Source organism: Robertmurraya sp. GLU-23, from assembly GCF_052983275.1.
Window position 1 is genome coordinate 57,672 of record NZ_JBRKCV010000001.1, and the last position, 57,671, is coordinate 115,342.

General features: G+C 38.4%; 59 protein-coding genes, 1 tRNA gene, 1 riboswitch and 3 other annotated features (2 of these 64 cut by a window edge). Of the genes, 56 read left to right on the forward strand and 4 right to left on the reverse strand.

The genetic code is table 11. The features are described 5' to 3' along the window. The 25 genes from citZ to ACVBAX_RS00395 form a co-directional block, all read left to right on the forward strand. Positions 1-189, forward strand: partial view of a citrate synthase gene (gene citZ, locus ACVBAX_RS00275; RefSeq protein WP_430776018.1) — the final stretch only. It extends 930 nt beyond the left edge of the window; the window shows 189 of its 1,119 coding nt (coding positions 931-1,119); its start codon lies off the left edge, out of view; its stop codon occupies positions 187-189. 185 nt (positions 190-374) lie between these two features. After that, on the forward strand, positions 375-1,643 hold the full coding sequence (icd, locus tag ACVBAX_RS00280; protein ID WP_447115468.1) for an NADP-dependent isocitrate dehydrogenase: 1,269 nt from the start codon (positions 375-377) through the stop codon (positions 1,641-1,643). Between the two features lie 105 nt (positions 1,644-1,748). After that, a complete protein-coding gene (mdh, locus tag ACVBAX_RS00285; RefSeq protein WP_340904866.1) occupies positions 1,749-2,687 on the forward strand; it encodes a malate dehydrogenase in 939 nt (312 codons plus the stop codon). 115 nt (positions 2,688-2,802) lie between these two features. Next, the gene (locus ACVBAX_RS00290; RefSeq protein ID WP_447115469.1) at positions 2,803-3,279 is read left to right on the forward strand and encodes a MaoC/PaaZ C-terminal domain-containing protein; all 477 of its coding nucleotides are present in this window, start codon (positions 2,803-2,805) and stop codon (positions 3,277-3,279) included. Between the two features lie 124 nt (positions 3,280-3,403). Further along, a complete protein-coding gene (locus ACVBAX_RS00295; protein ID WP_251513619.1) occupies positions 3,404-4,120 on the forward strand; it encodes a response regulator transcription factor in 717 nt (238 codons plus the stop codon). After that, entirely contained in the window at positions 4,117-5,886 is a 1,770-nt protein-coding gene (gene pnpS / locus ACVBAX_RS00300) for a two-component system histidine kinase PnpS (protein WP_430776015.1), read from the forward strand. Before ACVBAX_RS00295 ends, pnpS begins: the two co-directional genes overlap by 4 nt. 222 nt (positions 5,887-6,108) lie before the next feature. Next, positions 6,109-7,074, forward strand: a complete 966-nt coding sequence (hflK, locus tag ACVBAX_RS00305) for an FtsH protease activity modulator HflK (protein ID WP_447115471.1) — start codon at positions 6,109-6,111, stop codon at positions 7,072-7,074. Then, positions 7,067-8,002 (forward strand): protease modulator HflC, encoded by a 936-nt coding sequence (gene hflC / locus ACVBAX_RS00310; protein ID WP_447115472.1) that lies wholly within the window; start codon positions 7,067-7,069, stop codon positions 8,000-8,002. Before hflK ends, hflC begins: the two co-directional genes overlap by 8 nt. 114 nt (positions 8,003-8,116) lie before the next feature. Beyond that, positions 8,117-10,750, forward strand: coding sequence for a DNA polymerase I (polA, locus tag ACVBAX_RS00315; RefSeq protein WP_447115473.1), 2,634 nt, complete (start codon positions 8,117-8,119; stop codon positions 10,748-10,750). A gap of 21 nt (positions 10,751-10,771) precedes the next feature. Continuing rightward, a complete protein-coding gene (gene mutM, locus ACVBAX_RS00320; RefSeq protein ID WP_447115474.1) occupies positions 10,772-11,599 on the forward strand; it encodes a DNA-formamidopyrimidine glycosylase in 828 nt (275 codons plus the stop codon). A gap of 65 nt (positions 11,600-11,664) precedes the next feature. After that, positions 11,665-12,303 (forward strand): sporulation membrane protein YtaF, encoded by a 639-nt coding sequence (gene ytaF / locus ACVBAX_RS00325; protein WP_430776010.1) that lies wholly within the window; start codon positions 11,665-11,667, stop codon positions 12,301-12,303. 50 nt (positions 12,304-12,353) lie between these two features. Beyond that, positions 12,354-12,959 carry a dephospho-CoA kinase gene (coaE, locus tag ACVBAX_RS00330; protein WP_447115475.1) on the forward strand — a complete coding sequence of 202 codons (606 nt, stop codon included), beginning with the start codon at positions 12,354-12,356 and terminating at the stop codon, positions 12,957-12,959. A gap of 116 nt (positions 12,960-13,075) precedes the next feature. Continuing rightward, the gene (locus ACVBAX_RS00335; RefSeq protein ID WP_447115476.1) at positions 13,076-14,119 is read left to right on the forward strand and encodes a glyceraldehyde-3-phosphate dehydrogenase; all 1,044 of its coding nucleotides are present in this window, start codon (positions 13,076-13,078) and stop codon (positions 14,117-14,119) included. 283 nt (positions 14,120-14,402) lie between these two features. Then, the gene (gene speD / locus ACVBAX_RS00340) at positions 14,403-14,783 is read left to right on the forward strand and encodes an adenosylmethionine decarboxylase (protein ID WP_119709352.1); all 381 of its coding nucleotides are present in this window, start codon (positions 14,403-14,405) and stop codon (positions 14,781-14,783) included. Between the two features lie 142 nt (positions 14,784-14,925). Further along, positions 14,926-15,330, forward strand: coding sequence for a hypothetical protein (locus ACVBAX_RS00345; RefSeq protein ID WP_430774661.1), 405 nt, complete (start codon positions 14,926-14,928; stop codon positions 15,328-15,330). Positions 15,331-15,409: 79 nt separating this feature from the next. Next, positions 15,410-15,865, forward strand: coding sequence for a transcriptional regulator NrdR (gene nrdR / locus ACVBAX_RS00350; RefSeq protein WP_430774662.1), 456 nt, complete (start codon positions 15,410-15,412; stop codon positions 15,863-15,865). A 36-nt stretch (positions 15,866-15,901) separates the two neighbouring features. Beyond that, a complete protein-coding gene (locus tag ACVBAX_RS00355; protein ID WP_447115477.1) occupies positions 15,902-17,311 on the forward strand; it encodes a replication initiation and membrane attachment family protein in 1,410 nt (469 codons plus the stop codon). An 11-nt stretch (positions 17,312-17,322) separates the two neighbouring features. Beyond that, positions 17,323-18,261, forward strand: coding sequence for a primosomal protein DnaI (dnaI, locus tag ACVBAX_RS00360; protein ID WP_447115478.1), 939 nt, complete (start codon positions 17,323-17,325; stop codon positions 18,259-18,261). Positions 18,262-18,278: 17 nt separating this feature from the next. After that, positions 18,279-19,274, forward strand: a complete 996-nt coding sequence (gene ytxC / locus ACVBAX_RS00365) for a sporulation protein YtxC (protein ID WP_447115479.1) — start codon at positions 18,279-18,281, stop codon at positions 19,272-19,274. 69 nt (positions 19,275-19,343) lie between these two features. After that, positions 19,344-19,583 (forward strand) — a binding site (T-box leader). A 50-nt stretch (positions 19,584-19,633) separates the two neighbouring features. After that, positions 19,634-21,565 (forward strand): threonine--tRNA ligase, encoded by a 1,932-nt coding sequence (gene thrS / locus ACVBAX_RS00370; protein WP_447115480.1) that lies wholly within the window; start codon positions 19,634-19,636, stop codon positions 21,563-21,565. A 174-nt stretch (positions 21,566-21,739) separates the two neighbouring features. Beyond that, positions 21,740-21,869 (forward strand) — a sequence feature (ribosomal protein L20 leader region). A gap of 79 nt (positions 21,870-21,948) precedes the next feature. Beyond that, positions 21,949-22,452 (forward strand): translation initiation factor IF-3, encoded by a 504-nt coding sequence (gene infC / locus ACVBAX_RS00375; protein ID WP_430774667.1) that lies wholly within the window; start codon positions 21,949-21,951, stop codon positions 22,450-22,452. Positions 22,453-22,468: 16 nt separating this feature from the next. Beyond that, positions 22,469-22,669 carry a 50S ribosomal protein L35 gene (rpmI, locus tag ACVBAX_RS00380; protein ID WP_119709345.1) on the forward strand — a complete coding sequence of 67 codons (201 nt, stop codon included), beginning with the start codon at positions 22,469-22,471 and terminating at the stop codon, positions 22,667-22,669. A gap of 23 nt (positions 22,670-22,692) precedes the next feature. Beyond that, positions 22,693-23,052 carry a 50S ribosomal protein L20 gene (gene rplT, locus ACVBAX_RS00385; RefSeq protein ID WP_119709344.1) on the forward strand — a complete coding sequence of 120 codons (360 nt, stop codon included), beginning with the start codon at positions 22,693-22,695 and terminating at the stop codon, positions 23,050-23,052. Positions 23,053-23,125: 73 nt separating this feature from the next. Then, entirely contained in the window at positions 23,126-23,392 is a 267-nt protein-coding gene (locus ACVBAX_RS00390; RefSeq protein WP_447115481.1) for a DUF1294 domain-containing protein, read from the forward strand. A 77-nt stretch (positions 23,393-23,469) separates the two neighbouring features. Beyond that, entirely contained in the window at positions 23,470-24,057 is a 588-nt protein-coding gene (locus ACVBAX_RS00395) for a TVP38/TMEM64 family protein (protein WP_447115482.1), read from the forward strand. A gap of 34 nt (positions 24,058-24,091) precedes the next feature. On the opposite strand, the gene ACVBAX_RS00400 is transcribed toward ACVBAX_RS00395, so the two are convergent. Next, complete coding sequence (locus ACVBAX_RS00400) at positions 24,092-24,472, reverse strand: sigma-w pathway protein ysdB (RefSeq protein ID WP_430774670.1); 381 nt, start codon at positions 24,470-24,472, stop codon at positions 24,092-24,094. A gap of 136 nt (positions 24,473-24,608) precedes the next feature. Between ACVBAX_RS00400 and ACVBAX_RS00405 the strand changes: the two genes are divergently transcribed. Then, entirely contained in the window at positions 24,609-25,100 is a 492-nt protein-coding gene (locus tag ACVBAX_RS00405) for a dUTP diphosphatase (RefSeq protein WP_447116006.1), read from the forward strand. Between the two features lie 71 nt (positions 25,101-25,171). After that, the gene (locus ACVBAX_RS00410; protein ID WP_447115483.1) at positions 25,172-26,257 is read left to right on the forward strand and encodes a M42 family metallopeptidase; all 1,086 of its coding nucleotides are present in this window, start codon (positions 25,172-25,174) and stop codon (positions 26,255-26,257) included. Positions 26,258-26,420: 163 nt separating this feature from the next. Here the strand turns inward: ACVBAX_RS00410 and sspI are convergent, their stop codons facing one another. Then, positions 26,421-26,627, reverse strand: coding sequence for a small acid-soluble spore protein SspI (gene sspI, locus ACVBAX_RS00415; protein WP_430774673.1), 207 nt, complete (start codon positions 26,625-26,627; stop codon positions 26,421-26,423). 116 nt (positions 26,628-26,743) lie between these two features. On the opposite strand from sspI, the gene ACVBAX_RS00420 reads away from it, so the two are divergent. From ACVBAX_RS00420 to pheT, 3 genes are all read left to right on the forward strand, one after another. Further along, the gene (locus ACVBAX_RS00420) at positions 26,744-27,490 is read left to right on the forward strand and encodes a TrmH family RNA methyltransferase (protein WP_430774674.1); all 747 of its coding nucleotides are present in this window, start codon (positions 26,744-26,746) and stop codon (positions 27,488-27,490) included. Positions 27,491-27,568: 78 nt separating this feature from the next. Next, positions 27,569-27,816, forward strand: a binding site (T-box leader). A gap of 48 nt (positions 27,817-27,864) precedes the next feature. After that, positions 27,865-28,902 carry a phenylalanine--tRNA ligase subunit alpha gene (gene pheS, locus ACVBAX_RS00425; protein ID WP_447115484.1) on the forward strand — a complete coding sequence of 346 codons (1,038 nt, stop codon included), beginning with the start codon at positions 27,865-27,867 and terminating at the stop codon, positions 28,900-28,902. 13 nt (positions 28,903-28,915) lie between these two features. Continuing rightward, a complete protein-coding gene (pheT, locus tag ACVBAX_RS00430) occupies positions 28,916-31,330 on the forward strand; it encodes a phenylalanine--tRNA ligase subunit beta (RefSeq protein WP_447115485.1) in 2,415 nt (804 codons plus the stop codon). A gap of 37 nt (positions 31,331-31,367) precedes the next feature. On the opposite strand, the gene rnhC is transcribed toward pheT, so the two are convergent. Further along, complete coding sequence (gene rnhC, locus ACVBAX_RS00435; protein ID WP_447115486.1) at positions 31,368-32,303, reverse strand: ribonuclease HIII; 936 nt, start codon at positions 32,301-32,303, stop codon at positions 31,368-31,370. 107 nt (positions 32,304-32,410) lie between these two features. On the opposite strand from rnhC, the gene zapA reads away from it, so the two are divergent. The 13 genes from zapA to ACVBAX_RS00500 all read left to right on the forward strand — a co-directional run bounded on the left by zapA (position 32,411) and on the right by ACVBAX_RS00500 (position 47,390). Beyond that, positions 32,411-32,680, forward strand: a complete 270-nt coding sequence (zapA, locus tag ACVBAX_RS00440; RefSeq protein WP_430774678.1) for a cell division protein ZapA — start codon at positions 32,411-32,413, stop codon at positions 32,678-32,680. A 14-nt stretch (positions 32,681-32,694) separates the two neighbouring features. Next, positions 32,695-33,222: a CvpA family protein gene (locus ACVBAX_RS00445; RefSeq protein WP_430774679.1), complete on the forward strand. Its 528-nt coding sequence runs from the start codon at positions 32,695-32,697 to the stop codon at positions 33,220-33,222. A 183-nt stretch (positions 33,223-33,405) separates the two neighbouring features. Beyond that, complete coding sequence (gene polX / locus ACVBAX_RS00450; protein WP_447115487.1) at positions 33,406-35,136, forward strand: DNA polymerase/3'-5' exonuclease PolX; 1,731 nt, start codon at positions 33,406-33,408, stop codon at positions 35,134-35,136. Positions 35,137-35,166: 30 nt separating this feature from the next. Beyond that, a complete protein-coding gene (locus ACVBAX_RS00455; protein WP_447115488.1) occupies positions 35,167-37,521 on the forward strand; it encodes an endonuclease MutS2 in 2,355 nt (784 codons plus the stop codon). A 17-nt stretch (positions 37,522-37,538) separates the two neighbouring features. Continuing rightward, entirely contained in the window at positions 37,539-37,946 is a 408-nt protein-coding gene (locus ACVBAX_RS00460) for a DUF350 domain-containing protein (protein WP_447115489.1), read from the forward strand. A 246-nt stretch (positions 37,947-38,192) separates the two neighbouring features. Continuing rightward, on the forward strand, positions 38,193-39,896 hold the full coding sequence (locus tag ACVBAX_RS00465) for a long-chain-fatty-acid--CoA ligase (RefSeq protein WP_447115490.1): 1,704 nt from the start codon (positions 38,193-38,195) through the stop codon (positions 39,894-39,896). Between the two features lie 191 nt (positions 39,897-40,087). Next, a complete protein-coding gene (locus ACVBAX_RS00470) occupies positions 40,088-40,672 on the forward strand; it encodes a TetR/AcrR family transcriptional regulator (protein WP_447115491.1) in 585 nt (194 codons plus the stop codon). Between the two features lie 30 nt (positions 40,673-40,702). Further along, complete coding sequence (locus ACVBAX_RS00475) at positions 40,703-41,476, forward strand: enoyl-CoA hydratase (protein WP_447115492.1); 774 nt, start codon at positions 40,703-40,705, stop codon at positions 41,474-41,476. 100 nt (positions 41,477-41,576) lie between these two features. After that, positions 41,577-42,350 (forward strand): electron transfer flavoprotein subunit beta/FixA family protein, encoded by a 774-nt coding sequence (locus ACVBAX_RS00480; RefSeq protein ID WP_447115493.1) that lies wholly within the window; start codon positions 41,577-41,579, stop codon positions 42,348-42,350. Positions 42,351-42,399: 49 nt separating this feature from the next. Continuing rightward, positions 42,400-43,377 (forward strand): electron transfer flavoprotein subunit alpha/FixB family protein, encoded by a 978-nt coding sequence (locus ACVBAX_RS00485; protein ID WP_447115494.1) that lies wholly within the window; start codon positions 42,400-42,402, stop codon positions 43,375-43,377. A 216-nt stretch (positions 43,378-43,593) separates the two neighbouring features. Further along, positions 43,594-43,908, forward strand: a complete 315-nt coding sequence (trxA, locus tag ACVBAX_RS00490; protein WP_430774689.1) for a thioredoxin — start codon at positions 43,594-43,596, stop codon at positions 43,906-43,908. A gap of 118 nt (positions 43,909-44,026) precedes the next feature. After that, positions 44,027-45,799, forward strand: coding sequence for an excinuclease ABC subunit UvrC (uvrC, locus tag ACVBAX_RS00495; protein WP_447115495.1), 1,773 nt, complete (start codon positions 44,027-44,029; stop codon positions 45,797-45,799). Between the two features lie 64 nt (positions 45,800-45,863). Continuing rightward, a riboswitch (Lysine riboswitch) is annotated at positions 45,864-46,044 on the forward strand. Between the two features lie 116 nt (positions 46,045-46,160). Further along, complete coding sequence (locus tag ACVBAX_RS00500) at positions 46,161-47,390, forward strand: aspartate kinase (RefSeq protein WP_430774945.1); 1,230 nt, start codon at positions 46,161-46,163, stop codon at positions 47,388-47,390. Between the two features lie 71 nt (positions 47,391-47,461). Here the strand turns inward: ACVBAX_RS00500 and ACVBAX_RS00505 are convergent, their stop codons facing one another. Next, positions 47,462-47,914, reverse strand: a complete 453-nt coding sequence (locus ACVBAX_RS00505; RefSeq protein WP_430774690.1) for a YslB family protein — start codon at positions 47,912-47,914, stop codon at positions 47,462-47,464. Between the two features lie 328 nt (positions 47,915-48,242). Here ACVBAX_RS00505 and ACVBAX_RS00510 point away from each other — a divergent pair, with 328 nt between their 5' ends. The 13 genes from ACVBAX_RS00510 to ACVBAX_RS00570 form a co-directional block, all read left to right on the forward strand. Then, a complete protein-coding gene (locus ACVBAX_RS00510) occupies positions 48,243-48,851 on the forward strand; it encodes a succinate dehydrogenase cytochrome b558 subunit (RefSeq protein WP_447115496.1) in 609 nt (202 codons plus the stop codon). Between the two features lie 69 nt (positions 48,852-48,920). Beyond that, positions 48,921-50,681 carry a succinate dehydrogenase flavoprotein subunit gene (gene sdhA / locus ACVBAX_RS00515; RefSeq protein ID WP_430774692.1) on the forward strand — a complete coding sequence of 587 codons (1,761 nt, stop codon included), beginning with the start codon at positions 48,921-48,923 and terminating at the stop codon, positions 50,679-50,681. Positions 50,682-50,683: 2 nt separating this feature from the next. Continuing rightward, the gene (gene sdhB, locus ACVBAX_RS00520) at positions 50,684-51,445 is read left to right on the forward strand and encodes a succinate dehydrogenase iron-sulfur subunit (RefSeq protein WP_119709318.1); all 762 of its coding nucleotides are present in this window, start codon (positions 50,684-50,686) and stop codon (positions 51,443-51,445) included. Between the two features lie 120 nt (positions 51,446-51,565). Then, positions 51,566-52,030, forward strand: coding sequence for an acyl-CoA thioesterase (locus tag ACVBAX_RS00525; protein ID WP_447115497.1), 465 nt, complete (start codon positions 51,566-51,568; stop codon positions 52,028-52,030). Positions 52,031-52,167: 137 nt separating this feature from the next. Continuing rightward, on the forward strand, positions 52,168-52,392 hold the full coding sequence (gene gerE, locus ACVBAX_RS00530) for a spore germination transcription factor GerE (RefSeq protein WP_009796032.1): 225 nt from the start codon (positions 52,168-52,170) through the stop codon (positions 52,390-52,392). Between the two features lie 178 nt (positions 52,393-52,570). Beyond that, on the forward strand, positions 52,571-53,020 hold the full coding sequence (locus tag ACVBAX_RS00535) for a MarR family winged helix-turn-helix transcriptional regulator (RefSeq protein WP_430774695.1): 450 nt from the start codon (positions 52,571-52,573) through the stop codon (positions 53,018-53,020). A 10-nt stretch (positions 53,021-53,030) separates the two neighbouring features. After that, complete coding sequence (racE, locus tag ACVBAX_RS00540; RefSeq protein WP_447115498.1) at positions 53,031-53,828, forward strand: glutamate racemase; 798 nt, start codon at positions 53,031-53,033, stop codon at positions 53,826-53,828. Between the two features lie 106 nt (positions 53,829-53,934). Beyond that, positions 53,935-55,005: a GerMN domain-containing protein gene (locus ACVBAX_RS00545; RefSeq protein WP_430774697.1), complete on the forward strand. Its 1,071-nt coding sequence runs from the start codon at positions 53,935-53,937 to the stop codon at positions 55,003-55,005. A gap of 112 nt (positions 55,006-55,117) precedes the next feature. After that, positions 55,118-55,888: a ribonuclease PH gene (rph, locus tag ACVBAX_RS00550; RefSeq protein WP_430774698.1), complete on the forward strand. Its 771-nt coding sequence runs from the start codon at positions 55,118-55,120 to the stop codon at positions 55,886-55,888. Continuing rightward, positions 55,885-56,487, forward strand: a complete 603-nt coding sequence (locus tag ACVBAX_RS00555; protein WP_447115499.1) for an XTP/dITP diphosphatase — start codon at positions 55,885-55,887, stop codon at positions 56,485-56,487. Before rph ends, ACVBAX_RS00555 begins: the two co-directional genes overlap by 4 nt. Positions 56,488-56,491: 4 nt before the next feature. Beyond that, positions 56,492-57,007, forward strand: a complete 516-nt coding sequence (locus tag ACVBAX_RS00560; RefSeq protein ID WP_447115500.1) for a metallophosphoesterase — start codon at positions 56,492-56,494, stop codon at positions 57,005-57,007. 126 nt (positions 57,008-57,133) lie between these two features. Next, positions 57,134-57,210 (forward strand) — tRNA-Arg (locus tag ACVBAX_RS00565). Between the two features lie 320 nt (positions 57,211-57,530). Beyond that, positions 57,531-57,671 carry the start of an ABC transporter ATP-binding protein gene (locus ACVBAX_RS00570; RefSeq protein ID WP_430774701.1) on the forward strand. It continues 837 nt past the right edge of the window, so the window shows 141 of its 978 coding nt (coding positions 1-141); its start codon is at positions 57,531-57,533; its stop codon lies off the right edge, out of view.

Below are 57,671 nucleotides of genomic sequence, written 5' to 3' on the forward strand. Positions count from 1 at the left end.
TCTGCTTCTGTATATCATAGCTTAGGAATTGACCACGATTTATTTACCCCGATCTTTGCAGTAAGCCGCGTTTCCGGTTGGTTAGCTCATATTCTTGAACAATATGAAAATAATCGATTGATTCGTCCAAGAGCAGACTATACTGGTCCTGGAATGCAAAAATATGTAGCGATTGAGCAAAGAGGTTAACTTAAAAAGAATACAGCATTTTACTTTTAGCAAAAATATTGCTGTAATAGAGAGGAGAGGTTAGAGGCATTTGGCTCTAACCTTTGATTCTGATGTTGCCCGCTATGGATAGAAATCTTTTATACATATTGATTGACCTTGAGTGAGGCACATCTTGTTAGACAAAATGGAGGGAGAATTATACTATGCAAGGTGAAAAAATTACTGTAACAAATGGAGTTTTAAATGTACCAAATCATCCAGTAGTACCTTTTATTGAAGGAGACGGCACGGGACCTGATATTTGGGCTGCAGCATCTAGAGTGCTTGATGCTGCTGTTGAAAAAGCTTATAACGGTGAAAAGAAGATTGTATGGAAAGAAGTACTTGCAGGTGAAAAAGCGTTCAATCAAACAGGAGAATGGCTACCAAAAGAAACGTTAGAGTTAATTAACGAATATTTGATTGCTATTAAAGGACCTTTAACAACACCAATTGGTGGCGGAATTCGTTCACTGAATGTGGCTCTTCGCCAAGAGCTTGATTTATATGTATGTTTACGTCCAGTTCGCTGGTTTGAAGGAGTTCCTTCTCCAGTTAAACGTCCACAAGATACGGATATGGTAATCTTCCGTGAAAATACAGAAGACATTTACGCTGGTATTGAATATGCAAAAGGTTCGGATGAAGTGAAAAAGCTAATTTCTTTCCTTCAAAATGAAATGGGAGTAAATAAAATCCGCTTCCCAGAAACATCAGGCCTTGGAATCAAGCCAGTTTCTGAAGAAGGAACTGCTCGTCTAGTTCGTGCTGCAATTGAGTATGCGATCAAAGAGGGACGTAAATCTTTAACTCTTGTTCATAAAGGTAACATCATGAAATTCACTGAAGGTGCGTTTAAGAACTGGGGTTATGAGCTTGTTGAGAGAGAATACGGTGATAAAGTATTCACATGGGCACAGTATGACCGTATAAAGGATGAACAAGGCACAGAGGCTGCAAATCAAGCTCAAGCAGATGCAGAAGCTCAAGGGAAAATCATCGTGAAAGATGCAATTGCAGATATTTTCCTACAACAAATTCTAACTCGCCCACGTGAGTTTGATGTAGTTGCTACAATGAACCTTAACGGAGACTATATTTCAGATGCGTTAGCTGCACAAGTAGGTGGAATTGGAATTGCACCTGGGGCAAACATCAACTATGTAACAGGTCATGCTATTTTTGAAGCTACACACGGTACAGCACCAAAGTATGCTGGATTAGATAAAGTAAACCCTTCATCTGTTATTCTATCTGGTGTATTAATGCTTGAACATCTAGGCTGGAATGAAGCAGCGAAGTTAATCATCGATTCAATGGAAAAGTCAATCGCTTCTAAAGTGGTTACTTATGACTTTGCACGATTGATGGACGGAGCAACAGAAGTGAAGTGCTCAGAATTTGGAGATGTGCTTATTAAGAACATGGGATAAATTGTTCTAGAGGCTGTTCTTTCTAGAACAGCCTTTTTATAATTGTTTAGCTTTTATGAAAAGTGACTTAGGGCAATGACTTTCAAAATGTAGGGGGAAAAGGTTATGTCAATGAAGCGTAAAAAGATCTCGGTAATTGGTGGGGGCTTTACTGGAGCTACAACAGCTTTTCTACTTGCACAAAAAGAACTTGGAGATGTCGTTTTGCTGGATATACCGCAAATGGAAAATCCAACAAAGGGAAAGGCTTTAGATATGCTTGAAGCAAGTCCGGTTCAAGGGTTTGATGCAAATATTACAGGCACAGCAGATTATGCAGATACGAAGGATTCTGATATTGTTGTTATCACCGCAGGAATCGCAAGAAAACCTGGAATGAGTCGAGATGATCTTGTTCAAACCAATCAAAAGGTTATGAAAGCTGTTGCATCAGAAGTAGCTAAATACTCACCAAACTGTACGATTATCGTTTTGACAAATCCAGTGGATGCAATGACCTATACGGTTTTCCAAGAAACGGGTTTCCCAAAAAATCGTGTAATTGGTCAATCAGGTGTTCTTGATACTGCACGCTTCCGTACATTTGTGGCCCAAGAGTTAAATTTATCTGTTAAAGACATAACTGGCTTTGTCCTAGGTGGCCACGGTGACGATATGGTCCCTCTTGTTAGATACTCATATGCTGGTGGAATTCCACTTGAGACATTACTTTCGAAGGAACGCCTAGAGGCTATTGTTGAACGTACGAGAAAAGGTGGAGGAGAAATTGTTAATCTATTAGGAAATGGAAGTGCTTACTATGCACCTGCTGCTTCTCTAGTAGAAATGTGTGAAGCAATCTTAAAGGATCAGCGTCGTGTTCTTCCATCTATTGCTTACCTTGAGGGGGAATATGGATATAAAGGTATTTACCTAGGGGTACCAACGATCCTCGGAGCTAATGGAATAGAACAAGTAATTGAGCTTGAGTTAACAGATGAAGAAAAGAGTGCCTTAGATAAATCAGCAGCTGCTGTACGAAATGTAATGGACGTATTAGTTTAATAAAATCGAAAATTCGGGGGTTCTTCCCCGAATTTTTTGTTCTTCTATGCTTTTGCTATAATAATTTATAGGGTTCGATAGGAGAACGATTTCATTTATTGGAGGTATCGTCAGCATGTTGTTAGGTAAAAAGAGAAAAATGGGCCGTAAAATTAATGAGATTTCTAGAGGAGAAAAACTTTCCCTGACAGAAAAGATTGAAGATAAGGACTTACTACTATATCTTGGTCTAACGAATGACGCGAACCCGTTGTATATTCAGCATGATTATGCTTCACAAACTCCTTTTAAAAAGCCACTGGTGCCTAGTATTATGCTCACCGGAATCATTACTTCTGCAATTTCAAAATATTTGCCTGGGCCAGGTAGCCACATCCTAAAACAGGATATTGAATATGTGAAACCAGTATATCATTATGAAATGATTGATTTCATGTTCGAAGTGACAGAAGTAAGTATAAGCAATCATACAATTGAAATTACAGTTGAAGGGAAAAATGAAGAGGAAGAACAAGTACTAAAAGCACTCCTTTTAGTTTGTCCTCCTCATCAATTAGAGGCGTTAGATGGTCATGCATTGGAAAATTTTTAACAGTAAATGGACGTGCTTTTTAAGAGTACGTCTCTTTTTTATGAATTTTTTGTTATCTTTATTAAATGAATATGTATTATAATGGATGTGGATGATGGGGTAATACGTTAATGTGGAGGCTTTTATGGAAAAAAGAGTGCTTGTAGTCGATGATGAGCAGTCAATTGTAACGCTCCTGCAGTACAATTTACAACAGGCTGGTTATGAAGTGTTAACTGCTGCGGATGGGGAAGAAGGACGAAATATTGCTTTGGAACAAGAACTAGACTTAATTATTTTGGATTTAATGCTTCCGAAGCTTGATGGAATTGAAGTTTGTAAACAGCTTCGTCAACAGAAAATCTTGACGCCTATTCTTATGTTGACTGCAAAAGACGATGAGTTTGACAAAGTTCTCGGACTTGAACTAGGTGCAGATGATTATATGACAAAACCGTTTAGTCCAAGAGAAGTCATAGCGAGAGTCAAAGCAATTCTTAGAAGAACCCAAGTACAACCAGAACCAGTTGCGGTACAAGAAGAGGAAAAAGATGTGCTTCAGGTGGCAGAGCTGAAAATTTATCCTGAACAGTATGAGGCGTATTCTGGAGATATATTACTGGAGCTCACTCCAAAAGAATTTGAATTATTACTCTATTTAGCAAGACACAAAGGAAGAGTTCTAACACGAGATCAGCTTTTAAGTGCGGTATGGAATTATGATTTTGCAGGAGACACGCGAATTGTTGATGTTCATATTAGCCACTTAAGAGAGAAAATTGAACAAAATACAAAAAAACCAGTTTATATAAAAACGATTCGAGGCTTAGGCTATAAGATGGAGGAGCCTAAGGGAGAATGATAAAATTTCGAACGAGACTCTTGTTTGCCCTAATTATGCTTATTTTTATTGTACTAATAGGTTTAGGCCTATTGTTAGGACAATTGTTCAAAGGATACTATATTGATTCCTTTGATGGGAGGATGAAGCAGGAAACAAAGCTAGTCTCTACGTATATTCGAGATACTGGTGGCATAAGCGATATTTCTAAAGATAGAATAAACGAGTTTAGTGATACGTTAAGTTCTCGAATCACGATACTAGAGAATAATGGAAATGTTATTTATGACAGTGGTGCCCTAGAAAATACGAGTAATAAGAGGCATGAAAGTGTCCTAAAGTCCATCTTTGAAAATCAATTAGAAAAAGAAGATGAAATCATTGAAGTAGGTGGAGGATATAATCTTCACTATTATTGGGACAGTGTAGATTCTAATGGTGAGACTGAGGGAATCATTGTATTAAGTACGAAACTAACAGAAATAAAAAATGCATACGAACAGATCTGGTGGATATTAACCATTTCACTCGGGATCGCATTATTTGTCATTATTTTATTGGGTTATAAAATAACGATCATGTACACAAAGCCGATAGAATCTGCTACCAATGTAGCTATTGAGCTAGCGAAAGGAAATTATCGTGCTAGAACGTACGAGGATCATGCTGATGAAACAGGTATGCTTAGCAGTTCAATTAATATTTTAGCGCGAAATCTACAGGAGCTCATGAAGTCGAAGGAAATTCAACAAGATCGCTTAGGGACCTTAATTGAAAATATGGGAAGCGGACTTATATTAATTGATAGTCGTGGCTATATTAATTTGGTCAATCGGACGTATAAAGAGATTTTTCAAATAGAATCAAATGAGTATTTGGAAAAGCTTTACTACGAAGTGATTGACCAAAAAGACATTTGTGATTTAATAGAAGAAATCTTTATGACTGAACACAAAATTAGAAAACAACTAATTGTTCCTGTAGGGATTGAGAGAAGACATTTTGAAGTTTATGGTGTTCCAATTATCGGCCTAAACGATGTTTGGAAAGGGATTTTATTAGTTTTCCATGATATCACTGAGATTAAGAAGCTTGAACAAATGCGTAAAGATTTTGTTGCAAATGTATCACATGAGTTAAAGACACCGATTACTTCTATAAAGGGATTTTCCGAAACCTTACTAGATGGAGCCATGGAGGACAGGCAGACTTTAGAGGCTTTCCTAACGATTATTTTGAAAGAAAGCGATCGTTTACAAACATTAATACAAGACTTATTAGATCTTTCAAAGATGGAGAAGCAAGGCTTTCAATTGTCCATCCAAAAAATAAATATTGTTGAAGTGTTACATGAAGTTCTTCCCATTTTAGCAGGTAAGGCAATTGAAAAGAAAATTGACCTTCAATTTGAAGCCGAGGAAGAAGCGATCTTTGTTGAAGGTGACGTATATAGATTAAAACAAGTGTTTATTAATTTAATAACGAATGCCATTTCCTACACTCCTGAAGGGGGTACTGTAAAGGTCGAAGTTCGTGAAAGGACAAGCAAGATAAGAATAAAGGTCATAGATACGGGTATTGGAATTGAGCGAAAGGAAATTCCAAGAATCTTTGAACGTTTTTATCGAGTGGACCGAGCAAGAAGTAGAAACTCTGGTGGTACAGGTTTAGGCTTAGCCATTGTGAAGCATTTGATTGAAGCTCATAGAGGGAACATCCGAGTAGAAAGTAAGGTTGGAAGAGGGACCACTTTCATTATTGAACTATTAAAAGAGATTCCTAAATAATATAGGTGACTTGGATACAGATTTTACAGTACATTTACAATTATTATAATATTCCTTAATAATTGTTCTGTAATATCATAAGGGAAAACCCCTTCATCCAAGGACATAAAGAAAAGGTGAAAGCTAACCCCGCTTTCACCTTTTCTTTTTTATTGAAACCTTCTTCACGCCCATTCGTATAACAATTAACTGTTCTTAATAAAGAGAAAGAGGTGAAGGTTGTTGCTTAGTTTAAAAAGAATTTATTCATTGGTAGGTCTAATACTTTTAATTATAGTACTAAGTTTTGTAGTTTTTACGACGTGGTATACGGTTGATGAATCAGAACAGGCTGTTATATTAACCTTTGGGAAGGTAGAAGAAGGAATAACAGAACCTGGGTTACATTTTAAAATGCCTTGGCCTATTCAAAATGTAGAGAAGCTTTCGAAGGAAACGTTTAGTTTACAGTTTGGATATGAAGAAAAAGATGGCGAAATTGTTGAGTTCGATAATGAAACAAAAATGATTACAGGCGATGAAAACATCGTTCTGGCAGATCTTGTTGTTCAATGGAAGATAACGACGCCTTCTAAATACCTATATAATGCAGATAATCCAGAAGAGATTTTACGTGATGCCACTTCAGCATCTCTTCGTAGCATTATAGGAAGCTCCAAAATTGATGATGCCTTAACCTCCGGGAAAGGTGAAATAGAAGCAAGTGTCAGAGAACTACTGTCGGCGTTAATGGATAAATACGATATAGGGATTACTATTATGGCGGTGAAGCTGCAAGATGTGGAGCTTCCGAATGAAGAAGTTCGTAAAGCATTTACGAATGTTACAGATGCTCGTGAAACGATGAATACAAAAATTAACGAGGCGAAGAAGTATCAAAATCAAAAAATCAATGAAGCAGAAGGAGAAAAGAAAGCCCTTGTATCAAGAGCTGAGGGGGACCAATCAGCAAGAATTGAGATTGCTAGAGGAGATGTAGCGGTTTTTAATAAGCTCTACGAAGAATATAAAAACAATCCTGAAGTAACTAGACAAAGGCTTGTGTTAGAAACGTTAGAGGAAGTATTACCAGGAACAGAGATTTATATTATGAATGATGATGGTGATACATTGAAGTATTTCCCGATTAGACCACTAGAAAAAGAAGAAGCAAAACCTGCGGCAGAGGGGAGTGGAAACAATGAGTGATGGAAATGTAATCGATATGAAAGAGCGTTCTGGAGATGGGTTTAAGTGGCGGAATTATACCAAATTTGGATTGATCGCGCTTTTAATCCTTCTATTGATTGGGATCACTCTCACCAATTTATTTATCGTTAAGGAAGGAGAATACCGAGTGATTCGCCAATTCGGTGAAGTGGTTCGAATTGAGAGTACTCCTGGTCTTAGCTATAAAATCCCATTTGTTCAAAGTGTTTCGACTCTCCCAAAATATCAAATGACCTATGATGTTAATGAAGCTGAAATTAATACAAAAGATAAAAAGCGTATGTTGATTGACAATTATGCTGTTTGGAAAATTGAAGATCCTAAAAAAATGATCTCGAATGCAAGAACGCTTGAAAATGCTGAAGGTAGAATGGAGGAGTTTATATACTCCGTTGTTCGATCAGAGCTTGGAAAATTAAACTATGAAGAAATCATTAATGATGAGGCGTCAACTAGAGGTTCTTTAAATGATAAAATTACAGAGAAGGTTAATGAACTCCTCTCACAAGATAATTACGGAATCGTTGTAACGGATGTGCGTATGAAAAGAACCGATCTCCCGAAGGAAAACGAACAGTCGGTGTTCACTCGGATGATCTCAGAACGTGAATCAAAGGCACAGGAGTATTTATCAATAGGGGATGCAGAGAAAAACATCATTATTGCAGATACGGATCGCCAGGTGAAGGAAACACTAGCGAAGGCGCAAGCAGATGCCGAAACGATTCGTGCGGAGGGAGAAGCACAAGCTGCAAAGGTATATAATGAGGCATTCTCGAAAGACCCAAACTTCTATCAATTATTTAGAACATTAGAATCGTATAAAAAGACAATTAACGGTGAAACGGTTATTGTTTTACCATCAGATTCACCTTATGCCCGTTTGCTTATGGGATATACAGAGTAAATATAAAGCCGGCGTTTTCCTTTCCTATCATGGTCATGGTAGAATAAAGAAGGAAAACACTGGCTTTTTTACATATTACATGAGACAAGCTTTAGTTAGAAAGGGAGGCTTCCTTTGAAAAAGAAACTCGTATTAATTGATGGAAATAGCATTGCTTACCGGGCATTTTTTGCTCTGCCATTGCTCAACAATGATAAAGGAATTCATACGAATGCCGTTTATGGATTTACGATGATGCTCTTGAGGATATTGGAGGATGAGAAGCCATCACATATAATGGTTGCGTTTGATGCTGGAAAAACAACCTTTCGCCATAAGACATTTAGTGAGTATAAGGGTGGGCGTCAAAAAACACCACCTGAGCTATCCGAACAATTTCCTTTTATTCGAGAAGTATTGGACGCATATCGAATCAAAAGATATGAACTTGAAAACTATGAAGCAGATGATATTATTGGTACTTTGTCGAAGAAGGCAGAGGAAGATGGCTATGAAGTAAAGGTTATTTCAGGAGATAAAGATTTAACCCAGTTGAGTTCTGAAAAAACAACTGTTGCGATCACCAAAAAAGGAATCACAGAAATTGAGGAATATACTCCAGAGCATATCAAAGAAAAATATGGTTTAACACCAAAGCAGATCATTGATATGAAAGGGTTGATGGGGGATACTTCTGATAATATTCCTGGTGTTCCTGGAGTTGGAGAAAAAACCGCTATTAAACTGTTAGCGGAGTTTGAGACACTCGAAAAACTGCTAGAGTCGATAGACCAAGTGAGCGGAAAGAAATTAAAAGAAAAACTTGAGGAATTTAAAGACCAGGCCATTATGAGTAAAGAGCTTGCGACCATAACAAGAGAAGCACCAGTTACGGTACAACTTGAAGAATTCGAATATGACGAGTTTGACCGTGACAAGGTTGTACAGTTATTTAAAGAATTAGGTTTTAATTCACTACTGGATAAATTGGGAGATCACACAGGAGATTCTGTGGAAGAACCTTTGGAGAGTGTTGAATACACAACTGTACAAGAAGTAACAGATGAACTATTTGCAGATGAAAATGCCTTATACATTGAAGTGTTAGAGGATAATTATCATTATGCTGATATTGTGGGTATTTCACTAGTCAATGAAAGGGGGAACTTTTTCATTCCTACCAATGTCGCTATAGAGTCATCCGTTTTTAAAATTTGGGCTGAAAATGAAGCTTCAAAAAAAATCGTATATGATGCGAAAAGGACAGAGGTATCACTAAGACATCACCATATCCACCTTAAAGGGATTGAGTTTGACTTACTGTTAGCCTCCTATATTATGAATCCAGCCGAGTCTGTTGATGATATTTCAACGACTGCTAAACGCTATGGTTTTACGAGTATTAATTCTGATGAGGCTTTTTACGGAAAAGGGGCTAAGAGAAAGATTCCTGAACCGGAACAGCTTGGAGAGCATCTCGTTCGAAAAGGGCTTGTATTACAAGATCTACGAGATAAGCTTGAACAAGAGTTAAAAGCAAATGAACAATTTGAACTTTATTATGATTTAGAGCTTCCTCTATCTTTGATACTAGCCGATATGGAATCTTGTGGGATTAAGATTGACCTCAACCGACTTCATGCGATGGGAGAAGCAATTACAACTCAACTAACTACTATTGAAGCTCGTATTTATGATCTTGCAGGCGAAAGCTTTAATATTAATTCACCAAAGCAGTTAGGCGTCATTCTCTTTGAAAAGTTACAACTTCCGGTAGCGAAAAAGACAAAAACAGGCTATTCAACCTCTGCAGATGTACTGGAGAAGCTTGAAGAAGAGCATGAAATTATTCGAGAAATCTTAAATTACCGTCAGCTTGGTAAGCTTCAGTCCACTTATATTGAAGGATTACTTAAAGTGATTAATCCTACAACAAATAAAGTTCATACAAGATTTAACCAGGCTTTAACTCAGACTGGAAGATTAAGCTCAACAGATCCAAATTTACAAAATATCCCTATTAGACTGGAAGAAGGTCGTAAAATTCGTCAAGCCTTTATTCCGTCTGAGGAAGGCTGGGTCATTTTTGCAGCTGATTACTCACAAATTGAATTACGTGTGTTGGCGCATATTGCAAATGACGAAAAGCTAATCGAAGCCTTTCAAGAGGGTCTAGACATTCATACAAAAACAGCGATGGATGTGTTTCATGTATCCAAGGAAGAAGTAACTTCTAACATGAGACGGCATGCAAAAGCGGTAAACTTTGGAATTGTTTACGGCATCAGTGATTATGGGTTGTCACAGAGCTTAAACATTACACGTAAAGAAGCAGGTAGCTTTATTGAAAGATACTTAGAAAGTTATCCAGGTGTGAAAGAATATATGGAAGAAATCGTAAAAGATGCAAAGCAAAAGGGATTCGTGTCAACCCTTCTGCACCGCCGAAGATATATTCCTGAAATAACGAGTAGAAACTTCAATCTTCGTAGTTTTGCGGAACGGACGGCAATGAATACGCCAATTCAAGGAAGTGCGGCGGATATTATAAAAAAAGCAATGATAGATATGGCGGATAGGCTCGAAAAAGAAAAACTTAAAACACGATTGCTGCTATCTGTACACGATGAATTAATATTCGAAGCACCAGAAGAAGAAATCGAGCGATTGAAGGAAATTGTCCCTGATGTAATGGAACATACAGTGGAGTTGAAGGTGCCACTTAAGGTTGATTATTCCTACGGTCCGACTTGGTTTGACGCGAAATAAAGGCAGTTGGGAGGAAGAATATTGCCAGAACTTCCAGAGGTCGAAACGGTTCGACGTACATTAGAAATGCTTATTTTGGATAAAGAAATCAAAAAAGTAACTGTTCTTTGGCCAAAAATTATTAAACATCCTGATGTAGATCAGTTTTGTGACGCTTTAGTTGGCGAGAGATTTGTTCAGTTAGGGAGAAGAGGGAAATTTCTTATCTTATATACTGAAAAATTTGCCTTAATTTCTCATCTGCGTATGGAAGGGAGATATGCTCATTTTGAGGCTGAGGAACCAGTCGCTCTCCACACGCATGTGATTTTTACTTTTACCGACGGAACAGAACTCCGCTACAAAGATGTGCGTAAATTTGGTACGATGCACTTATTTGAAAAAGGGAAGGAATTTAACCAGCCACCTTTATCGACTCTTGGACCTGAACCATTTGATCCGGATTTTACGTCATCCTATTTGCAAAAAAGATTATCGAAAACACAAAGGTCAATCAAAACAGCCTTGCTTGACCAAACAGTAGTCGTTGGGCTAGGTAATATTTATGTAGATGAGGCCCTTTTTCGATCGAAAATTCACCCTGAGAGAATCGCTAGCTCATTGAAGAACAAAGAGTGGATTATCCTTTATGAACAAATAAAGGAAACACTAGGTGAAGCAGTTGAAAAGGGTGGAAGTACGGTACGATCTTATGTGAATTCACAAGGACAAATGGGGATGTTTCAGCTTGAATTATTTGTTTACGGTCGGAAAGGTGAAAATTGTAAAATATGTGGTACTCCTCTAGAAAAAATTGTTGTTGGTGGGCGAGGAACCGTGTTTTGTCCAAAATGTCAAAAGAGGAAGTAGGTTGAACCTTGGATGGGCTCCTATCATATACTATCCTAGCTTTTTGTTAGGAAGGAGTCTTTCCAATGGTACTATCTGTTCCATTATTACTACTTGCATTAGCAGTTAGCATTGACAGTTTTAGTGTAGGTTTCACATACGGTCTGAGGAAAATGCGAATTCCTTTTAAGTCAATCGCGGTGATCTCATTATGCTCTGCAGGAACACTCACTGTAGGGATGATTATTGGCCATTTCATTGAGTCTGTCTTATCACCTGATATCGCTGAGAGTATAGGGGGATTTATACTCATTTTATTAGGGGCTTGGGTTCTCGCTCAATTTTTTCGATCAGAGAAATCGTCCTCATCAATGCTTCCCCATCCAAAAACGATCATTGATTTTGAGATTAAATCTCTTGGGATTGTTATTCAAATATTACGAAAGCCGATGTCAGCAGACTTTGATCAATCGGGTACGATCAATGGTATTGAAGCCTATATGCTTGGTTTAGCGTTATCTTTAGATGCATTTGGGGCCGGAATAGGTGCTGCGATGCTAGACTTTTCTCCAAGCATATTAGGGACTGCTGTAGCATTAATGAGCTTTCTCTTTATTTATGCGGGATTACAGCTTGGCAAACATTTTTCAGAGAACAGTTGGCTCCAGCGCTTCGCTTTTTTACCTGGTGTATTGTTAATCATTATTGGAATATGGAAAATTTAACAAAAAGCCTCCATTTGTGGAGGCTTTTACGCTAAACGGAGGAGCAGAATATGACTTTAGTCGTTGGATTAACGGGTGGCATTGCTAGTGGGAAAAGCACTGTGGCAAATATGTTTAAAGAAATGGGAATAGAGGTCATTGATGCTGATATAGAAGCAAGAAAGGCCGTTGAGATTGGAGAGGTAGCATACGAACAAATCGTTACATATTTTGGTGAAGGTATATTGAATGATGATCGAACGATTAATCGATCCAAATTAGGTGAAATCATTTTTAATGACAATGTGAAGAGGCAAAAATTAAATGAAATTGTTCATCCGGATGTACGAAGAAGGATGAATGAGAAGAAGGAAGTAGCTATTTTACGAGGAGACCAAATAGTTGTGTTGGATATTCCACTACTATTTGAAAGTGGATTAAAGCATATGGTTGACGTAGTTCTGCTTGTGTATGTTGAGAAAGATGTCCAGCTTCAGAGATTAATGGATAGAAATCTGTTAACAAAGGAGGAAGCCCTTGCTCGAATACAATCTCAAATGCCAATTGAAGATAAACGGAAGCTTGCTGATAAAATGATTAATAATAATGGGACGATAGACGATACGAAAAAGCAACTGATAGAGCTTCTTAAGGATTGGAAAACCATCACAAATTAATGTGATGGTTTTTTTGTTGAAAATAGGTTTTTTTATCACCACAATTCACCACCAATATGTTATACTAATTGTAAAATACGGAAATAAAGTATAACACTTTTGAAGGGAGCCGTAACATGAAGGCTAGAGTAGCGATTAATGGGTTTGGAAGAATAGGAAGAATGGTTTTCAGAAAGGCAATTTGTGATGATGCATTAGAAATAGTAGCCATTAATGCTAGTTATCCTGCGGAAACATTAGCACATTTAATAAAGTATGACACAAATCACGGAAAGTTTGATGGTGAGGTAGTAGCTGAACATGATTCCTTATTAGTAAATGGAAAAAGAGTGAAGCTAATTAACCACCGTAATCCAGAGGAGTTACCATGGAATTCACTTAATGTTGATATCGTGATCGAAGCGACTGGGAAATTCAATGCAAGAGAGAAAGCTAGTCTCCACTTAGAAGCGGGTGCAAAGAAGGTTATATTAACCGCACCGGGTAAAGGAGAAGATATTACAATTGTTATGGGTGTGAATGAACATCAGTTAGATATATATGAGCATGAAATCATTTCAAATGCCTCTTGTACGACAAATTGTTTAGCACCTCTTGTAAAAGTACTTGAAGATCACTTTGGCATAATTAATGGGCTAATGACGACCGTGCATGCCTATACAAATGATCAAAAAAATATTGATAATCCGCATAAAGATCTTCGAAGAGCGAGAGCTTGTGGTCAATCAATCATTCCAACAAGCACAGGTGCAGCTAAAGCTCTTTCACTAGTGCTACCTAAAATGAAAGGGAAGCTGCATGGAATGTCATTAAGAGTTCCAACAACCAATGTCTCATTAGTTGATTTAGTTGTTGATTTAAAGCGAGAAGTAACGATAGATGAGATCAATGATGTATTCGAAACAGCCTCAAAGGATGAACTAAAAGGGATACTCGACATTACAGATGAGCCATTAGTATCGGTTGACTTTAATACCAATGAACATTCTGCGATTGTTGATGGGTTGTCTACAATGGTTATAGGTGCGAACAAGGTAAAGGTTCTTGCATGGTACGATAATGAGTGGGGCTATTCTTGTCGGGTCGTTGATCTAACGAAACATGTGGCTAATCAACTGTCTTTAGCTTCAGAAAATATTAAACGAGTAAGTTCGTTGTAAATAGTCAGTCTTCTGGGAACCCTCAGAAGACTGATTTTTTGTATGATTAGATGAAAGGGATTTTACTTTTCTTTTTTTTTGTAAAGATTTTTTAAATACATTATTGCAAAAAAAAAACAAACAAAGTATACTAGTCATCGTGAACTTCTTGAAATTTGGAATCTATATCTACTTAAAGGGTTAGGACCTCTTTGGACTAACTTTCCCCCGTGGTAGTTATAATCCAAAAAAATAGGGAAATTCAGTTACTGTAGTAAAAATGGTTAAAGGGGGAAATTTGAATATGGAAACTATGGGTCGTCACGTTATTTCTGAGTTATGGGGTTGTGATTTTGAAAAGTTAAATGATATGGAGCAAATTGAGCAAATTTTTGCTGATGCGGCATTAAAATCTGGTGCTGAAATTCGCGAGGTTGCTTTTCATAAATTTGCACCACAAGGTGTGAGTGGAGTGGTTATTATCTCTGAATCACATTTAACTATTCACAGCTTTCCTGAACATGGCTATGCTAGTATTGATGTGTATACTTGTGGAGACATGGATCCTAATATCGCAGCAGACCATATTGCTGAAGCATTAGGTGCTCAAACTCGTGAGAACATCGAAATTCCTCGTGGAATGGGTCCTGTTCAAGTTAAACAAGCAAAAGCGAAAGTACTATAATCGTAGCTTACTAAACTTATGAAATTCGAGAGGTGTATATTATACACCTCTTTTTAATTTCTCTTTTACTGAAACATTAACATTGCCAGTCCTTTTAGGTTAAAATATATGTACATACATCTTTCTATTTGGAGGAATCATTATGTCATTTGTAAAACAGGTGTTTAGACAATTTAATCGGCAATGCGAAACAAAAGAAAATCATGTCGAGGAAGAGCTTAGAACGAGATATTATCGAGTAAATCTCCAATCTTTGTTTCAATCTGTAAAAGAAATCCTTGAAAATGATCAGCATGCAAAAGTGGTAAGTGATTCTATTGACCACGGGGAAATTGCAGTTGAAATCAATCGTGGAAAGAAAATGTTTGCCATTATTACTATTATAACGGTTAAGCCCTACGAGACGGCTGTAGATATAAATGTTTCCACTGAGCAAACAGTGCTGTTGGGAGCATACCCAAGTTTAAGAGCAGAGATCACTCGTATTTACCAAGAGTTAGATAAGAAGCATCCGTATATTGGTGTTGGAAAACACGCTGGAGAGTAGAATTGCTTGTACTACAAATGAAGTTTTAATAAGATAGTGTTAGATTCAACAGAATCCATTCTGTTTCGGAGTTGATGTTATGAAATGTCCTACATGTCAAAATAATCATACGCGTGTTCTTGATTCAAGACCTGTCGATGAAAATAGATCGATTCGCAGAAGAAGAGAGTGTGAGAAATGTTCTTTTCGTTTTACAACCTTTGAGAAGGTAGAGGAAATTCCGTTGATTGTCGTAAAAAAGGAAGGAACAAGAGAAGAATTTAGCCGTGATAAGATTCTACGGGGGCTGATTAAAGCTTGTGAAAAAAGACCTGTTGCTTTGACTGAATTAGAAAAAATAACTTCCGATATAGAAAAAGAACTTCGCAGTCATGGAGTATCGGAAATAAAGAGTGAAGCAGTTGGAGAAATGGTTATGGATCGTTTAGCAAAAATAGATGAGGTTGCGTACGTCAGATTTGCCTCTGTATATAGACAGTTTAAAGATATTAACGTATTTATTGAAGAATTAAAGGAATTGATAAAAAAGGATTAGTAGGGAAGTTTGTTTTTAAGAGAGGAAATGAAGCCTATGGCTCAGCATTGGCAGGAAATGCTACCAGTGGATCGCTATGAGGTGGCCTCAAATGGATTGTTATTTGACTATGATCGAAAGGTTCTGACACTTTTATATCAGCCATTGATTGGTCCGATAGCATACAGTCTCTATATGACCCTTTGGTCGCAAATAGATGAGAACCGCTTATCATCAGATGGTAGTTCACATCATGCTCTTATGAACGTGATGGATAGTAATTTAAAACAAATTTACGATGCCCGTCTAAAATTAGAAGGGATTGGCCTTCTCTCGACATATGTGCGAACAGAGGAAGGGATTCGATCATTCGTATATGAAATAAAGCCGCCTTTAACACCTAGTCAGTTTTTTCTAGATGGCATGCTAAACGTGTATTTGTATCGGAAAATAGGTAAAAATCAATTTTTAAAACTTAAAAGGTTTTTTAGTGATGAACATTTCTTAGAAAAAGAAAATGGGTTCGAGAATGTTACACGGTCGTTTCAAGAAGTATTTGACTCTGCTGTTCCAGGTAACCCTTCATCACATTTAGTAGATGACCTGAAACTCGAAGATCAACGTGTATACTTCGATCGAGTGAGTCCTGAGACCATTAAGGTTGATGAGGCACATTTTGATTTTGACCTTCTATTTGCAGGGCTTTCAGAAGTGCTTGTTCCTAAACGGGCCATCAATAAAAAGGTACGAGAAGCAATTGCGAAACTATCCTTCCTTTATGGGATTGACCCGATCCAAATGAAAAACATTGTGATTAGTGCAGTTGATGAATCAAGTGAGATTCAGATTGATGAACTTAGAAAATCCGCTAGAGATTGGTATCAGCTTAACTTTTCTGACCAACTCCCGTTATTAATAGATAAAATACAACCACTTCCACATGTTACAACAACGGTGGAGCCTAAAACTCAAGAAGAGAAATTGGTTCAATACCTTGAGAAAACGTCTCCTCGACAATTGTTAATTGATATATCTGGTGGGGGAGAACCATCAAAAAGTGATTTGCAAATTGTTGAAGATGTCATGTTTCAACAAAAGCTTTTTCCTGGTGTAGTGAACGTGCTCATTCAGTACGTATTATTGAAAACAGATATGAAGTTGACGAAGGCTTATGTGGACAAAATTGCCTCACATTGGGCGCGTAAAAGGGTTCAGACGGTGTCTGAAGCAATGGAACTTGCTAAAAAAGAACATCGACAATACTTAGACTGGGCTGAGGGGAAGCAAACAGCAAAACAAACACCAAAGACTAGTACTAGGAAAAAGGCGATACGAACAGAAAGCTTACCAGATTGGTTTGATAAAAATGAGGATGAGGGTCAACCTGATCAGATATCCTCAGATAATAAAGAGATGGAAGAGAAAAAACGTGCTTTGCAGGAGAAATTAAAAAGGTTTAAGAGTTAGGAGGTGAGTGTTTGGAACCAATCAATGAAACATTAAAAAAACTTGCAGCTAGTCCAAGCTTTCAAGAACGGTATGAACGACAAAAGAGACAAGTTATGCAGCACCCAGACATCAGGGAGTTTATATCAAAGCACAGTGATATTCTAACGAGCCAAATGATTGAAAGAAATTTGGCCAAGCTCTATGAATATTCGACTCAAAGTACGGAATGTTCGGAGTGCCCGAGTCTTGAGAGTTGTAAAAATATTATGCAGGGATATCAGCCAGAATTAGTTCTTGTTCGTGGAACCATTGAGATCCATTATGATCGCTGTCCAAGGAAGGTCATGTCTGACGAAAGAAGAAAGAGTGAAAAGCTAATACAAAGTATGTATATGCCAAAGGAAATACTGAAGGCTAGCTTTTCAGAAATCGACACAGAAGGTGATTATGCAGGGAGATTAGAAGCCATTGATCTTGCTGCAGATTTCATCCTTAATTATCATCCTAACACCATGCAAAAAGGGCTTTATTTGTATGGGAAATTCGGTGTCGGAAAATCTTATCTACTTGGAGCCATTGCAAATGACTTAGCTAAGAAAAAAGTTTCTTCTATGATCGTGTATTTTCCAGAACTGATTAGAGAATTAAAGAGCTCCATCGGTGATTCTACACTAAATGAAAAAATCGAAAAAGTGAAGAGAGTACCGGTGTTAATGATTGATGATATAGGTGCAGAGACGATGTCAAGTTGGGCAAGGGATGAAGTGCTAGGAACGATTCTTCAATTCCGTATGCTTGAAAACCTGCCTACTTTCTTTACCTCTAACTTTGACTTCGACGGGTTAGAAGTACATCTAACGTATAGTCAACGTGGAGAAGAAGAGAAGATGAAAGCAAGAAGGCTTCTTGAGAGGATTAGATACTTAGCTCACCCTGTCCAAGTGGATGGTCCAAATAGAAGAAAATAGGTGAAGTAGAAGAGTCAGTGGAAAAAGTCCGCTGGCTCTTATTCTATTTTGACCAAGTTCCCCATATACATGAAAACAGAGACTGTGAAAACGAACATGCAGCCGCATGGACTTTTCAAGCGTTGATTTCACCAAAAGGGGGGATTTGGTTGTTTGAGATCATTTTCCAAAATAAAGAGGATGCGAAAAGATTTCACCAATTGCTAAAGAAACACGCACAATCCTCACTCCATTTGAATCATGAGACTCTTCTTATTGAAGATAAACATATAGTAAAATGCGATGGAAAACTGGAAGAAGTGGTTGTGAAAAATGCATTTGTGCAGTTTATTCAGGAAATTAAATTAGTGGATTGGTCTCGAGAAATCTTAAAGAATCATTTTTGTTATGATGACGAACATGAACAGGAACAAATACTAGATATTATTACTGCCATTGTTGACGGAAACCGAAGGGAACTCTTATCGTTTGTAGATGTGAATTCATTAAATAATTTGGTAGAATCGGCTATTAATGAATTATTCTCACAGCGTTTGTCTTTCTCGTTTGACTCTTTCCTCCGCTTTCGATTGCGTTCCATTACGACTCTCATAGAGAGAGTGGTCGAGGTTGCAATTGATGAGTATAAACTTGAGCAAGAGTACCAAATATTTGTTCATACACTTAGAGAATTTTTATCTGGAAGAAGTTCAATCAAGAAAGTGATTCATTTAATTGTGTCTGATTCGATAGCCTTTTTTGATGAGAAATTCTTTGAATTAAAAAGAAAAGAAATTTTGCAGCTGATCGATCGGAAACTACTTTCTAATCACCCAGTCTATATTGATAGTGTTACGATTGCACCGTTGCTTTCGATTGCTCCCCAAAAGATTTATTTGTACACCGATGAACCGGAGCAACCTTTGGTTCGAACAATCTGTAATCTTTTTGAGGAAAGAGTAGTTGTAGCAGCCATAAACTTATTTCATGATCGTAAAAGGAAATTAGCACTTGCAGCTGATGATAATTTCTAGATTGATACTTGCTTTTCCCTCATGAACAAACTATAATACGTACATAATAAGGTACAATAACTTCATGAAATAAATGTTATGATGAGGATATGAGCGTTTATATACGGTTATCAGAGAGGGAAGGCGTTGGCTGGAATCTTCCTAACACGATTGAACAGCTTACCACCTCTAAACTTCAGCCTTGAACAATTGATTAAGTATGGGCTGACGGATAAAGTCCGTTATCTATTTTTCTAAAGTCATTTTGATAAATTTATCAAGGTGAAAATTAGGGTGGAACCACGTGTTGTTTATAAACTCGTCCCTTTCCGAGGGACGAGTTTTTTTATTTTTATTTTATATTTAGGAGGAAAATAGTTATGTCAAATGTTGTAAAATTAACGTTCCCAGACGGTGCAGTGAAGGAGTTTCCGTTTGGAACAACAACAGAAGATGTTGCTGCCTCCATTAGCCCAGGGCTTAAAAAGAAGGCATTGGCTGGAAAAGTAGATGGCCAATTGTACGATCTTAGACGTCCGATTGAGCAAGATGGAGCAATTGAAATTGTTACTCAGGATAGTGCAGATGCACTTGAAATCCTTAGACATAGTAGCGCCCACTTGATGGCACAAGCGATTAAGCGCCTTTACAAAAATGTAAAGCTTGGCGTGGGTCCAGTTATTGAAGGCGGATTTTACTATGATGTAGACATTGAGGAATCATTAACACCGGAAGATCTTCCGTTAATTGAAAAAGAAATGAAAAAAATTATTAATGAAAACATTGAGATTGTTCGTAAAGAGGTTAGTCGTGACGAGGCGGTTCAGCTCTTTAAGGAGATTGGTGATGAATACAAGCTTGAGCTAATTGAAGCCATCCCTGCAGGAGAAACGGTGACTATTTATGAGCAAGGTGATTTCTTCGACTTATGTCGTGGAGTTCATGTTCCATCGACAGGGAAAATGAAGGAATTTAAGCTTCTTAGTATTGCGGGTGCATACTGGAGAGGCGATAGCGATAATAAAATGCTTCAACGTATATACGGAACTGCTTTCTTCAAGAAAGAAGACTTAGCTGAACATCTCCGTCTAATAGAAGAGGCAAAAGAGCGTGATCATAGAAAAATAGGTAAAGAATTAAACTTATTCATGAACTCGCAAAAAGTGGGACAAGGTCTTCCAATGTGGTTACCAAAGGGTGCGACGATTCGCCGTATTATCGAGAGATATATCGTGGATAAGGAGTCACGACTTGGGTACGACCACGTGTACACACCTGTGATGGGTAGTGTTGATTTATATAAAACATCAGGGCACTGGGATCACTATCAAGAAGATATGTTCCCAGTTATGGAGATGGACAATGAGCAGCTCGTTTTACGCCCTATGAACTGTCCACATCATATGATGATCTATAAGCACGGTATTCATAGTTATCGGGAGCTTCCTATTCGTATTGCCGAGCTTGGAACGATGCACCGCTATGAAATGTCTGGAGCACTTTCTGGTCTTCAACGTGTACGTGGAATGACGTTAAACGATGCACATATTTTTGTTCGTCCAGATCAAATTAAGGAAGAATTTAAGCGAGTGGTAGGATTGGTATTGGAAGTGTACAAAGATTTTAATATCAATGATTACTCCTTCCGCCTATCGTACCGTGATCCTGAAGATAAAGAAAAGTATTTTGATGATGATCAAATGTGGGAAAAGGCTCAAAGCATGTTAAAAGAAGCAATGGATGACTTAGGGCTAGATTATTTTGAGGCAGAAGGTGAAGCGGCTTTTTATGGTCCAAAGCTTGATGTTCAAGTGAAGACAGCTCTTGGGAAGGAAGAGACCCTTTCTACTGTCCAATTAGACTTCTTATTACCAGAACGTTTTGATTTGAGCTATGTAGGTGAGGATGGGAAACAACATCGTCCTGTAGTTATCCACCGTGGGGTCGTTTCAACAATGGAGCGTTTTGTTGCGTTCTTGATTGAAGAATACAAAGGAGCTTTCCCAACTTGGTTAGCACCTGTACAGGTTCAAGTGATTCCTGTTTCTCCTGACGTTCATTTTGACTACGCAAAGCAAGTACAAGAACTTCTTCAGGCAGAAGGTATTCGTGTTGAAATCGATGATCGAAATGAGAAGATCGGTTACAAGATTCGTGAAGCGCAAATGCAAAAAACACCTTATATGCTAGTCGTTGGTGACAATGAAGTAGCAGAAAAGGCAGTGAATGTACGAAAATATGGTGAGCAAAAATCAGAGGTTGTTTCCTTTGAAACGTTTGTTGAGGATTTAAAGATGGAAGTAAAACGTTAGGATTTGCACGAAAGAGGATGTCTGCTCATCCTCTTTTTCGTTTATTTTTTTGAAAAAGTATTGCCACAAACGTATATTTTTGATACAATTCATTTCGTTGTGATAAAAAAAGTGTTTCGTTGACATGAATTATTTATTGTGATATAGTTGCTAAGGTAAATTGAATACGAGTTTGAGATAAAGAAGAAGCACCCGCTTCTCACCTGATTGACGCCAAAGTGCAGTTGGCAGGTTTTACGAAAAGGCTTATTACCGTATGGGTATCGTAAAGTGTGGGTGTGTTCATCCGCACTTTTTTTATTTTTCTTTTGAAAATGAAATCTTCTTAACCCAAACGTTGTATTCGCATTAAACCTTGGAGGTGTCCAGCTATTAGCAAAGACATGTTGTTGAACGAGGGTATTCGTGCCCGCGAATTACGTCTAATTGATCAAAATGGCGAACAACTAGGCATTAAAACAAAAATCGAAGCACTTGAGATTGCTACGCGTGTAAATCTTGACGTTGTTCTTGTTGCACCAAACGCAAAACCACCAGTAGCACGTATTATGGACTACGGTAAGTTTAAGTTTGAACAGCAGAAGAAAGAAAAAGAAGCACGTAAAAATCAAAAAATTATCAACATCAAAGAAGTTCGACTTAGCCCATCCATTGATGAGCATGACTTTAACACAAAGTTACGTAATGCGATTAAATTCTTGGAAAAAGGCGATAAAGTAAAAGCATCGATTCGATTTAAAGGTCGTGCAATTACACATAAAGAGATCGGACAACGTGTTTTAGTCCGCTTTGCAGAAGCTTGTAAAGAAGTAGCAACAGTGGAATCTCATCCAAAAATGGATGGCAGAAGCATGTTTATGACATTAGCACCTAAAAACGACAAGTAATGAGGAGGAATCCCTAATGCCAAAAATGAAAACTCACCGCGGCGCAGCAAAGCGTTTCAAGAGAACAGGATCTGGTAAACTGAAGCGTTCACACGCTTATAGAAGCCATTTATTCGCTAACAAATCTACAAAGGCAAAGCGTAAGCTTCGCAAAGGAACTCTAGTTTCTTCAGGCGATTACAAGCGCATCCGTAACTTACTAGTAAATCTTAAGTAATTGCAAATTAGGAGGGAAAACATATGCCACGTGTTAAAGGCGGTACAGTAACTCGCAGACGTCGTAAAAAAGTTATTAAATTAGCAAAAGGTTATTATGGTTCAAAACATACATTATATAAAGTAGCTAACCAACAGGTTATGAAATCTCTAATGTATGCATTCCGTGATCGTCGCCAAAAGAAGCGTGACTTCCGTAAGCTTTGGATCACTCGTATCAATGCAGCAGCTCGTATGAACGGTCTTTCTTATAGCCGTTTAATGCACGGTTTAAGCGTTGCAGGTATCGAAGTAAACCGTAAAATGCTTGCTGAACTTGCAGTAAGCGACGAAAAAGCATTTGCAGAATTAGCTGCAGCTGCTAAGCAAAGCCTAGCAAAATAATTGACTTATTAGTCTATAGAAGCCATTCTCTAACTAGAGGGTGGCTTTTTTAAGTTCTTCAAGGAGGTATTGTATGCTTACATATTTTTGGATGTATTTATTGGTAATAAATATCGTCAGTTGTTCGTTGGTGTATGTTGATAAACAGAAGGCTAAGAAAAATAAATATCGAATTAGAGAAGCGACACTTTGGCAATTCGCTTTTATTGGAGGTGCATTAGGTGCATTTATTGGAATGAGGTCCTTTCGTCATAAAACAAAACATCCTAGCTTTAAATGGGGATTGCCATTTTTGACTGTTCTCCAAATCGGTCTATTGCTTTACTATGTATGGAATTAAGATAATAGTTGTCATAGAAACGGTTCTTTCTTGATAAGCTGTAATAGACATCAAGAAACTGCTTAAGGGGTGGTCATATGGATGAGGAGTTAGCGTTACTGCTTGTCATGTTTCAGGCTGGTGGAGTTTTCACCCCGATTATATTCATCTTGTTCCATTCGTTACGACAGTTTTTATTTATTCCTGTTGTCATCATCTGTATTGCAGGTGGAATTCTTTTTGGAACAGTCGCAGGTACGATATACTCTCTAATTGGGTTGATGATTAGCAGCATATTGTTTTTTGCTCTCGTTTCAAAATTTCCACGAACACAAGCAAAACTGTCTTCGATTCGGAAAAAGTGGTTTGGAGAGTATCGTAATTTAACAGTTAGTCAGATTTCGATTTTACGCCTAGTTCCTTTTGTCCACTATCAATTATTAAATTTTTGTTTAATGGAAAGACACCGTGGCTTTAAAGAGTATGCAAAGGCAGTCTTTATCACGAATCTTCCATTAGCTTTCTTTTACACTGTCTTTGGTCAATTTATTAGTCAATTTACTCCAACGATGATTGTTATTATTTTATTTTCTTTATCCATTCTTGTTTATGTACTGAGGGAAAAAATGACGATTATAAAGTGGAGAGATTTTTTTAAGGAAACAAAGCTAGAGAAACAGGGCTAATTATAAACGTTCAAGGGGAGGATCCCTTGAACGTTTATTTTTTCATAAATTCATGAATGGGACTTTTCCAGTCAATTCTTGCATTCGGATAAAATACAGCTACTTCCATTTCGATATAACGGAAATCTTCTTTTGACAAACCATTTAGCGCAGAGGTACTATGTGGCCAAATAAATATAGAAACAACCTCGAAGGTGTTCTCGGTTGTGCCTAAGTATTTTTCACCTTCAAATAGAACCCCTTTATAGGTTAAGAGAAAATTCTTACGAACATTTTTTATATCATCGAGTAAAAAGAACTGCTTTTGCTCGTGAGCTAACTCCAATTTTCGTTTTGGGTTTAAAACAAATTTGAAGGCGCTGTATATTAAAAATAAGATAAATGCTATTAGGAGCATGCGCAGTAGCCACATCATACTTAAGCCCTCCACTCTTCATTTTTCCTTATATACGTTTTTATTAGAAAAAGGTTTCATAAAGTGTTGCTTTTAAGTGAATTTTTTTCTTAATTTCATTATGATTAAAGTAATATACATAGAAAAGAGTGAAATGATGGATTTACGACATTTATTTGAGATGCAAAAAGGCTTGGATGAACATATCGCAGAAAAACACGAATTAAAAGCAGAAAACCTAATAAGTAGAAAGGTACTGGCTTTATTGGTTGAGCTAGGTGAACTAGCAAACGAGACACGTTGTTTTAAATTTTGGAGTGTTAAAGGTGCTTCTCCAAAAGAGGTCATTTTAGAGGAATTTGTAGATGGAGTTCATTTTATTTTATCACTAGGACTGGATTGTGGATTTGAGCGTGATGTACAGATAGAAGAACTAGAATTAGTAGAGGAAAATGTGACGAATCAGTTTTTATCTATGTATGAAACGGTTCATCGCTTTTCCGCAGAAAGGAGTATGGGTGCGTATCGTAGCATGCTTGAGAGTTATTTTGTTTTAGGGAAGATGCTAGGATTTACATCAGAAGACATAAAAGAAGCATATATCTCTAAAAATGAAGTAAATTATAAAAGGCAGAAGGAAGGTTACTAATGTATACTTTGTGCATTTAAGATGTAGCTAGTATACTATAAACATAATACATATTAAGGGAGTCGAAATAAATGACAAAACTTGGTGATACTTTAGCGATGCTTAAGGAATTAACAGATGCCAAAGGGATTCCAGGGAATGAGCGTGAGCCAAGAGAAGTAATGAACAAGCATATTGCTCCGTATGCGGATGAAGTAACTACGGATGGACTTGGAAGCTTAATTGCGAAAAAAGTGGGAGATGCGAACGGTCCGAAGGTAATGGTTGCTGGTCACTTGGATGAAGTAGGTTTTATGATCACGCAAATTGATGATAAAGGATTCCTACGCTTCCAAACGGTTGGTGGCTGGTGGTCACAGGTTATGTTAGCACAGCGAGTGACGATTGTTACCAGAAAGGGAGATGTGACAGGAGTAATCGGTTCAAAGCCACCACATATTTTATCTCCTGAAGCTAGAAAAAAACCAGTAGAAATTAAAGATATGTTTATTGATATTGGTGCATCAAGTCGTGAGGAAGCTACAGAGTGGGGAGTCCGTCCTGGTGACATGGTCGTTCCATATTTTGAGTTTACTGTGATGAACAATGAAAAGCTTTTATTAGCAAAAGCTTGGGATAATCGGATTGGTTGTGCGATTGCGATTGATGTGTTAAAGCAATTGAAGAATGAAGAGCATCCAAATATCGTATATGGAGTTGGAAGTGTACAAGAAGAGGTAGGCTTACGTGGGGCACGTACTTCTGCTGCTGCCATTGAGCCTGATATTGGGTTTGGAGTGGATGTTGGGATCGCTGGTGACACTCCTGGTGTGTCGGAGAAGGAAGCACAAAGCAAAATGGGCAAAGGCCCACAAATCATTCTGTATGACGCAAGTATGGTGTCTCACAAAGGTTTAAGAGATTTAGTAACAGATACAGCGGATGAACTTGGAATTCCATATCAATTCGATGCAATCGCTGGCGGTGGCACGGATGCGGGGTCTATCCATATATCTCATAAAGGAGTCCCTTCCTTAGCAATAACGATTGCTACTCGCTATATCCATTCGCATGCAGCTATGTTACACCGTGATGACTACGAGAACGCTGTTAAGCTAATCGTTGAAGTCATCAAACGTCTAGACCGTGAAACAGTGAACCGTATTACTCTTGAATAGAGACCAAACAAAGACAGCATGCTAAGGCATGCTGTCTTTGTTTGGCTAATCGGGCATAGGTGTCCACCTCAGGCGGACAAAATCACCCCAACTGTCCACGGATGGTGTCTGTCACCTTCCGTGGACAAATCAAAGAATTTGTCCACGAGCGGTGACAGACACCCTATTTTAGGCCGCTTTCTAGGGTTTGGAGCATTTCGCTTTTTTCTTGGTCGGATGCATTCTTCCAGATCACTTCAAAAAGTACGCCTAAACCTGGAAGCATTTTTTCTTCGCCGTTTTGAATGGCATCAACGATCGTGTCTCGTAGTTCATCTTGTGTATTTCCTGATACATTATGAATAACTGCATTTCTTAAGTTAAGATTCATTTTTACTCACTCCTTCTTCATTTTCTTTAATATGTTTTCTATTTTTGTTATTATTATGTACTTAAGTTACGCTATAATAAGAAAACCCGAGAAAAAAGGAAAGAAGGGGGTTTACCTTGAAGCATATTCACTCGAGTAGTAACCCAAAGGTGAAGCAATGGAAAAAACTATTAACGAAAAAGGAAAGAGATAAAACAGGACTATTTTTAGTCGAAGGGTTCCATTTAGTGGAGGAAGCACTAAAAGCAGGTCGTATAGAAGAAATCATTGTACAAGAAAACCTGGATCTTCCTTCAAGCTTTGATTACGGAGAAACTCCGATTGTCTCAGTCCCTGCTGACATCATTAAACTTTTGGCTGAAACAGATACACCACAAGGCATTTTTGCTGTTTGTCATCAAGAAAAGCCATCACGTACAGAAGGAACATCTTATCTTTTAATTGATGCTGTCCAAGACCCTGGGAATTTAGGAACGATGATTCGTACAGCAGATGCTGCTGGTGTGGACGTTGTGGTAATTGGCAATGGAAGTGTGGATATTTATAATTCCAAAGTGCTTAGATCTGCCCAAGGCAGCCATTTTCATCTACCTGTTATTAAAGGCGAAATCTCAACTTGGACAAGCGATCTTCTTGACCGAGGGATCCCTGTGTATGGAACAGCCTTAGAGAATGCCGAACCGTTTCATCAAATACAATCAACTGGATCCTATGCCTTAATTGTCGGAAATGAAGGGAACGGGGTAAGTAAAGAGCTACTAGGTAAAACGACAGCTAATCTATATATTCCGATTCATGGGAAAAGTGAGTCATTAAATGTTGCAGTAGCAACCGGAATTTTGTTATATTACTTACGTGGATAAAATAGGCATAACCCCTCTTCAAAATGGGTTTGAAATAAGTAGGAAAGTATACTATAATAAACAGCAAAAATTACATACCAAAAAACGATGACGGAGAAAAGTAGTTTGCTACCATCTATGTTAGGGAGAAAATGCCTTAGACTGAAAGCATTTTTATAGAAAAAGTAGACGAAGTTCACCTCCCGAGTTGGCATCGGGACCATTTCTTAAAGAAGTGTAAAGATGCACCGGTTTAAAGCCGTTATCAGCAATGAAGTGAATGTAGGAAGAAAGATGTCCTGCATTAATTAAGGGTGGTACCGCGACTATTAAACCTCGTCCCTTTCTAGGGATGGGGTTTTTATTGTGTCTAAAAATCAAAAGGAGGAAAAACAATGGAGCAACGCTTAGTAGAGCTTCAGCAAGAAGCGCTTGAAGGAATAAAGAAAGCGACTGATTTAAAGGAACTAAATGACATTCGTGTATCTTATCTGGGGAAAAAAGGTCCCATTACTGAGGTACTAAAAGGGATGGGAAAGCTAAGTGCTGAAGAACGTCCTAAAATGGGGGCATTGGCGAACGAGGTAAGAGATGTTATTGCAAAAGCGATTGAAGAAAAACAAGCGATTATGGAAGAAGAAGCGGTGGCTAAAAAGCTTGCCTCTGAAACCATTGATGTAACACTTCCTGGAAGACCAGTAAAAACAGGAAACCATCATCCATTAACTAGAATCATTGAAGAAATCGAAGACCTCTTTATTGGTATGGGCTACACGATTGCAGAAGGTCCCGAAGTAGAAAGTGACTACTATAACTTTGAGGCATTAAATTTACCAAAAGGTCATCCAGCACGTGATATGCAAGATTCCTTTTATATTACGGAAGAAATCCTCCTTCGTACACATACATCACCAATGCAAGCAAGAACGATGGAAAAGAAAGAAGGAAAGGGCCCGATTAAAATTATCTGCCCAGGAAAAGTTTATCGACGTGATAATGATGACGCAACGCATTCTCACCAATTCATGCAGATCGAGGGTCTTGTGGTAGGAGAAAACATTCAAATGAGTGACCTGAAAGGGACATTAGATGTGTTTGCGAAAAAAATCTTTGGTGAAGACCGTGAGATTCGCTTGCGTCCTAGCTTCTTCCCATTCACAGAACCTTCAGTTGAAATGGATATTTCTTGTAAAATTTGTAACGGAAAAGGATGTAGCGTTTGTAAAGGAACGGGTTGGATTGAAATTCTTGGAGCGGGAATGGTACATCCAAACGTACTTGAAATGGCTGGTTATGATTCGAAAAAATATACAGGCTTTGCATTCGGTATGGGGCCTGAAAGAATTGCCATGCTAAAATACGGCGTGGATGATATTCGTCATTACTATGCAAATGATGTACGTTTCTTAAAGCAATTTTCTATACACGAATAGGAGGATAACAAGAATGTTTGTTTCTTATAAATGGCTTCAAGAGTATGTGGACCTTTCTGGTGTCACAGCTCCTGAACTAGCCGATAAAATCACAAAAAGTGGAATTGAAGTGGAAGGCGTTGAGATTCTAAATGAAGGAATGAAAGGTCTCGTCGTCGGTTACGTGTTAGAACGTGAGCAGCATCCAAATGCCGATAAGCTAAATAAATGTTTAGTAGATGTTGGAGAAGGAGAGCCCGTTCAAATCATCTGTGGTGCTCCAAATGTAGATAAGGGGCAACATGTTATTGTAGCAAAGGTAGGAGCTGTTCTCCCAGGAAACTTCAAAATTAAAAAAGCAAAGCTTCGCGGCGAAGAGTCAAACGGAATGATCTGTTCCTTGCAGGAGTTAGGGGTTGAAAGCAAGCTTGTTGCTAAGGAATTCTCTGAAGGGATCTTCGTATTCCCGAATGAGGTCACAGTTGGGGATGATGCACTTGAGCTGTTAAATCGCGATGATCAAATTTTAGAATTAGGTTTAACCCCGAACCGAGCGGACTGCTTAAGCATGCTAGGTGTAGCATATGAGGTTGCCGCCATTTTAGGAAAAGAAGTAAAGCTTCCGAAGCCTGAGGTCTCATCCGTAAACGAAAAGGCTAGCGATTATATCTCTGTTACTGTAGAAGCTCCGGAAGATAATCCACTTTACGTTGCCAAAGTGATTAAAAATGTAAAGGTTGGACCTTCACCATTATGGATGCAAACACGTCTGATGGCTGCAGGAGTACGTCCTCATAATAATGTTGTCGATATTACGAATTACATTTTAATGGAATATGGTCAACCGCTACATGCCTTTGACTATGATCGTCTTGGTTCAAAAGAAATCGTTGTTCGTCGTGCGCATCAAGGTGAAAATATTACAACGCTTGATGATGCAAAACGTACATTAACAACAGATCACCTGGTGATTACAAACGGACAAGAGCCGGTTGCATTAGCAGGAGTTATGGGTGGAGCAAACTCTGAGGTAGAAACAACAACGACAACCGTGTTACTAGAGTCTGCGTATTTTGTGGGAGCACCCATTCGTAAAGCTTCAAAGGATCATGGTTTGCGCAGTGAAGCTAGTGCACGCTATGAAAAAGGTGTGGATCCGAATCGTGTTAGAGCAGCAGCAGAAAGAGCGGCTGAGCTATTAGTACTGTATGCAAATGGAGAAGTATTAGAAGGATCGGTCGAGGCAGATGCACTTAAGGTGGAGCCTGCGGTTGTTTCCATTACATTAGACAAAATCAATGGTGTGCTTGGTACCGAAATATCCATGGATGAGGTGCAAAATATCTTTGCCCGTCTACAATTTGTTTCGAAGGTTGAAGGAAACGAAATTACAGTAACCGTACCTACTCGTCGTGGTGATATTACCATTGAAGAAGATTTAGTTGAAGAGGTTGGAAGAATTTATGGTTACGACTATATCCCTAAAACTCTTCCAAAGGGTGCTTCTACTCCAGGAAAATTAAGTGATTACCAAAAAAAGCGTAGAATCGTACGACGCTACTTAGAAAGTGCAGGGTTATTTCAAGCAGTCACTTATTCTTTGACGAATGAAACCAAAGCCACTCAATTCGCACTAGATAAGCGGGAACCTGTTAAACTTGCGATGCCGATGAGTGAAGACCGTAGTGTACTACGTCTGAGTATTTTGCCACAGTTACTAGAGGTCGTAAAATACAATTCTGCCCGTCAAAATGACAGCATATCATTATATGAAACTGGGGCCGTTTTCCTTTCGACTGAACTAGATAAGCTTCCAGAAGAGAAGGAACATCTGGCAGCAGCAATTACTGGCTTATGGCATCAGCACCCATGGCAAGGGGAAAAGAAAGCTGTTGATTACTTTGTTCTTAAAGGAGTGCTAGAAGGGTTACTTGCTCGCTTAGGGTTGACAGGAAGAGTGGAGTTCCGTCAAGCAACCGTGAATGGAATGCATCCAGGAAGAACAGCAGAACTTCTTTTAGATAATGAGAAAATTGGTTTTGTCGGACAAATCCATCCGAACGTTCAAAAAGAACTTGATTTGAAAGAAACGTACGTATTTGAACTATCTTTAAAGGCTTTACTAGAGACAGAAATTGCTCCGTTACAATACGAATCAATTCCACGTTACCCATCTATCACACGCGATATCGCACTGGTTGTTAACAAGGAAGTGGTTAGTGGTCAGCTTTCTGACATAATTACAAAAGCTGGTGGCAACTTATTGAAGGATGTTTCTGTGTTTGATCTTTATGAAGGAGATCGCTTGGAGGAAGGAAAGAAATCCATTGCGTTTTCTCTAAGATATTTTGATCCAGAAAAAACACTAACTGACGAAGAAGTAACAAAGGCCCACGAGAAGGTACTAGATGCTGTGAAGGAACAGGCTGGAGCAGTACTAAGAGGATAAATAGAAAAGGAGCATCCAATATGGATTGCTCCTTTTCTCATTTTCTCGTAATCAGTTTCCATGCTTTTTCTGTATTAGCAAAATGCAGTTTAACAAAATGTGGAAGGCTTTCTTTACCTTTTGCTTGGATTAATTTAGCTGCTGCTACGTCTACTTGAGCACCTGCTCCTTTTGGAATAACAAATCCCGCTTCCTTTGAAAGATTTTCAAAGTGCTGTACAAATGCATAACGAGCTAGAATGGATGCGGCTGCAACAGATAAGTGGACACTTTCTGCCTTTGTGGAGAAATACACATTTTCACGGTGGACCACTTTTTGCCCCTTAAGATATTGATAATACACTTCTTCTTTGGCGAACTGATCAATTAATATGGCTTCCGGTTTTTGTGGTGATATTTTATTCAGTACATGTCCAATGGCTTGGTTATGCAGCAGGGCTTTTAGCTTTCCTTGTGACATACCTGACTGCTGAAGCTGATTGTATTTTTCATTGTGTAATGTTAATAGGCTATAAGGAATAACATGCTTGATTTCCTTAGCAATTGCAGAAATTTGCTCATCCTTTAGACCTTTTGAATCCTTTACGCCTAGCTCCCTTAATAGGGGGATATGCTCTTTACTAACATAAGTTGCTACAACAGTAATAGGGCCAAAGTAATCGCCAGTACCTACCTCATCCGAACCAACTACAGAAAGAGACTCAAAATGCTCAGGTAGATGGCGCGTATTATTTGATTTTTTCTCTGATTTTTGGTTCGTAGGTTGTTCCGCATTCCCCCATTTTTTTGCTTCAATCTCACATGAGGGACCTTGAAAAAGTACTTTTCCGGATTTATAGGCGGTTATGGAGCAACCGGATAGTTTTGCTGCAAACACCCCACCTGGTGGTATTTTAGGTAAGAGGCTTTGTTGGTAGTGTTCCTCCATCTTTTTTATTTGTTCCCCAGATTGTTTTAATACGATTTGACTCATTTTACCCTCTCCAATTAAATACATATTTTTCCTTCGTACGTCTGATTTTGACATTCTTAACTTCCCAGCCAAATAATATTCATGTTATGATATAGTGTAGGATTCTTATGAATGGGGGCAATGCTGTGTCTGAAGCAGAAAAAAAGCGCACAACGGTTGAAATATACGGGCAACAGTATGTAATTGTAGGGAACGAAAGTGTTGAACATGTTCGATTAGTTGCCTCTATGGTAAATAATAAAATGCGCGAAATTGGTCAGAAGAATCCCTCACTTGATAGTACCAAACTTGCCGTTCTTACAGCAGTGAATGCTGTAAATGATTATCTGAAAATAAAGGATCAACTTGAGCGCTTAGAAAGAGAACTAAAGAAGTAAAGGATTGAACGAATATGCTAAATCTTGCCATTGTCATTATATTATTAATAGGATTACTTGTTGGGCTTCGCAGAGGGTTTATCCTACAATTTATTCATCTTACTGGCTTCATTATTGCATTTATTGTAGCAAAGGTCTATTATTCCGACCTTGCACCCAAATTAACCCTTTGGATTCCGTATCCAAGCTTCGGTGATGCATCAAATTTACAACTGATTTTCTCAGAAGGAAATATGGAGGATGCATACTACCGAGGAATTGCGTTTGTTGCGATTTTCGTAGCAACTAAGATTGTTCTACAAATAATTGGAAGTATGCTAGATTTTGTTTCCAATCTACCAATTTTAAAGACCTTTAACCGTTGGGCTGGAGGGATACTTGGATTTTTAGAGGTATATTTACTTTTGTTTATTATTTTATACATAGCAGCACTTTTACCAATTGAAGCCGTGCAATCTCCTTTAGCTAGCTCTTCGTTGGCAAAGGGAATAGTTGAAAATACCCCCTATTTGTCTAATCTTGTGAAAGAGCTTTGGGGATAATTTAAACAGGATATTATCTAACTACTTCTCTTTTTAAGAGAAGTTTTATTTTGTTTATTATTCAAAACTTTTTTGGATGTCAATACGTACATAATACATAGTAGGGTTTCAAAACATACTAAATTATTGGTGAAATCGAAGTCAATCATTCATAATGGGATATAGTGAAAGTAGGTGGATAGTGTGGCAATACAAAAAAAAGAAGTGATTCGTTTACTTGAGACGATCGCTACCTATATGGAATTAAAAGGTGAAAATACTTTTAAAGTGTCTGCTTTTAGGAAAGCTGCAAATAGCCTTGAAATAAATGAGCAGGATTTATCACAGATCAATGATTTTACGACCATTTCAGGTATTGGCAAGGGGACAGCTGCTGTTATTACAGAATTTATCCAAGAGGGTCAATCCTCTGTACTAAAAGAACTTCAGGATGAAGTACCAAAGGGATTAATCCCCCTTCTACAACTACCTGGCCTTGGCGGGAAAAAGATTGCCAAGCTATACAAAGAACTATCAATAACGAATGTACACGAGTTAAAGCAGGCATGCGTGGACAAAAAGGTGAGAGAACTTACTGGATTTGGAGGGAAGACAGAGGAGAAAATTCTTCAATCAATCAACGATTTTGGTTCCAAGCCAGATCGATTACCTCTTGCCTATATGCTACCAGTTGCACGAAAGATTGAGCTGACTCTTTCCGAAATGGAAGGAGTGATTCGCTTTTCAAGAGCAGGTAGTATAAGAAGAATGAAGGAAACGATTAAGGATTTAGACTTCATTATCTCAACGGTTGATCCTCAATTAGTGAAGGAGCAGCTGCTCTCGATGGAGCAAATAAAAGAAGTTGTCTCCAAAGGAGATACAAAGGTTTCTGTTATCCTTGAATTGGAGTTTGACGTTTCGATTGATTTTCGTCTGGTAAAGGATGAGGAATTTACCACGACTTTACACCATTTCACGGGCTCAAAGGATCATAACGTAAGGATGCGTCAATTAGCCAAGGAACGTGGTGAAAAAATAAGCGAATACGGTGTGGAACATATCGAAACCGGGGAAATTGTAACGTTTGATAGTGAAAAGGAGTTTTTTGCTCACTTTGGTTTGCCTTTTATTCCACCCGAAATGCGTGAGGATGGGACTGAAGTGGAACATTATAAAGAAGAGCTTGAGATTATTGCTCTTGACCATATAAAAGGGGATCTACATATGCACTCGACATGGAGCGATGGATCACATTCTATTGAGCAAATGGTAGAAGCTTGTCGTGCAAAAGGATATGAATATATTGCCATTACTGACCACTCACAATATTTAAAAGTGGCCAATGGTCTAACGGTCGAGCGCTTGCGAAAACAACGTCAAGAAATTGATCAATTAAATCGTAAATATGATGATATTACGATTTTAGCTGGTGTTGAGATGGATATTTTACCTGATGGCTCCCTTGACTATGAAGATGAAGTTCTAGAACAAATGGATTTTGTTATTGCATCTATTCATTCCTCTTTTTCACAGCCACAGGATAAGATAATGAACCGTCTTCAAACAGCTTTGAGAAATAAACATGTACATATGATTGCACATCCGACGGGGAGAAAGATTGGAAAGCGCGATGGATATTCAGTAGATATTGAGCAATTGATTGAATTAGCAAAAGAAACAAATACTTGGCTAGAATTGAATGCGAATCCAAATCGACTTGACCTCTCCTCAGAGCATGTACGAATGGCCCAAGAAGCAGGTGTAAAGCTATTAATAAATACTGATGCTCATATGGTTGAAACATTAGCTCATATGGACACGGGAGTATCTGCAGCGAAAAAAGGATGGGTTCAAAAACAATCCGTTATCAATTCTTTGGCTAAGGAAGAATTTCTTGAACTACTAAAAAGGCGAAAAGAAGAGAGAAGATAGACCTTATTTTGAAAATAGGAGGCACACTCCATGCAAGAAAGAGTTTTAAAGGTATTGGAATTTACAAAAGTCAAAGAGCAGTTATTTGAACATGCTTCTTCAAGCTTAGGAAAAGACAAAGTAAAGGCGCTTGTTCCTTCGACTGATTTCGAGGAGGTGGTGCGTAGCCAGGAAGAAACGGATGAAGCAGCAAAGGTTCTTCGATTAAAAGGCCATGTACCTCTCACAGGAATTTATGATATTAGAATGCAAATAAGACGCTCCGCAATCGGTGGAGTACTAAGTCCACTTGAACTTGTACAAGTAGCTAGTACAATCCATGCGAGCAGGATGATGCGTCGCTTTATAGAAGATATGGTTGAACAAGGAATAGAGATTCCTATTTTAGATGAATATGCAAGTAACATCATTGTGCTCGCAGAACTAGAAGAGCCCATTCGAATGGCAATCGATGAGAGTGGTGAAGTACTTGATACCGCTAGTGAAACGTTACGATCGCTTAGAAGTCAGCTTCGAACAAAAGAAGCAAGGGTTCGCGAAAGACTTGAATCAATGATTCGGTCTTCCAATGCGGCTAAAATGCTTTCAGACGCAATTATCACGATTCGAAATGACCGGTTTGTTATACCTGTTAAACAAGAATATCGAGGACATTATGGAGGAATTATTCACGATCAAAGTTCCTCAGGTCAAACCCTGTTCATCGAACCGCAAACAATCGTGCAATTAAACAACGATGTGCAAGATATTCGTGTCAAGGAAAAGCAGGAAATAGAACGTATTTTGGTTGAATTGTCCGGAAAAGTTGGAATGTTTGAGAATGAGTTAAGTACAATTGTAGGGGTATTAACAGACCTAGACTTTATGTTTGCGAAAGCAAGGTATAGTAAAAGAATAAAGGGATCTAAACCAAAAATGAATAACGAAGGAATCATCTCCTTGTTTAAAGCAAGACATCCCTTGATTGCCATGGATGAAGTGGTTCCAAATGATATTTTACTCGGTAAGACTTATTCCACAATCGTTATAACTGGACCTAATACAGGGGGAAAGACGGTTACACTAAAGACCGTCGGTTTATGTACTTTAATGGCTCAGGCTGGGCTACAAATACCTGCCCTTGATGGATCAGAAATGGCTGTCTTTGGTCAAGTGTTCGCAGATATTGGTGATGAACAGTCGATCGAGCAAAGTCTAAGTACTTTTTCTTCTCATATGGTAAATATCGTAGACATATTAAATGATGTAAGCTTTGATAGTCTGGTTTTATTTGACGAGCTAGGTGCAGGTACAGATCCACAAGAAGGAGCTGCGCTTGCTATTTCCATATTAGACTCTGTCTATAAAACAGGGGCAAGAGTGGTTGCGACAACCCATTATCCGGAATTAAAGGCATATGGTTATAACCGGGAAGGGGTAATAAACGCAAGTGTTGAGTTTGATATTGAAACATTAAGTCCAACGTATAAGCTTCTAATTGGGGTTCCAGGTCGAAGCAATGCGTTTGAAATTTCCAAACGCCTTGGGTTAAAAGAAAAAGTCATTGATATGGCACGATCACATGTTAGCTCGGAGAGTAACGAAGTCGATCAAATGATTGCAGCGCTTGAGGCAAGCAAAAAACAAGCTGAAAATGAGTTAGAAGAGGCACATGACACATTAAGGCAGGCTGAAAAGCTTCATAAGGACCTTCAAGAAGAGATTGTTACGTATTATAAGGAAAAAGACATATTACGTGAAAAAGCCGAGCGTGAGGCGCAAGCAATTATTGAAAAGGCGAAACAAGAAGCGGAAGAAGTTATTCGTGAGCTCCGTCGAATGCGAATCGAGAAAAAAGCGGATATCAAAGAACATGAATTAATTGATGCCAAAAAGAGACTAAATGAAGCAGTACCTGTTTCTGAGAAATCATTGAACAATGAGTCACGAAAACAGAAACATAAATTCCATGTTGGTGATGAAGTAAAGGTATTAACATTTGACCAAAAGGGACATTTAGTTGAAAAGGTATCTGACAATGAGTGGCAAGTTCAAATAGGTATTCTGAAAATGAAGGTCCAAGAAAAGGATTTGGAGTTTATCCAATCGGAAAAACCTAAGGTACAAAAACATGTGACAACGATACAGGGAAGAGATTCAAACGTTTCTATAGAGCTAGATCTCCGAGGGGAACGCTATGAGGATGCTCTGTTAAGAGTAGAAAAATACATCGATGATGCTTTATTATCTAATTATCCAAGAGTGTCGATCATTCATGGAAAGGGCACAGGAGCATTAAGGCAGGGTGTACAAGAGTACTTGAAAAATCATCGTTCTGTGAAAAAAATTCGCTTTGGTGAGGCTGGTGAAGGCGGTTCTGGTGTAACAGTCGTTGAGTTCAAGTAAGTAGGAGGAAGAGGAAGTTGAACGGTTTCTGGGAGAATGAATATGTTCATATAGCCGCATATTGCAGTGTCGTTATTTTATGTATGATCTTGTTTCTAGCCATCTTTGAACTTGTAACGAAATATCGAAATTGGGAAGAAATTCAAAATGGGAATGTTGCCGTTGCTATGGCGACCGGTGGTAAAATCTTTGGAATTGCCAATATTTTTAGGCATTCAATTGAGCAGCATGACTCTCTCATAACCATGATTGGTTGGGGAGTATTTGGTTTCTTTTTACTACTGGTAGCTTATTTTATTTTTGAGTTTTTAACACCAAAATTTAAAATTGATGAAGAAATTCAGAATGACAACCGAGCTGTTGGGTTAATTTCAATGGTTATATCCGTTGGAATATCGTATGTAATTGGGGCAGGTATATCTTAAAGGAGTACGTAAATGGAAAAGCTAGCAAAAATCCTTCTCATCCTTTGTGGAATCTTTGTGTTTATAGGAATTTTTTATCTGATCTTTTAAAATCGCCTTAGAGGCGATTTTTTTGTTGTAGGACAACTTTGTACGTCCATAAACATATTGTAGGAGAATTTAAATTGTCACATATAATTCACTATATTATAATTAGAGTGAGTAATCAGAAATTTCTATACAGTTTCTTTATAGGAGGGATGGAGAATGAGTGAACATAGGCCGTGGCTCGCTAATTACCCAGAGGAAATACCGGCTACCTTAACGTACAAGTCAGAACCTGTTCAAACCTATTTAACGAACGCAGCAAAGGAGTTTCCGAATAAACCGGCAATTCATTTTATGGGCAAGGAAATGAGCTATGAAACGTTACATGAACATGCCAGCAAGTTAGCTTCATATTTACAAAAGCTCGGGTTAGAAAAAGGTGACCGAGTTGCAATCATGCTCCCAAATTGCCCTCAAGCTGTTATTTCCTATTACGGAATTTTATTAGCTGGAGGTGTTGTGGTACCGACAAACCCATTGTACACAGAAAGAGAAATTGAATATCAAATGAAGGATTCTGGGGCAAAAGCCATTGTCACATTAGATATTTTATTTCCACGTGTTAGCAAAGTATTCTCACAAACTAAGTTGGAACACATTATTGTAACCGCTATCAAGGATTACTTACCCTTCCCAAAAAATCTCATTTATCCATTTATCCAAAAGAAACAATATGGAATTACCGTGTCTGTTAAGCATGAAGGATGTCATCACTTATTAACAGAAATTATTAAGCAGTCCAATCAAGAACTAAAAAGCTTTTTAGTCGATTTTGACGAGGACCTTGCGATTATTCAATACACCGGTGGAACGACCGGAGCTCCAAAGGGAGTCATGCTTACCCATAGGAACCTTGTTTCGAATGCAGCGATGAGTAACGCTTGGTTATACAAATGCAGACGAGGAGAAGAAATCATCCTAGCCATTATTCCATTTTTCCATGTGTATGGCATGACTGCTGTCATGATTCTTTCCGTCATGCAAGGACAAAAAATGGTATTGCTTCCAAAGTTTGATCCGGAACAAACATTAAAGACGATCGAGAAACAACGGCCAACTTTATTTCCAGGAGCTCCGACCATCTATATCGGTTTGTTAAATCACCCAGACCTTTCTAAATATGACCTTTCTTCCATCGATTCATGTATCTCAGGCTCCGCTCCTCTTCCAGTAGAGGTACAGGAGAAATTTGAGGAAATAACGGGTGGAAAGTTAGTGGAAGGCTATGGGTTGACAGAATCTTCTCCAGTGACTCATTCAAATTTTTTATGGGACCGTCCGAGAATAAAAGGAAGTATTGGGGTGCCCTGGCCAGATACAGATGCGGTTATATTATCCTTTGAAACTGGAGAGGCCTTACCACCTGGTGAAATAGGTGAAATTGCTGTAAAGGGACCACAAGTCATGAAGGGATACTGGAACAAGCCTGAAGAGACCGAACAGGTGTTAAGAGATGGCTGGCTTCTTACAGGAGATTTAGGGTATATGAATGAAGAAGGCTATTTCTTTGTTGTTGACCGTAAAAAGGACATGATTATCGCGGGCGGATTTAATATATATCCAAGAGAAATAGAAGAAGTCATGTATGAGCATCCTAGTGTGCAAGAAGTTGTTGTTGCTGGAGTTCCAGACCCATATCGGGGGGAGACAGTAAAGGCATATATTGTTTTAAAGGAAAGTGCTACTACTACTGAGGAAGAGCTGAATGCTTTTGCGAGAAAACATCTTGCCGCCTATAAGGTTCCTAGAATGTATGAATTTCGGCCAGAACTTCCAAAAACAGCAGTGGGGAAAATTTTGAGAAGGGCATTAGTTGAAGAAGAGAAAAAGAAAAGAGATGACGATCAACAGAAACAGGCTTAACTCTCCATAGCCGATTCGTCGGCTGTTTATTTTTGCGAAAGCAGGCTTGTACAGTCCATTTAGTTATGGCATGATAGTAGTGCAAATATATATGAAATTCTTGACAGAATGTCGTTTACAAACTATTATAAATTTATGAATGATGATTCATTCATAAATGCCATAACCTTCTTGAAAGGAGGGGAATGATTTTGAAGAAAGACAAACCAAAGTATCGACAGATTATTGATGCGGCTGTCATTGTGATAGCAGAGAATGGGTATCACCAAGCTCAAGTTTCTAAAATTGCCAAACAAGCAGGCGTTGCTGATGGCACCATTTATTTGTATTTTAAAAACAAAGAAGATATCCTCATTTCTCTTTTCCAAGAAAAAATGGGGGCTTTTATAGAAAAGATTGAGGAAAAGCTTGAGGGAAAGAAAAGTGCAGCAGAAAAATTATTACTTATGATTGAAATGCATTTCCAAATGCTATCAAAGGATCGTCATTTAGCGATTGTCACACAGCTAGAATTGCGACAATCGAATAAAGACCTTCGCTTAAAAATTAATGAAGTACTAAAAGGTTATTTACATGTTGTTGACAATATACTTATTGAGGGAAGAGATTCTGGTGAATTTTCAGAAGATCTCGAAATTCGCCTGGCAAGACAGATGATCTTTGGAACAATGGATGAAACAGTGACAACCTGGGTCATGAATGAACAAAAGTATGATTTAACAGCACTTGCAGAACCGATCCAAAAACTTTTAATTAATGGGTGTGGAAAGAGATAATCATTATTATATGAATGAGGGGGAGAACTTATGGGTTTTTTGCATTGGTCTCATGAAGAGTTCATTGCAACAATTAAAATTGAACGTCCTCCAGCAAATGCGTTATCATCTCAGGTGTTAAAAGAACTATCGGATATTCTTGATGAAATCGAATTTCATCAAGATATCCGAGTCATTGTATTGCGTGGTGAGGGAAGATTTTTCTCAGCAGGGGCAGATATTAAAGAGTTTACAACTATTTCAACCGGGGAGGATTTTGGCAATCTCTCCACTCTTGGTCAAGATTTGTTTGAACGAATGGAGCGTTATCCAAAACCAATTATTGCGGTAATCCATGGGGCTGCTTTAGGCGGAGGACTTGAGCTGGCAATGGCCTGTCACTTTCGATTAGTTACAGAGAATACAAAGCTGGGATTACCGGAACTTCAACTTGGATTAGTACCTGGTTTTGCAGGTTCGCAACGATTGCCAAAATACGTTGGAACAGCTAAAGCAGCAGAAATGTTATTTACAAGTGATCCGATTACGGGAGTGGAAGCGGTTCAATGCGGACTAGCAAATCATGCCTTCGCTGAGGAAGAGCTATTAGAGAAATCATACAAAATCGCCAAAAAGATTGCTAAGAAAAGTCCTATAGCACTTAGCGCTGCGATTGAACTCCTTAATTATGGAAAAACAAATGAGTTTTACTCAGGGGTTAAAAAAGAAGTTGAGCTATTTGAAAAAGTGTTTCTTTCTAAAGACGGGCAGGAAGGAATATCGGCGTTTCTCGAGAAAAGAGAGCCAAAGTTTACAGGGGAATGACAATAAACTCACAGCAGTTGCTAAGTGGGCTTCATTTTTCAAATAAATTTTCTTAATTTTTAGAACCAATTAAATGTTTAGATATATAGGAGGGGAACTTATGAATATTTATGTTTTGTTAAAGAGAACGTTTGATACGGAGGAGAAAATAACGATTGCTGGAGGAAGAATTAATGAGGACGGTGCCGAATTTATCATCAATCCGTATGATGAATATGCAGTTGAAGAAGCCATTCAAGTTCGTGATGCACATGGTGGTGAAGTAACAGTTATATCTGTTGGTAGTGAAGAATCGGAGAAACAGCTTCGGACAGCTTTAGCAATGGGAGCAGATAAAGCGGTACTTGTAAATATTGAAGATGATGTTGAAGCTTCTGACCAGTATACAACAGCCAAAATCATTGCCCAATACTTAAAAGATCAAGAAGTTGATTTAATTATCGCAGGGAATGTAGCTATTGATGGAGGTTCAGGTCAGGTCGGCCCACGTGTGGCAGAATTACTTGAAATCCCTTATGTAACAACTATTACTAATCTTGACATACAGGGGACAAAAGCGACGGTAGTTCGCGATGTTGAAGGCGATTCAGAAGTCATTGAGACCAGTCTTCCCCTATTAGTAACGGCACAACAAGGATTAAATGAACCAAGATATCCTTCTTTACCTGGAATTATGAAGGCGAAGAAAAAACCGTTAGAACAGTTAGAATTAGACGATCTTGACCTTGAAGAAGACGATGTTGAGGCTAAGACGAAGACAATTGAAATTTATCTACCACCTAAAAAAGAAGCTGGTAAAGTGTTAACGGGTGACTTGAACGATCAAGTTAAAGAGCTTGTAACTCTACTTCATACAGAAGCAAAGGTAGTGTAATCATTCTTTTCATACGAGCGGAATTAAATTTTTGCAGGAGGGGAACTTGATGGCTAGAAAAGTGTTGGTTTTAGGGGAAGTTAGAGACGGAGCATTACGTAATGTGTCTTTTGAAGCATTGTCTGCGGGTAAGACAATTGCCGAAGGTGGAGAAGTGGTTGGTGTTTTAATTGGAGAAAGTGTAAGCGCTTTAGGACAGGAGTTAATTCAGCATGGAGCTAGCCGTGTGGTAGTGGTTGAACATGCCGATCTTGCTCAATATACATCTGATGGTTTTTCACAAGCATTATTGGCCGTGATTGAAGAAGAAAAGCCAGAGGGACTTGTGTTTGGACATACGGCATTAGGGAAGGACCTATCTCCAAGAATTGCTGGGAAACTGAATTCTGGATTAATCTCAGATGCAACAGCTATTGAAGTAGCTGGTGGAAATGTTGTATTTACTAGACCAATCTACTCTGGTAAAGCTTTTGAAAAGAAGATTGTGACGGATGGAGTTATTTTTGCAACCATCCGACCGAATAACATTGCTGCACTTCAAAAGGATGAATCACTTTCAGGAGAAGTCAATTCATTAGCTGTCGATATAAAAGGTTTACGTACAATTATTAAAGAGGTTGTACGAAAAGCTAGTGAGGGTGTAGATTTATCAGAAGCAAAGGTTGTTATTGCGGGTGGACGTGGTGTGAAGAGCGAAGAAGGCTTTGAGCCTTTAAAAGAACTGGCTACCGTACTTGGAGGAGCAGTTGGAGCTTCAAGGGGTGCATGTGACGCAGAGTACTGTGATTACTCCTTACAAATTGGTCAAACAGGAAAAGTTGTGACACCGGACCTTTATATTGCTTGCGGAATTTCTGGAGCGATTCAGCATTTAGCTGGAATGTCTAACTCAAAGGTCATTGTGGCTATTAATAAAGACCCAGAAGCAAATATTTTTAAAGTGGCTGACTATGGAATTGTCGGAGATCTGTTTGAAGTGGTACCACTTTTAACAGAGGAATTTAAAAAAATGAAAATCAATGCGTAACGGGCAATGAGCGGTTTATAAGAGCCGCTCTTTCCTTTTTCATGCTGTTTCGACAAGAGAATATCGTTTCATAAAATGGGCAAATTACATAAGAAAACAGCTGCAAGACATATTATTAGCATCGACTGAAAAACGGTGATATACTGACGTTAGTATTTTACTACTAAAAGGCAATCGAGACATATTTCTCGAAGCAATACTTAAGGAGGCATGAAAATGGCTATTTCAAATGCAACAGATCAAAACTTTTCAACAGAAACTGGTTCAGGCCTAGTGCTTGCAGATTTTTGGGCTCCATGGTGTGGTCCATGTAAGATGATTGCTCCTGTTCTTCAAGAGCTTGATTCAGAAATGGGAGACAAAGTCAAAATCGTTAAAATCGATGTTGACGAAAACCAAGAAACTGCAGCAAAGTTTGGAGTTATGAGCATCCCAACACTTCTTATCATGAAAGATGGCGAAGTAATTGATAAAGTTGTCGGCTTCCAACCGAAGGAAGCTTTAGAAGAGCGCTTAAACTCTCATCTATAAAATGTGTAAACCACTCGATCCTGAGTGGTTTTTTCTTTTCCAGTGGGCTCCTACTATATATCCCCTCAAAAAAACTTTATAATAAAATCAGAGTGTTTTGTAGTTGGAGGTGTACCTTTTGAATGAGATGATAAAAAATAAACTTGCTTTATTACCTGATCAGCCTGGATGTTATTTGATGAAGGATCGGCAAGGGACAATTATATATGTTGGTAAAGCGAAAGTATTAAAAAATCGTGTCAGGTCGTACTTTACTGGATCTCACGATGGAAAAACGCAAAGGCTCGTTTCTGAAATTGAGGATTTTGAATATATCGTTACATCGTCCAATATTGAAGCACTAATTCTCGAGTTAAATTTAATAAAGAAACATGATCCTAAGTACAATGTGATGTTAAAGGACGATAAAACATATCCTTTTATTAAGTTAACTGCAGAAAGGCATCCACGCCTGATTACAACTCGTAAGGTCAAAAAGGACAAAGGGAAATATTTTGGTCCATACCCGAATGTGTCTGCTGCGAACGAAACAAAAAAGCTTTTGGATCGAATCTATCCTTTGAGAAAATGCTCAACATTGCCTGATAGAGTATGCTTATATTATCATCTTGGACAATGTTTGGCTCCTTGTGTAAAGGAAGTAAAAGAATCGACCTACAAAGAACTTGTAGAAGAAATTACAAAGTTTTTAAATGGTGGTTATAAGGACATTAAAAAGGACCTTACACTTAAGATGCAAGCTGCTGCAGAAGAGCTTGATTTCGAAAGAGCAAAGGATTTCCGCGATAAAATAGCCCATATAGAAGCAACAATGGAAAAACAAAAAATGACAACGACTGATTTTACTGACCGAGATGTGTTCGGCTATTCGGTTGATAAAGGGTGGATGTGTGTTCAAGTATTTTTTGTTCGCCAAGGCAAGCTCATTGAGAGAGACATTTCCATGTTCCCTATTTATGGAGAAGCAGAAGAAGAATTTTTAACGTTCTTAGGTCAATTCTACGATCAATCCAGTCATTTTAAACCAAAAGAGATACTTTTACGGGATGAAGTAGATCTAGAATTAGCGGGACAACTTCTACAAACAAAGGTATTGCAGCCGAAACGTGGACAGAAGAAAGACCTAGTTGAGTTAGCTACAAAAAATGCAAGCATTGCTCTAAAAGAAAAATTCTCTCTCGTGGAGCGAGATGAAGAGAGAACGATTAAAGCAGTCGAGCAACTTGGAGAGCAACTGGGAATTTATACTCCTCACCGAATTGAAGCTTTTGATAACTCAAATATCCAAGGAACAGACCCAGTATCGGCAATGGTTGTATTTATTGATGGGAAATCAGCAAAAAGAGAGTATCGAAAATACAAAATTAAGTCTGTTGAGGGTCCTGATGATTATGAATCGATGAGGGAAGTCACAAGACGCAGATATTCTCGTGTGCTTAAAGAAAACCTCCCACTTCCTGATCTAATTATGATAGATGGTGGAAAAGGACATGTAGAAGCGGTAAGAGATATTTTGGAAAATGAACTTGGTTTAGATATTCCGATAACTGGGCTCGTTAAAGATGATAAACATAGAACCTCACAGCTTTTATACGGGAAGCCATTAACGGTCGTGCCGCTTGAACGGAATAGCCAGGAATTTTATTTGCTTCAAAGAATTCAAGACGAAGTGCATCGTTTTGCCATCACGTTTCACAGGCAACTTCGAGGGAAAAATGTGTTTCAGTCGATTTTGGATGATGTACCGGGAATCGGTGAGAAAAGGAAGAAACAATTATTAAAAGCCTTTGGGTCGGTAAAAAAAATGAAGGAAGCACACAAAGAGGACTTTTTATCTATTGGACTTCCACAAAATACAGTAGATCTGTTAATGAAAAAATTACAAGAATAGCATTGTCGTCACTAGGAGGCTGTGCTATAATTAGGAAAATTTTATATTAATCACTTAATCGTTAAGTGAAGGTAGAGGTGCGAGCACCAATAGTAACAGCTTTGAGAATACTGAGATTCGATGAGAAGCTGTGAAAGGGGATGTTCGCCGAAGTGGATAGGTCTCTGAATTGCCGTATCTGCTGGTCCTGTATTGAATAAATACTGGATTGTCAAGACAGTATGTCTTGGAGAGCTATCTCACTGTGTATAAGTCCGTATTTTTGTACGTTCATTCACGCAGCCATGAGATATCTCTCATGGCTTTTTTTGTATTTTCAAAAAAGGCACATGAAAGAGATGAAAAGAAAGTAGGGGTAAATATGGGATTGGTTGTCCAAAAGTTTGGTGGTACATCGGTAGGAAATGTTGATCGTATTAAGCATGTAGCCGATCGAGTAATTGAAGAAAAGATGCGAGGGAACGACGTAGTAGTCGTTGTGTCTGCAATGGGGAAAGCAACAGACGAATTAGTGGGTCTAGCAAATCAAATCTCAAGCCGTCCAAGCAAACGTGAAATGGATATGCTTCTCACGACAGGTGAGCAAGTCACGATCGCATTATTGTCGATGGTGTTAATAGAAAAAGGCTATGAAGCAATATCCTTTACTGGTTGGCAAGCAGGAATTGAAACAGAGGCAGTTCATGGAAATGCTAGGATTTTACACATTAATACAACTAAAATTCAAACTGAGCTACATAAAGGGAAAATAGTAGTCGTAGCCGGCTTTCAAGGAATCGCGATTGATGGGGCGGTGTCAACTCTTGGTCGAGGTGGATCGGATACAACAGCAGTGGCATTAGCAGCCGCATTAAAAGCTGATAAATGCGATATTTATACCGATGTAACAGGTGTATTTACAACAGATCCACGTTATGTGAAAGAGGCAAGAAAGCTTAAGTCTGTTTCTTATGATGAAATGTTAGAGTTAGCTAACTTAGGTGCGGGAGTGTTACATCCAAGAGCCGTTGAATATGCAAAAAATTATGCGGTCCCACTTGAAGTGCGGTCAAGTATGGAGCGAGAAAATGGAACGATAATTGAGGAGGAAGTATCAATGGAACAAAGTTTAGTTGTAAGAGGTGTTGCTTTTGAAGATGAAATTACGAGAGTAAGTGTTTTAGGCCTTCCAAATGGATTAACAAATCTGTCAACGATCTTCACCATCTTAGCAAAAAATCATTTGAACGTGGATATTATTATTCAAAGTATGACGAATGAATCAACGACAAACTTATCTTTTTCTATTAAGAGCACAGATTTAGAAGAAACTATGGCTGTTCTACAAGCTAATAAAGATTCCTTGAAATATGCAAGTATAGAAGCAGAACCAAACCTTGCAAAAGTATCGATTGTTGGTTCAGGGATGATTTCCAATCCTGGGGTTGCAGCAGAAATGTTTGAAGTGCTAGCCGCAGGGGGGATTCAGGTAAAGATGGTAAGTACCTCTGAAATTAAGGTTTCTACAGTGATAGAGGAAGCACAGATGCTGAAAGCAGTTGAAGCACTTCATGAAGCATTTGAGTTGTCTGGAAAATCTGTTAAAGCATAGAAGCAGTGCGGTAAGTTAAAAAATGAGACAAACTAAAAAGCTTTCATAAAAATATGAAAGCTTTTTAAGTACTATTCAATAGAATCTTTTCTATCCCAACGTACAGTGAAGGAAACCGTAGCGAGCTTTTTCTTCGGGTGTTCATACGTTTCAGTAATTACCTGTTTTTGTTCTTCCATTTGTTGAGCCAAGAATCCTGCTTCCAATTGGAATTGACAGTCTGGATGCTCTTTAAAGCGATTTTTGATTAAGTCACTCGATAATTCAAACTCAAGCTCATTCTTTTTTTCAGATTTAATTTGTAGTGTGCCCCAACCTGCCTGTTGGAAAAAAGTAATAATTTCTTCGACCGACTGCAAAGGGTACTTTCTGGCTAAAGCCTTACCTGCCCAGTATAAAATAGAAGCTGTTTCTCTTCCAAGAATGTCTGGAAGAAGCACTTCTCTTAGTAATTCATATCCAAAGGCTGGAACAAGTGCAGGATCTGTGGCCGAAATAGGTTGTTCTAATTTCAATTCACTCAAAACATGTCCCCCACTTTCTATTATTCTATTATATACGTTTTCCGGGGAAATACGCATGAAAACAAAAAAAACTGATTTAAAAAATTTTTACATTAATTGTTATATCAATATAAAAGAAAGCGCTGTAAGATGTTTGTATATAAGCATTAATAGCGATATCAATATATTAAAAATATTTTGTATATATAGAGCATTTTATGTATCCGTTTTCTTGACGCTCTTTCATGTTGGGAGTAAAATGAACATGTCACATAATTGTAAAAATTATTGTAAAAAAAACGGATATTATTTTAGTCATTCCGTTTAATTTTTAAGGGGGGTAAAGTTCATGGCAGGAAACCGAGAGTTTTTTTATCGAAGATTACACTCGCTGCTTGGAGTCATTCCAGTTGGTCTATTTCTTGTGCAGCACCTTGTAGTCAATCATTTTGCAACTGGGGGGGAAGAATCATTTAACAAAGCGTCTCATTTTATGGAGAGTTTGCCGTTTCGATATGTATTAGAAACGTTCGTGATTTTTCTACCTTTATTATTCCACGCAATTTACGGGCTTTATATTGCGTTTACAGCAAAGAATAATACGAGTAATTATGGGTTTTTCCGCAATTGGATGTTCATGCTTCAGCGTATATCTGGAGTAGTAACACTAGTATTCGTAACATGGCATGTGTGGGAAACAAGAATTGCAGCAGCATTTGGTGCAGAGGTTAACTTCAATATGATGGAAAGCATTCTTTCGAATCCATTTATGCTCTGGTTCTATATCATCGGTGTGCTTTCAACCACCTTCCACTTTGCAAATGGACTATGGTCTTTCTTTGTAAGTTGGGGAATTACAGTTACACCACGTTCTCAACTTATTTCTACTTATGTTACATTAGGCGTTTTTATCGCCCTCTCCATAGTTGGTGTGCGCGCTATTTTTGCATTTATTTAATTTAATAGGTTCTAATTTTTATAGAAACGAACGGGATATACTTTGATATTAGTTAAGGAGTGACTCACGATGGGTAAAGGAAAGGTGATCGTAGTCGGCGGCGGTCTAGCTGGCTTAATGGCAACAATTAAAGTTGCGGAAGCAGGAAGTCCGGTCGAATTATTTTCATTAGTTCCAGTAAAACGTTCGCACTCTGTTTGTGCCCAAGGTGGTATTAACGGAGCGGTAAATACAAAAGGTGAAGGTGACTCTCCATGGGAGCACTTTGATGATACAGTATACGGCGGTGACTTTTTAGCGAACCAACCACCAGTTAAAGCAATGACAGAAGCCGCACCAGGAATTATCCATTTGCTTGATCGTATGGGCGTTATGTTCAACCGTACACCTGAAGGGCTTTTGGATTTCCGTCGCTTTGGTGGAACACAGCATCACCGTACCGCTTTTGCTGGTGCAACAACCGGGCAACAACTTCTATATGCACTAGATGAGCAAGTACGTCGCCACGAAGTAGCTGGTTTAGTTACTAAATATGAAGGATGGGAATTTCTTGGGTCTATTATTGACGATGAAGGGGTTTGCCGAGGAATTGTTGCTCAGAATCTCACATCAATGGAAATTAAGTCATTTGCAGCAGATGCTGTAATTTTGGCTACGGGTGGTCCTGGGATTATCTTTGGTAAGTCAACAAACTCAGTAATTAACACGGGCTCAGCAGCGTCCATTGCCTACCAACAAGGTGTGTATTATGCAAACGGAGAGTTCATACAAATTCATCCAACTGCGATTCCTGGTGACGATAAATTGAGACTTATGAGTGAATCCGCTCGTGGAGAAGGTGGACGAGTTTGGACGTATAAGGATGGAAAGCCATGGTATTTCTTAGAAGAGAAGTATCCAGCTTACGGAAATCTTGTTCCACGTGATATCGCCACTCGTGAAATCTTTCACGTCTGTGTTGATTTGAAGCTTGGTATTAATGGGGAAAACATGGTTTATCTGGATCTTTCTCATAAAGATCCAAAGGAACTAGACATTAAGCTTGGTGGTATTATCGAAATCTATGAAAAATTTATGGGTGACGATCCACGAAAAGTTCCTATGAAAATCTTCCCTGCTGTCCACTATTCTATGGGTGGTCTTTGGGTCGATTATGATCAAATGACTAATATTCCTGGGTTATTTGCTGCTGGAGAGTGTGATTATTCTCAGCATGGGGCAAATCGTCTTGGTGCGAACTCCCTGTTATCAGCTATTTATGGAGGCATGGTAGCTGGTCCAAAGGCGTTGGATTATATTAGCGGGTTAAGCAAGAACGTTGATTCTATTTCTTCTTCCCTCTTTGATCGTTATGTAAAAGAGGAAGAACAAAAGTGGAATAAGATCATGACTTTAGATGGTAATGAAAATGCTTATGTACTTCATAAAGAGCTGGGTGAGTGGATGACAGACAATGTAACTGTAGTTCGCCACAACGATAAACTATTAAAAACAGATGAAAAAATCGTAGAGCTACTAGAGCGCTATGAAAAAATTAATATTAACGATACAGCTAAGTGGAGCAACCAAGGTGCTATTTTTACACGTCAGCTTCAAAACATGCTTCAGCTAGCGAGAGTTATTACAATTGGTGCATACAACCGTAACGAGAGCCGCGGTGCCCACTATAAACCGGAATTCCCAGAGCGTAACGATGAGGAGTTCTTAAAGACAACCATGGCTCGATTTGTGGATGCGAAATCAGCACCACACTTCCATTATGAAGAGGTTGACACTGGTTTGATTGCTCCAAGAAAGAGAGACTACTCTAAGAAGAAAGGGGATAACTAAACATGTCTGAAAAAAGAACAGTCGTTTTTAAAATTACAAGACAGGATAGTCCTGACACGGCCCCTTACGAAGAAGAATTCGAGTTAGACTATCGTCCAAATATGAATGTCATTTCCGCACTCATGGAAATTCGTAGAAACCCAGTAAATAAGCAAGGAAAACATACTACTCCAATCACTTGGGATATGAACTGTTTAGAGGAAGTTTGTGGTGCTTGTTCGATGGTGATTAATGGAAAGCCTAGACAATCATGTACAGCACTAATTGATCAGTTAGAACAACCGATTCGTTTAGAACCAATGAGAACTTTCCCTGTTGTTCGTGATCTTCAGGTTGACCGCAGTCGTATGTTCGACTCTTTAAAGAAAGTGAAAGCTTGGATTCCGATTGATGGCACTTATGATCTTGGACCTGGTCCGCGTATGCCAGAAAGAAAACGTCAATGGGCATATGAGTTATCGAAATGTATGACATGCGGTGTTTGCTTAGAAGCTTGTCCAAATGTAAACAGTAAGTCAAACTTCATTGGTCCTGCTCCTCTTTCTCAAGTTCGATTATTTAATGCTCATCCTACAGGTGAGATGAATAAAGCAGAGCGTTTGGATGCAATCATGGGTGATGGTGGACTCGCGAATTGTGGGAATTCACAAAACTGTGTCCAGTCTTGTCCAAAGGGCATTCCTTTAACAACATCTATTGCTGCATTAAATAGAGATACAACGTTCCAAGCATTTAAAAACTTCTTTGGAAGCGATCAAGTATAAGAAGATTTATCTTTAGCCCCTTTGTATGTCAAAGGGGTTTTTCATTTGTCAAAAGAGAAGGTCACTTGTATAATCAAAGAATGAACAATCATTCATTTTTACCAATACAAGGGGGATTTTATGAAAAAGGTGAGCTATATCCACGATTTTGCTACTTGGGAACAAGGTTTCTCCTATTCTAACAAAATAAAAGTTCGCTTTTCAGAGACAGATATGTTTGGACATATGAACAATACGGTTCCATTTGCATATTTTGAAGAATCGAGAATTGAATTTTTTAAACATATTGGCATTATGCAGGATTGGGTGCAGAAAGAAAGTACAACGATTCCGATTGTTGCTGATCTACAGTGTGATTTTCTTAATCAGGTTTTTTTTGACGATATTCTTGATATTTTTGTGAAAATCGAATCAGTTGGGAACACATCTATTGACCTTCATTACTTAGGGAAAAAGCAAAACGGGGATGTATGTTTTGTTGGGAGAGGAACGATGGTGCAAATGTGTAAATGTACCGGAAAGGGAGTTCCTTGGACGGAAGAAACAAGGGGTCGATTTAGACAATCGAACAAAATTCTATCATAGTATTTTTCATAAAAATAAAAATGCTTTCTTTCAAGAATTATAGTCACTACAACCGCCTGTTGCACATAAGATATGGTGACTAAATATATACCCATCCCGCTGTTCATAGCTGGCGAAGGCAAGGAGGGTTACAATACTTGAAGGAGAATGAATATACTCACAAGCCGTTACTCACCAAACGTGAAAGAGAAGTGTTCGAACTGTTGGTACAAGACAAAACAACAAAAGAGATCGCGGGAGAACTTTTCATAAGTGAAAAAACGGTTCGTAACCACATTTCGAATGCCATGCAAAAGCTTGGTGTTAAGGGGCGATCACAAGCTGTTGTAGAGCTCCTTCGAATGGGAGAGCTAGAACTATAATTCTAGACCGGCTTTCATATTGGAAGCCGGTTTACAATTGTACCCAAATACATTCATAAAATACATTTCTATACTTCCTTCTTGAATTTTAGTGAGAAAAAGGTGAAAATAGTTTAAAAGGCTAGATATGATTATTATATAATCATGATCTGAACTCTCAAATAGGGGCTGTGTATTTATGAAAGTAGAAGAAACAAAAGAGATAGAGATTTTTGCTGATATTGAAAAAGATTTGCGTTATATTGCTGGAATTATCAAGCAAAAGGGTAGAGAAATTTTAAGTAACTATACCATTACTCCACCTCAGTTTGTTGCACTTCAGTGGTTATTTGAAGAAGGTGATATGACAATTGGTGAGCTTTCAAATAAAATGTTTCTTGCGTGTAGCACGACAACAGACCTTGTTGACAGAATGGAAAAAAACAAACTGGTTTTGCGTGTGAAGGATCCGAATGATCGCCGTGTGGTTCGTATTCACCTTTTAGAAGAAGGAGAACGAATTATTGACGAAGTGATAAAGAAGAGGCAGGTATATTTACAGGAGGTTTTAGTTAACTTTAATAGCGAAGAAGTGATTCTCCTGAAAAACAACTTAATGAAATTACATCAAGAAATGAAAGAAGAATGAGGCGAGATGTTTGAATCAACCGATCGGAGTTATTGACTCTGGAGTTGGCGGATTAACTGTTGCGAAGGAAATTATGCGCCAACTGCCAAATGAGCAGATTCTCTACGTAGGAGACACTGCAAGATGCCCGTACGGCCCGAGGAGCGGTGATGAGGTAAAGAAATTCACATGGCAAATGACGAATTTTTTAGTGAACAAGGGAATTAAGATGTTAGTAATTGCATGTAACACAGCGACTGCAGTTGCCCTAGAGGAAATTCAAAATGAACTTTCCATCCCAGTTATTGGTGTCATTTATCCAGGTGCTAGAACGGCTATTAAGGTAACAAAAAACCACCAAATTGGGGTTATTGGGACTGTCGGAACGATAAAGAGTAATGCATATGAAATGGCTTTGAAAACCATTAATAAAAAATCTAAGGTTACTAGTCTTGCTTGTCCGAAGTTTGTTCCTCTCGTTGAAAGTGGAGAAGTGGATGGACCAATTGTGAAAAAAGTGGTAGCCGAGACGTTGGCGCCTATTAAAAATAAAGGTCTCGATACATTGATCTTAGGCTGCACACACTATCCATTGCTTGAAAAGATTATTAAGAAAACAATGGGTCCGACTGTGTCTGTTATTAGCTCTGGTGAGGAAACGGCACGTGAGGTAAGTACCATTCTTTTTTATAATGGGTGGCTAACGCCGAATAGGGACGAGCCCCAGCATCAGTTTTATACGACTGGATCAAAGCCTATTTTTCAGCGAATCGCAACTAACTGGCTGCACGCAGGTGAATTGTCTGTAGAAACCATTAAACTATCTTAAAGCAAGTCTCCATTTGGGAGGCTTTTTTTATTTTTTTCTAGTAATCGGTCTATTTTTTAAAAAGGCTCGTATACATGTAGTACAAACTGTCTTGGAGGGATTATGGATGTCAAAGCATAAAAGTACGACCATTGTATCAGCTGTCATTGTTTCGTCCGTTTTATTATCTGGATGTGGTTTATTAGGAGGAGAAAAAAAGGAACAAATCGATCCTCCAAAAACAGTCACATACACAGAAGATAATGGAACCGCGAAAGTAGTCGAAACGGCAGCCTCAGAAAAGAATAGCGAAGAAGTTGCGGAAAAAGGCGTTATGACTGAATTATATTTAGTAGATAAAAATGGCTATGTAGTACCGCAAACAATCGATCTTCCGAAAACGGAGTCAGTGGCCAAGCAGGCGGTAGAGTATCTTGTGCAGAATGGTCCAGTCACAGAAATGTTACCTAATGGGTTTGCAGCCGTTATCCCAGCTGACACGGCAGTATCTGTGGATATTAAGGATAAAGTAGCAACAGTTAACTTCTCAAAGGAATTTAAGAATTATAAGCCAGAAGACGAAATGAAAATTGTTCAGTCCATTACTTGGACGTTAACTCAATTTGATTCTATTGATAAGGTGAAATTAAAAATGAACGGGCATGAACTAACTGAGATGCCAGTGGGTGGTATGGCGCTATCAAAGAGTGGTTTAACAAGGGATAGCGGCATTAACATGGATACTTCAGAAGTTGTCGATATTACCAACACAAAAGCATTAACTGTGTATTATTTAGGAGGAGAAGAGGGCTCATACTACTATGTGCCAGTTACCAAGCGTATTAGTAATGACAAAAGCGATAATATTACAGCAGTAGTAGAAGAACTTGCCAAAGGACCAACTTATTCTTCTAATTTGTTAAGCGAGTTTGTTTCTGATGTTTCGCTTTTAGATAAGCCGGTTGTAGAGGACGGCAAAGTAACATTAAACTTTAACGAATCTATCTTAAATAGCTCAGAAGAGAAAATTGTTTCTGATCATATTCTAAATACACTCGTGCTTTCGTTAACAGAACAAAAAGGAATTGAGAGTATTGCTGTAACGGTGAATGGAAAGGCTGAACTTGTAAATGATAAGGGAGAAAAGCTTTCCGAGCCTGTGACGCGCCCAGAAAATGTGAATACAGGTAGTTTTTAATAAATTGTTTTTTGATATACTATATAATGACCAAGTTGAGGAGGCCGGTTATCCGCCTCTTCTTTATTTGGATTTCAACATTATAAAGTAGTCTTACAAAGGAGGAAATATTGTGAGGACTGATGGTCGTAAGGCATCTGAGATACGCCCTATACATATTGATACTGAATATCTTATTCATCCAGAAGGGTCCGTGCTAATTACTGTTGGTGATACGAAGGTAATTTGTACGGCTAGTATAGAGGAACGCGTCCCTCCTTTTATGAGAGGAGAAGGGAAAGGATGGATTACGGCTGAGTATTCCATGCTGCCAAGGGCAACGCAAACAAGAAACATACGTGAGTCATCAAAAGGCAAGGTTTCAGGAAGAACAATGGAAATTCAGAGGTTGATTGGTAGAGCACTAAGAGCAGTCGTTGATCTTGAAGCAATTGGTGAAAGAACCGTATGGATTGATTGTGATGTCATTCAAGCAGACGGTGGCACTAGGACTGCTTCCATAACAGGAGCGTTTGTTGCAATGGCCCACGCTCTGAATAAATTGCATAAAGATAGAAAACTTTCAAAGTATCCAGTGGTTGACTTTCTAGCAGCTACGAGTGTAGGGATACTTGAAAACAAGGAAATTGTACTTGATCTCAACTATATCGAAGACTCTGCGGCACAAGTTGATATGAATGTCGTAATGACAGGGAATGGTGAATTTGTTGAGCTCCAAGGAACGGGTGAAGAATCAACATTCTCTTACAATGAACTTCAGGATTTGTTGGAAATTGCTCAAAGTGGAATTACGGAGCTTTTTGAAGCACAAAAGAGCGTGTTAGGTGAAGCAGTTGTTGAGAAAATTGAGGATGCAAGGGTTAAAAAAGGTGCGAAGAAATGAAAGAAGTTATCATAGCAACAAAGAATAGTGGAAAGGCCAAAGAATTCGTAAGGATGTTTGAGCCTCTCGGGTTTCAAGTAAAAACTCTCCTTGATTATGAGGAGATTGAGGATATAGAAGAGAACGGAAAGACCTTTGAGGAAAATGCTATTATAAAGGCAGAAACGGTTTCAAAACAATTGAACCGTGCGGTTATTGCTGATGATTCAGGACTAGTTATTGATGCACTAGACGGGAAACCAGGTGTATACTCTGCTCGTTATGCAGGGGAACAAAAGAGCGATGAAGATAATATGACGAAAGTGTTAAGCGAGTTAAATGGAGTTGAGCCCTCAAAGCGCACGGCGCGTTTTTATTGCGCCTTAGCACTTGCTGTCCCGGGTCAAGAAACGGTCACAGTACATGGTACCTGTGAGGGTGTAATTTTAGATGAGAAGCGAGGGACTCATGGTTTTGGGTATGACCCTATATTTTTTGTAAAAGAGAGAAATAGAGCGATGGCAGAGCTTTTACCTGAGGAAAAAAGTAAGATTAGCCATCGTGCTGTAGCCTTGAGTAATTTAGCAAAGCTACTACCAGAAGTGTTTAAGGGAGAGTAGGCTGATGTCAAAGGTACTTATTGTAAGTGATAGTCACGGGTTAACGGAAGAATTGAATGAATTAAAGAATCGACATAACGATGTTGAAAAATTTATTCATTGTGGTGATTCAGAGCTTTCAAGAAATGATGAGGCCATTGACCAATTCGTTGTAGTAAGGGGAAATTGTGATTACGAGTCGTTGTTTCATGATGATGAGGTTATTGATTTTAAGGGAACGAAATTTCTAGTGACACATGGCCATTTATATAATGTAAAATCTACATTAATGAACTTAAAATATAAAGCAGAAGAAGTGGATGCTAAGATTGTTTGCTTTGGCCATTCTCATCTATTAGGAATTGAAAAGATCGGTAACCGATTGTTCATAAATCCTGGTAGCTTACGGCTTCCAAGAGGGCGCAACGAGAGGACATATGTGGTTCTAAACTTTACAGAACAAGAAGTCGATTTTCATGTGTATGATTTTGACCAAGGAGAAATAGAACAACTTCGACAAAGCTTTCAACTTCACAAATAATCACTTTCATCATATACTATTCGAAGGAGAGAAATCTCCTTTGAATAGTGAAATAATAATTTTCATTTAAAGTGTTGACTTTTTATAATAAGCCTAATATAATAAAAAATGTCCTTAAGAAAACATGTCCCAGTAGCTCAGCCGGATAGAGCATACGCCTTCTAAGCGTACGGTCGGGAGTTCGAATCTCTCCTGGGACGCCATTTACACACCAATAAATACATATTACGCTATAGAAAGTGACAATGTCATTTCTATAGCGTTTTTTTCTATTTTTATATAATATTAGTTGCCAATAAATTTTGTTTATTAGACAGTTCCTTTGTAAGGAAATGTCTTTTTTTATGTAAAGCATTGATGTACTGAAGTGAATCTTTTGTCAGAAAATATCACAATATTTCTAACAATTGTAACTAATTTTAACATTCTATATATTGAAAAAATTTATACATAATAGTATACTTTCTTTCAAGAAGGACGGATACTCAGTCTATTTTTTCTAAGGTAATCGGGAGGTGTGTTGATGTCAGATGTAAAATTGTTGGAGGTCAGTGGCTTAAAAACTTATTTTTACTTAGAAAATAAAGCAGTCGCAAAGGCCGTAGATGGAGTAGATTTTTATATCAGGCCTGGGGAAACCGTTGCTCTCGTTGGGGAATCAGGG

Excerpts from the sequence above, each read along its gene's own strand:
- ACVBAX_RS00555 (WP_447115499.1), top strand. The coding sequence starts at position 55,885 with ATGAAAGAAGTTATCATAGCAACAAAGAATAGTGGAAAGGCCAAAGAA.
- ACVBAX_RS00410 (WP_447115483.1), top strand. The coding sequence starts at position 25,172 with ATGACAAAACTTGGTGATACTTTAGCGATGCTTAAGGAATTAACAGAT.
- rnhC (WP_447115486.1), bottom strand. The coding sequence starts at position 32,303 with ATGAGTCAAATCGTATTAAAACAATCTGGGGAACAAATAAAAAAGATG.
- ACVBAX_RS00545 (WP_430774697.1), top strand. The coding sequence starts at position 53,935 with ATGTCAAAGCATAAAAGTACGACCATTGTATCAGCTGTCATTGTTTCG.
- sdhA (WP_430774692.1), top strand. The coding sequence starts at position 48,921 with ATGGGTAAAGGAAAGGTGATCGTAGTCGGCGGCGGTCTAGCTGGCTTA.
- pnpS (WP_430776015.1), top strand. The coding sequence starts at position 4,117 with ATGATAAAATTTCGAACGAGACTCTTGTTTGCCCTAATTATGCTTATT.
- ACVBAX_RS00455 (WP_447115488.1), top strand. The coding sequence starts at position 35,167 with ATGCAAGAAAGAGTTTTAAAGGTATTGGAATTTACAAAAGTCAAAGAG.
- ACVBAX_RS00525 (WP_447115497.1), top strand. The coding sequence starts at position 51,566 with ATGAAAAAGGTGAGCTATATCCACGATTTTGCTACTTGGGAACAAGGT.
- mdh (WP_340904866.1), top strand. The coding sequence starts at position 1,749 with ATGTCAATGAAGCGTAAAAAGATCTCGGTAATTGGTGGGGGCTTTACT.
- nrdR (WP_430774662.1), top strand. The coding sequence starts at position 15,410 with ATGAAATGTCCTACATGTCAAAATAATCATACGCGTGTTCTTGATTCA.
- ACVBAX_RS00400 (WP_430774670.1), bottom strand. The coding sequence starts at position 24,472 with ATGATGTGGCTACTGCGCATGCTCCTAATAGCATTTATCTTATTTTTA.
- pheS (WP_447115484.1), top strand. The coding sequence starts at position 27,865 with ATGGAGCAACGCTTAGTAGAGCTTCAGCAAGAAGCGCTTGAAGGAATA.
- sspI (WP_430774673.1), bottom strand. The coding sequence starts at position 26,627 with ATGAATCTTAACTTAAGAAATGCAGTTATTCATAATGTATCAGGAAAT.
- ACVBAX_RS00295 (WP_251513619.1), top strand. The coding sequence starts at position 3,404 with ATGGAAAAAAGAGTGCTTGTAGTCGATGATGAGCAGTCAATTGTAACG.
- ACVBAX_RS00485 (WP_447115494.1), top strand. The coding sequence starts at position 42,400 with ATGGCTAGAAAAGTGTTGGTTTTAGGGGAAGTTAGAGACGGAGCATTA.
- ACVBAX_RS00390 (WP_447115481.1), top strand. The coding sequence starts at position 23,126 with ATGCTTACATATTTTTGGATGTATTTATTGGTAATAAATATCGTCAGT.
- ACVBAX_RS00405 (WP_447116006.1), top strand. The coding sequence starts at position 24,609 with ATGGATTTACGACATTTATTTGAGATGCAAAAAGGCTTGGATGAACAT.
- coaE (WP_447115475.1), top strand. The coding sequence starts at position 12,354 with ATGACTTTAGTCGTTGGATTAACGGGTGGCATTGCTAGTGGGAAAAGC.
- ACVBAX_RS00355 (WP_447115477.1), top strand. The coding sequence starts at position 15,902 with ATGGCTCAGCATTGGCAGGAAATGCTACCAGTGGATCGCTATGAGGTG.
- hflC (WP_447115472.1), top strand. The coding sequence starts at position 7,067 with ATGAGTGATGGAAATGTAATCGATATGAAAGAGCGTTCTGGAGATGGG.
- zapA (WP_430774678.1), top strand. The coding sequence starts at position 32,411 with ATGAATGGGGGCAATGCTGTGTCTGAAGCAGAAAAAAAGCGCACAACG.
- ACVBAX_RS00535 (WP_430774695.1), top strand. The coding sequence starts at position 52,571 with ATGAAAGTAGAAGAAACAAAAGAGATAGAGATTTTTGCTGATATTGAA.
- rpmI (WP_119709345.1), top strand. The coding sequence starts at position 22,469 with ATGCCAAAAATGAAAACTCACCGCGGCGCAGCAAAGCGTTTCAAGAGA.
- rplT (WP_119709344.1), top strand. The coding sequence starts at position 22,693 with ATGCCACGTGTTAAAGGCGGTACAGTAACTCGCAGACGTCGTAAAAAA.
- icd (WP_447115468.1), top strand. The coding sequence starts at position 375 with ATGCAAGGTGAAAAAATTACTGTAACAAATGGAGTTTTAAATGTACCA.
- thrS (WP_447115480.1), top strand. The coding sequence starts at position 19,634 with ATGTCAAATGTTGTAAAATTAACGTTCCCAGACGGTGCAGTGAAGGAG.
- ACVBAX_RS00395 (WP_447115482.1), top strand. The coding sequence starts at position 23,470 with ATGGATGAGGAGTTAGCGTTACTGCTTGTCATGTTTCAGGCTGGTGGA.
- ACVBAX_RS00560 (WP_447115500.1), top strand. The coding sequence starts at position 56,492 with ATGTCAAAGGTACTTATTGTAAGTGATAGTCACGGGTTAACGGAAGAA.
- ACVBAX_RS00465 (WP_447115490.1), top strand. The coding sequence starts at position 38,193 with ATGAGTGAACATAGGCCGTGGCTCGCTAATTACCCAGAGGAAATACCG.
- ACVBAX_RS00335 (WP_447115476.1), top strand. The coding sequence starts at position 13,076 with ATGAAGGCTAGAGTAGCGATTAATGGGTTTGGAAGAATAGGAAGAATG.
- ACVBAX_RS00480 (WP_447115493.1), top strand. The coding sequence starts at position 41,577 with ATGAATATTTATGTTTTGTTAAAGAGAACGTTTGATACGGAGGAGAAA.
- speD (WP_119709352.1), top strand. The coding sequence starts at position 14,403 with ATGGAAACTATGGGTCGTCACGTTATTTCTGAGTTATGGGGTTGTGAT.
- ACVBAX_RS00290 (WP_447115469.1), top strand. The coding sequence starts at position 2,803 with ATGTTGTTAGGTAAAAAGAGAAAAATGGGCCGTAAAATTAATGAGATT.
- ACVBAX_RS00445 (WP_430774679.1), top strand. The coding sequence starts at position 32,695 with ATGCTAAATCTTGCCATTGTCATTATATTATTAATAGGATTACTTGTT.
- ACVBAX_RS00475 (WP_447115492.1), top strand. The coding sequence starts at position 40,703 with ATGGGTTTTTTGCATTGGTCTCATGAAGAGTTCATTGCAACAATTAAA.
- ACVBAX_RS00510 (WP_447115496.1), top strand. The coding sequence starts at position 48,243 with ATGGCAGGAAACCGAGAGTTTTTTTATCGAAGATTACACTCGCTGCTT.
- ytaF (WP_430776010.1), top strand. The coding sequence starts at position 11,665 with ATGGTACTATCTGTTCCATTATTACTACTTGCATTAGCAGTTAGCATT.
- sdhB (WP_119709318.1), top strand. The coding sequence starts at position 50,684 with ATGTCTGAAAAAAGAACAGTCGTTTTTAAAATTACAAGACAGGATAGT.
- trxA (WP_430774689.1), top strand. The coding sequence starts at position 43,594 with ATGGCTATTTCAAATGCAACAGATCAAAACTTTTCAACAGAAACTGGT.
- pheT (WP_447115485.1), top strand. The coding sequence starts at position 28,916 with ATGTTTGTTTCTTATAAATGGCTTCAAGAGTATGTGGACCTTTCTGGT.
- infC (WP_430774667.1), top strand. The coding sequence starts at position 21,949 with ATGTTGTTGAACGAGGGTATTCGTGCCCGCGAATTACGTCTAATTGAT.
- ACVBAX_RS00345 (WP_430774661.1), top strand. The coding sequence starts at position 14,926 with ATGTCATTTGTAAAACAGGTGTTTAGACAATTTAATCGGCAATGCGAA.
- ACVBAX_RS00500 (WP_430774945.1), top strand. The coding sequence starts at position 46,161 with ATGGGATTGGTTGTCCAAAAGTTTGGTGGTACATCGGTAGGAAATGTT.